Here is a 57,671-nt window from a genome sequence, read left to right on the forward strand (position 1 = left end):
TGACGTTGTGATATTCCACCTGACAAGTATGTATCCAATATTTTTTGGCGAAAGTCGAGGGAATATGGTTTCATTTTTACCCTTGAGTAGATGCACTGAATTTATCTTAATTAGTGTACTTTATTAGACTGGTAAACGCCATATGCTCTTTCGCCCGATCATTTAGCCAATGATCAATGTAGCCTTCAATCCAACCATCATCCTCGTTGTATTGACTAACCCCCAATTTTTCTTGAGTAACAGGATCATATTCTTCTTTAATACAAGCAAGAGGAACATACATTCTGTCAATACCCTTACGCTTAACCTCAGCTTCTAGCCAGTCTAAGTATTTGCTAAAGTCAGCCTGTTCATCTAGTAGTTCGTCAAAGGTATAGCAGAAGATATCTTGATTTTCTTCCTTTTTCACTTCATTGCGAGCTGCTGGGCTAATTCTGCGAGCAGCGACTAGCCAAGCTTCTTTTGTCTTATGCTCATCTACAGCTTTTCGTAAAGATTGAACATCACTTAGCCCTCCTTCACGCTCAACACCACGTACAAAGATGCGGTCATATCCTCGCCGTGCTGGAATATTAATGATCCACTCAAAAAATTTCTCTTCTTCTACTTTATAGCTATCAAACTTGTATCCTATAGTTTCAAACCACCCCCTCATTTGCTGTGCTAATATAAATATCCCAATCTTTTCATTCTTTGACTCATCTGCTGGTTGAAGTTTTTGATAAGTTTGTGACTGTATAGCTAACTCAAGTAGAATTTCATTTGGTTCTTTTAGCTTAGATAACTGCTCTTGAAGAACTGATAAATTTTGATTTATAGCGTCAAGCTTTCGATCTCTTAAAACTTCTGATGGTTTGCGTGTGCTGTTGGCAACCTCAAGAAAAGCCATAGCAAAAGCAGCATATTCTGGAAACGGGTCAATACCAAGTTTTTTGATTTCATCACCCAAGGCATACCCATCTATAAAATCTTGACCTTTTTTGATGAATATTAAAGGGTCATTCTGTTCAAATGCTTCACGGAAAGCCTGCTTAATTTCTTCCTGCCGAAATAATTCTAGAATTTCATGTGGTTTTCCAACCCCGTACTGCACAAGAGTATAGACATATACACCAGAAAAATCAGCAGGTGGATACTCATACTTAAGATTCAGTTTCTTTAATAATTTAATTACAGCCTCTTTACGCTCGAACTTGTTTTTTATAGGAGTAGCTGCCATACTAGCAATTGCTGTGATTGCTTTCGATAATAGGTCTACAGTCATAAATCTTATCTAGATACAGATGATTAAGATGAACCAATATTGGTAGCTATTATGCTACAGCATATAGACCTTCAAGGTCTTTGCAATATAGGAATTGGATAATACATAGAAGCTATATTGCAGTAAAAATATATACTAACAAAGTGTTGTGAACTTTGTTCATAGGTTTGAGTAGGCTAATCGCCTGACTTTTTGCTCTACAATCTCTGCAACCTTTCCTCCATCCCGGCGTTGCCCTGTAAGCCGCCTGTGTGTACTAGCAACAATGAGTCGCCTTTACAAAAAAATCCCTGCTTTAGTAAATCCATCACTCCGTAAAACATTTTGGCAGTATATACGTAATCGAGAGGTACGCCATGTTCCTGTGTAAACTGCCGGCTGAATAGTAGTAACTCATCGTTCACTTTTGCATAGCCGCCAAAATGGTAATCACATACCAATTCCCAGGAAGCGGGAGAAGTATATGGTGCAGGTAAACCAGAGGTGAGGTAATTTGTCAATAAAGTTTCGATTTCTTGTGCAAGAAATGCCCCATTTTTCAATACGGGAAATGCGATCGCTCTTTGCGTTTGATCCAACGAAAGCGCAATCCCCGCCAGTGTGGTAGCCGTACCGCAAGCAACGCATATATGATTAAATGCAATCGCATCACCAATAATTATCTCTGTGCAGCCGCGCACACCATTTAAATTACTCCCGCCTTCGGGAATGATAAACACCTCGCCGAAACGTTGTTGCAGATATTCCTGTAATGCTGGTGTGTTGCGCTGTCGATACATCTCGCGGTTCAGGTACACAAGCTCCATACCCTGCTGTACAGCAAAACTCAGCGTTGGGTTTAATGGTAGCCTCTCCTCCCCACGAATTACGCCGATGGTGCGAAAACCAAAAAGATTACCAGCCGCCGCAGTTGCATAGATGTGATTGGAATAAGCACCGCCAAAGGTTAACAGCGTTGTGAAATTTTTCTCTCTGGCTTCTAAAAGATTGTATTTCAGCTTGAACCACTTATTGCCGTTAACCCACCGGTGCATGAGATCCAAGCGCAGCACATACAGATCAACACCAGCCTGGAGAGCAATTTCGCTGTTGATTTGTTGTATGGGAGGAGGAAAAAATATTAACGACATCCATAAACATTTTAACTTAGTATTTATATCTTCTCACATTCATTATTGAAGATAAAAGTAATGATAAACATTGAGCAATTCAATGGTAAATGACGAATAAAACTTTCTGATGATTAGCTTTAGAAATTGGCATTTTACTAATTGAGTATTTCAAGTAAATATAAGAAACATAACGCTCTCTTCAGACAAAAATATTTTTGGAGAAAACAAATGGTTGCACTCATAGAGCTTACTCAAGCTACTCCCAACCCAGGACGTTTGACGATTCAAACTGTTGAAATTGCTCCTCAAACAACTGCTATTCGTTGTCTCGACTGGGATAGAGAACGTTTTGATGTCGAGTTTGGTTTACAGAATGGTACAACCTATAATTCTTTCTTAATTCAGGGAGAAAAAGTTGCCTTAGTTGACACATCTCACCGGAAGTTTGAGGAATTATATCTTGAGGTAGTGGCGGGATTAATTGATCCGGCTAAGATAGACTATTTGATTATTAGCCACACGGAACCAGACCATAGTGGGTTAGTGAAAGATATTTTACAATTAGCTCCCTCAATTACTGTTGTTGGTGCAAAGGTAGCTATTCAATTTCTAGAAAATATGGTTCATCAGCCGTTTAAATCAATGCAGGTCAAAAGTGGAGAACGATTAGATTTAGGCAATGGACACGAATTAGAATTTATATCTGCACCTAACTTACACTGGCCTGACACAATCTTGACTTATGACCACAAAACTAGCACTCTCTACACCTGTGATGTGTTTGGGATGCATTACTGTGATGACCACACTTATGATGAAAATATCACCTTACTTGAGGAAGACTTTCAATATTATTATGATTGCCTGATGGGGCCTAATGCTCGGTCTGTCTTGACAGCTTTAAAGCGGATTGAAAACTTAAAAATAGAAACAGTTGCCACGGGACATGGCCCTTTATTACAACACTATATCTCTGAATGGCTGGGGCGCTATCAAAATTGGAGTTTAGAACAAGCAAAAACAGAGACATTAGTGGCTCTATTTTATGTTGAAGATTACGGGTATAGTGAGCATTTAGCCCGTACCATAGCTCATGGATGTGTGAAAACAGGTGTGGCAGTAGAATTAGTTCCTCTTAATAGTTCCGAGCCTCAAGAAGTTCGAGAATTAGTTGCACAATCTTCTGGTTTAGTAATTGCAATGCCACCCCAATCTCTGGTGATAGCTCAAGCGGCTTTAAGTACGATTTTAGCTGCTGTTCACAAGAAGCAGGCAATTGGTTTATTAGAGTCAGGAGGTGGAGAAGATGAACCTGTTTATCCTTTACGTAATAAGTTTCAAGAACTGGGATTAACTGAAGCTTTTCCACCTATTTTAGTTAAGGAAATTCCTACCCAAGCAACGGAACAGCTTTGTGATGAAGCGGGGACAGATATGGGTCAATGGTTGAACCGCGATCGCACCATAAAACAGATAAAATCTATCAATACCGAGTTAGAGAAAGCTTTAGGGCGGATTAGCACAGGATTATACATCATCACCGCCAAAAAAGGAGAAATTCAGAGTGCAATGCTGGCTTCTTGGGTGACACAAGCGAGTCTTGAGCCTTTGGGAGTGGCGATCGCAGTATCCAAAGATCGGGCAATTGAATCCTTGATGCACGTTGGCGATCGCTTTGTTTTAAATGTTTTAGAAGAAGGCAAATATCAAGGATTAATGAAACATTTTCTCAAACGTTTTGCTCCTGGTGCAGATAGATTTGCTGGAGTAAAAACATATCCAGCTAAAAATGAATCGCCTGTTTTAGCTGAAGCTTTGGCTTACATGGAATGTGAAATTACTAGTCGCATGGATTGTGGCGATCATTGGGTAATTTATAGCACTGTTCAAACTGGAAGAGTTGCCAAGCTAGATGCACTTACCGCCGTCCATCACCGGAAAATTGGCAATCATTACTAATTTGTCATTGGTCATTTGTCATTGGTCATTTGTCATTTGTCATTTATCATTAGGCTCCCCTGTTCCCCAACAGACGCGATGAATCACGTCTATACAACTCCCAAAAAACTATGTATAAATCTGTTGAAAATACCCCGATTAGTATGTATGAAATCAATCGTGGGCGCGTTGTGCGAACCTTGGAATTTATCCAAGATGTGATTGTGATTTGTTTGTGTATCGGTTTATTTAGCTTCATGGTGCTTCAGGTGAGAGATATGTTTCTCTCCTTGCTTCCACCTCTAGATTTTCATGCTGTTACTGCCGATATTCTCTTTTTGCTTATCTTAGTTGAGTTATTCCGACTGCTGATTATTTACCTACAGGAACATCGAGTATCTATTGGGGTAGCTGTTGAAGTTTCCATCGTTTCCGCTTTGCGAGAAGTCATTGTTAAAGGTGTTTTAGAAACAAGTTGGAGTCAAGTTTTAGCAACTTGTGCCTTTTTATTAGTGCTGGGAATACTACTGTTACTCCGAGTTTGGCTACCCCCTACTTTTGAAGGTATCGATCCCGAACAACAAGTATCTAAACGCTATAGAAGCCGAGTTAAGTCTGAATTAACACAAACCAATGGTCATTAAAAATAGGGAGTGGGGAGTGGGGAGTGGGGAGTGGGGAGTGGAGAGTAGTTAGGGAGATGAGGCAATACGGTTCGGATAAGCATTTTTCATTTTCCTTGTGGTCTGGGGAAAGGGTAAGGGGTAAAGGGTAAAGGATGTATTCAAAACCTTTCCCCTTTTCCCTTTCCCCTTTAACCGAACCGTATTGGGAGATGAGGGAGACAAGGATAATAACCAATGCCCAATTGTCAATTCCCAATTCCCAATGCCCCATTCCCAATTCCCAATGCCCAATTCCCAATTATTAACAGAGGTTATTATGTCTGCAAATACTTTAACTACCAGCCATCCTAGAGATGTACAAGTTGCTGAAATTGGTAAAAATACTCTGATTCTGCGATCGCGGACTTGGGACAGATTAAAATTTGAGGTGGAATATTCCCGCCAACGAGGGACTACAGCAAATTCTTATCTGATTCAAGCTGATAAAAAGGCTTTAATTGACCCTCCCGGCGAATCTTTTACCGAAATTTACCTTGAGCAACTTGCACAACATCTAGATTTCATCTCCCTCGATTACATTGTTCTCAGTCATGTCAACCCGAACCGCAGAGCAACCTTGCGAGTATTGCTCTCTCTGGTTCCTCAAGCCACTCTCATTTGTTCTCGCCCCGCCGCCAATGCTCTCAAAACCGCTTTTCCCGAATTTGAATCACCTATTCAAGCGATGCGATCGCAGGATACTCTAAATTTAGGACAAGGACATCTTCTATCATTTATCTCTGTACCGACTCCCCGGTGGGCGGATGGACTTTGTACCTACGATGCCGCTACAAAAATTCTCTACACAGACAAACTTTTTGGCGCTCATATTTGCGAAGATACTTTGTTTGATGAAGATTGGAAGGGATTAGATGCGGAACGTCGTTACTATTTTGAATGTCTCCATGCACCCCAAGCTAAACAAGTCGAAGTAGCCTTAGATAAAATATCGCTTTTGGGAGCCAGATGTTATGCTCCAGCACACGGCCCGGTTGTTCGTTACAGCCTGAGTCGTTTTACCTATGATTACCGCCAATGGTGTCAAGGACAAAAATCTCAAGAATTAAGTGTCGCTTTGCTTTATGCTTCTGCTTATGGAAATACAGCAATTTTGGCGAATGCGATCGCTCAAGGTTTAGTCCAAAATGGAGTTAATGTAGAATCAATCAACTGTGAACTAGCCGATTCTGCGGAGATTAACCGCATTGTCGAAACCTGCGATGGCTTGATTATCGGCTCACCTACTTTAGGCGGCCATGCACCAACTCAAATTCAAACTGCTTTAGGAATAGTTCTCTCTGTGGCGGCTAAAACTAAGTTAGCAGGGGTGTTTGGTTCTTACGGTTGGAGTGGCGAGGCAATTGATTTACTAGAAAGCAAGCTCAAAGATGCAAATTATCAACTAGGGTTTGAAACGATTCGGGTGCGTTTCAGTCCGACTCCTGAGATTCTCCAACAGTGTCAAGAAGCAGGTGCTTTTTTTGCCCAAAACTTGAAGAAAACTAAAAAACTGCGGACTTCCCGCCAGATTGTCACAGAAACCCATGTAGATCGTACCGAACAAGCGGTGGGGCGGATCATTGGTTCTCTGTGTGTTGTGACAACTCGTGATGAAGAAGCCCACAAAGGCGTTTTAACTTCTTGGGTATCCCAGGCAACTTTTAACCCGCCAGGAATTATGATTGCGATCGCTAACGAGCAAAATGCAGATTTAATGCATCATCCTGGTGATAAATTTGTGCTAAATATCCTCAAAGAAGGAAGAAATGTCCGACGCTATTTTTCTCGTCATAGCACTTTAGGCGATAATCCCTTTGCAAATCTTGCCACAAAAACGGCTCTAAATGGTTGTTTGATTCTGAATGAGGCATTAGCCTATTTAGAATGTACAGTGCAAAATCAGCTTGAATGTGGCGATCGATGGTTAATTTATGCCGTCATCAATCACGGTGAAGTTTTGGAAAACGATGGTGTCACTGCTTTAGAGTATCGGAAATCTGGCAGCTATTATTAATCTGACTTTTTACGGTATTTGAAAAACCTCTCTCAAAATCTCTCTCCTAAAAGGAGAGAGATTTTGAATTTTCCCCCTTCCCGCGACGAGTTGGGGGTTAGGAAGTTTTTCGTGAGGGACTTCCAGAGAATAAAATATACAGTTAATAAAAATGATAATCATTCTGAAAGGAGAGAGAGCAGTTGCCGACAGCAACTGCTCTCTCCTAACAAAATATATGCAATATAAATGTCTGCACTCAACAATAAAAGAGCGCAGTGAGGAGAATGGCTATTGCACGAAAAACTGTTATTTAACTTCTAACAATTACGTTGCTCCGTAACAAATATCAACAAACCACTTGCCTACGTTTGGTAAATTCTCTTGACCCAAATTAGTCAAACGTGAAATTTTATTTTCAATTTCTTGCATAGCTTCTTTAGTTAAACACACCCCATTAGCATAAGTTTGAGTGACTAACTTATCGCCAACTTTGTGACTTTCAAAAATCCTCTAAAATATCAACTATAAGATCACTAGTTGCTTTAGATTCTGTAAAATACAAAAATAGTTCATCTAACTCTGGAAGATTTACCTCTAAGATTGATTTGAAGAATATCAGTTAATTTTGTGATTCCAGTATCTGCTGATATTTTGTTAGCACTCAACCCCAAACAAGCAGTAATTAGAGTAACTGCAACGGCGATGTGGTCAGTTGCTTGGCAGTCACATTAATAACTACTAAAGCGGGTCTGATTGAATCAGCCGCTTCCGCTTCAATAGTTATACAGTTTTTTCAAAAATTAAATAAGATTGATTCCTATGGCTAAAAATGCCTCACTAAGTTGATATTGCTTACTGCACAATCTGATAACACCCATTGGCATTAGGAGGCGCTGTTTGTGTTGAGGCAGTTGTGAGTAGCAGTGAGTTAGGTGCTTGGCCTAAGCCATTACCTGTAGCAATTACATCAAAAATGACTCCGGGCGGGACTTGTTGATTCGCAACTTCTACTGTGATTGGTGGGTTGAAGGCATTATTGATCAATGGGTCAAATTGGTCAGGTAGAACTGGATTGAAGTTATATGTACCAGCCGTAAGTTCTGGGTAAGGAATAGCAGTTTTGGGTGTTAGGTCTGTGATACGAGTTTCATCCACATTTGGGCTAGAGGATTTGCTAATACGGAAATCTATAACAGCGCTAGTTTCCGAAAAGCGATACCAACGTCCTTTAAATTTACCTGGATTAGGCTGTGTTAAATCCTCTGGAATCACAAAGGGTGATTGATTAAATAATGGTTGACCTGAGGGACCTTGTAGTGTTCCTGTGATCGCTACTGTATAAGCACTATTAGGCGCTCCTGTAAAGGTTCTAGAAGCAATTGTACTGGAAGTACCAGATTGCACAAAACGTACATTAATATTTCCTGGTGTTACATTTACATATTTACTAGCTTGACGAAAATCTACATTCTCCAAAACTTTTTGACCGTTGACAATCACATCAACTGGTGATGCAGTAGGAACCGCAGCGTTAATAACTCTTAATTTGGCAGGGCATCTATAAGGGTTTAGAAGAGAATCTAGTAGACTTAGGCTTCCAGTGGGCAATTTTTGTGAAGGCTCTGTAGATAGTTGAGAATAGGCTAAACCTTTGTATGGATAACTAGTCAAACTAATTAAAGATAATGTCAAAGCACCTAAGAATAATCGTCTTGTTAGAAACATATCTTCCTCCTATCGTGAAACAAAAATAACAAATGATCAAGCTTTGTTTTGCATAAAAAATGATGCGATAATCATCACAAAGATTTTTTATGTATGGGGATATAGATGCAGGTTTTGTCAACGTAAAAGACAACGGGCGCACAATAACGTTCGCCTCAAGACATTAGACTTGGGCAGAATATTATTGCAGCAGCACATATAGTGGCTGGCTTCAAGTGTCCAACGTGACAAATGCTTTGGTGGAGGCTGCTTGAAGTTTGTTGATAGCGCACTTCATAGTTCTAATATTTCACGATTTTTAGGAGAATGCAAGGACAGTTAAGCGGTTAATAGCTGTCATTTAACCATTTAATAATATATTAGTTGCTTGATAACGAATTTATATGTGTAGTTATATATGTAGGTAGTTGACATAGTGAGCAGTATTTACTTCTGCACCCCAAACCGCCGCATCATCTCCTGCAATTCCACCGCCTCCCCATCCGGCGTGTACACAACCTCACCCGACATCGCAATCACAATTCTCTATGAATTCTGAGTCTCATAGCTAAAGTCCACTCAAGTGGACTAAATGATCAATTCAGTCCACTTAAGTAGACTTCAGCTATCAGCCCTGAACTTCAGTTCTGGGCGCGATGTCGGTGAGTGTGACGGTTTCACTTTAACAAAGCCTTACAAGGAGAAAGGCTTTAATTTTTCCCCAACCCTTGTAAAGAAGCTTGCTCGGTAGTTAGATTTTCAGGAACTTTACCCGTTGTCGGCTAATCTTAGTGCCAGTCCCCCATACCCAATATCGTGATCTAAGATTGTTGGGTATTCTATAAATTGCGATCGCCACTATACGGATGATTGAAGTTGAACATCTGAGTAAAATATACGGCTCTACCCCAGCGATTACTGATGTCACTTTTAGCGTCGAGCCTGGGGAGATTTTAGGGTTGTTGGGCCCCAATGGCGCTGGAAAAACCACAACCATGCGGATTCTCGCTGGTTATTTACCGGCAACAAATGGAAATGCTCGGATTGCTGGTTATGATGTCCATGAAAATTCTCTGGCTGTACGCCAACGGATTGGTTATTTACCCGAAACACCGCCGTTGTATCCAGATATGACGGTAGAGGGATTTTTGCATTTTGTCGCCCGAATTAAGGGAGTATCAGTAGGCGATCGCCCCAACAAAGTAACAGCCGCCATCGAACGCTGCAACCTAGAAGATAAGCGAAAGGTAATTATCCGCAAACTCTCAAAAGGATACCGCCAAAGAGTCGGAATTGCTCAAGCGATCGTCCACGATCCACCAGCAATCATTCTCGATGAACCCACCGTTGGACTCGATCCTCGACAAATAATTGAGGTGCGGAATTTAATTAAAAGCCTTGCTGGGACTCACACAATTATTCTTTCCACCCACATTCTGCCAGAAGTGAGTATGACTTGTAGCCGTGTCGCCATCATCAATCGCGGTAAAGTCGTAGCAACTAATACACCAGAAAATCTGATGACCCAGTTGACAGGTGGTTCTGGGTATGAATTGGAAATAGAAGGAGAAGCAGCCCTAGCGAAACAGGTATTGCAAAAAGTCGCGGGTGTGAGTCTGATAGAATCAATTCCGACAGCCGGTCATCAACCCCAGGCAAATCGCGCTTACCTGCGGGTAATATCGCAACCGGGAAAAGAACCAGGAAAGGATATTGTCACAACATTAGTGCGTGCAGGATTTGGTTTACATGAACTGCGGCGAGTAAACGCTACCTTAGAAGACGTATTCTTGCAACTGACCACAGAAGAAAAGAATTTCGAGACTGAGGTAGACTTAGCAGCAGATAAAGAAGGAGAGGCAGCGTAAATGGGTGTAGTACTGAGTAATATCATTGCCATTTATCGCCGGGAGTTGCAGAGTTATTTTGTATCGCCATTAGCTTATGCGATCGCAGGCATATTTTGGTTTCTCGCGGGGTTATTCTTCGTGATGATTTTGCTAGGGCCAGACGGCATTTTGCTAGGAGTTGCGGCAATAGATGCACAAGGGCAACAACTGGGAGTACCAGTACCGCCGATAGATGTCCCTTACGAATTTGTCCGAGCATTTTTAGATCGTATGGGGTGGCTATTGTTGTTTATCCTGCCAATACTGTCAATGGGACTCTATGCCGAAGAACGAAAGCGGGGTACTTTAGAACTGTTAGCCACCTCACCAATCACCAATTGGGCGGTAGCGGTAGGTAAATTATTAGGCGTGCTAACATTTTTTACCACGATGGTTTTACCCATGCTAGTGTTTGAAGCGATCGCTATTAGTGCCTCAAATCCACCAATGGCGCCTTCAATTCCCTTACTGGGCCATTTTGGATTAATCTTGCTAGCAGCAGCAATTTTATCTGTAGGAATGTTTATTTCCTCATTAACAGACAGCACAATTCTGTCTGCCGTTCTTACCTTTGCAGTAATTTTATTATTGTTATTGATTGATTTAATCGGCAAAATTGTCCCTGGCCCCATCGGCGAAGCTTTAGGTTATCTATCTTTGCTGAAACATTACAACACATTAATCCAAGGCATTTTTGATACCAGCACCTTCATTTTATTCGGCAGTTATATTTTTTTGGGCATCTTTCTCACCGCTCAATCAATTGATGCACTGCGCTTTCAAAGGCAATAGTCATTTGTCATTGGTCATTGGTCATTGGTCATTTGTCATTTGTCATTTGTTATCTGGTACATTGCCAATTGAGTTTAGGTAGGAGTTTAATTTTGGTGCTAGTTCGTTAATGATTGTTTTGATTGCATTTATCTGTTCGGTAGTTAAAAGGTTACGAGTGTAAGCTCGTCTTAACCAATGTTGAGTTTCATTGAGAGAGCCTCTTGCTATTTTTATGAAACGTCTATTTTCTTGAAAACTACCTCTTCCTACACCTTCTGCTATATTCGCACCGATACTATCTGCCGAACGTACAATCTGTTTACCAATCGTATCTTTTGCAAAAAAATTCCATCCTTCAACAATTTTCCAAATGTCATCAGCTAATTGTTCTGATAATTGATAAACCTGTAATTATTGGAAACGCTTTGTTGCCATTTATTCAGTTATCTTGCTTACTTTACTTATTTTTAGTCACTCAATTCTCATCCATATATTTTTACTTGTCACCATTTTTAGAGAAATGACCAATGACCAACAAGCAATGACCAACGACCAACGACCAATGACAAATGACAAATGACAAATAATATGAAAATAGTTGCAAAAAATAAACTGTGGAAATATTTATTTTGGTTAGGCCCATTCCTAATTACTGTCGGCTTAACAGTTGGATTAGTCTCTGAACAGTGGGGACTAATTCCATTAATATTTTTAATTACGGGAATTGTGATTAGTGGGTTGGGGATAATATGGCAAAGCTACCAGAATAACTGGTGGAAGCGTCGTTCTACCCAAGCTGGAACTAATGCCCTAGTGGCAACTTTAGCAGTATTGGCAATATTGGGATTGATTAACTTTTTGGGAACTCGCTACCACTTGCGGGCAGACTTAACAGAAGCTCAATTATTTACCCTTGCGCCCCAGTCACGGGAATTAGTAAGTGCATTACCAGAGCCGGTTAAAGTGTGGGTGTTTGATATTAACCAGAATCCCCAAGACCAAGAATTGCTAGAAAATTATCAACGACAAAGCTCAAAATTTAAATATGAGTATATTGACCCCCAAACAAGACCAGGACTTGCAGAAAAGTTTGGCGTCAAAGATTATGGGGAAGTTTATTTAGAATCTGGCGATAAACGGCAATTAGTGCAAACAGTTAATCAAAATGAGCGTCTGTCAGAAATCAGATTAACTAGTCGCCTACAACAACTAACAAGTTCAACCACAGCCAAAGTTTACTTACTCCAAGGTCATGGCGAACGCCAACTTTCGGCTGGTAAAGATGCAATATCACAAGCAGTTCAGGGATTAGGCGACAAAAACTTTACAACATCTCCGCTGAATCTAGCAGAAACCTCCAAAGTTCCTCAAGATGCCTCTGTCGTCATAGTAGCTGGCCCTAAGCGAGGGCTGTTTGAGGGCGAAGTCAAAGCCTTACAAGAATATCTGAATCGTGGCGGAAACTTACTGTTGATGATTGATCCTAATACCGATCCCAAACTTAACAGCTTGCTACAAGAGTGGGGTGTTCGTTTAGATAATCGTTTAGCAGTCGATGTTTCAGGTGAAAGCGTCATAGGACTTGGCCCTGCCACCCCCTTAGTTACAGAATACGGACAACATCCAATTACCAAAGATTTCGGTAACGGTAATTCTTTTTATCCAGTTGCACGACCACTAGAAATTACCTCTGTACCCGGTGTTGAGGCTACTCCTCTGCTGCGAACCAAACCCTATCCCAGCAGTTGGGCAGAAAGCGACCTCCAAAGCGAAAAATTGGAGTTTAATGCAGATAAAGACCTCCAAGGGCCTCTTACCTTGGGTGTTGCCTTAACAAGAAAACAAGCAGCTAAATCTGCTACCACTCCCCAAACTTCACCAACACCTTCACCCCTACCATCACCAACCACCCAAGCTCAAACTCCCCCCACTCCCCCTGCCTCCCCTACTCCCCCTGCTCCTGCTCCTTCCCCCACACCCTCATCTCAAACAGCTACCGAGTCACGGTTAGTGGTTTTAGGAAATTCTAACTTCGCCACTGATGGCTTGTTTCAACAGCAACTAAATGGAGATGTATTTCTCAACTCAGTTACTTGGCTGAGTCAACAGGATCAGCAACCCCTTTCCATTCGCCCCAAAGAACCGAAAAACCGTCGAATAACCCTGACTACTACCCAAGGCAATCTTTTAATAGTGTCGTCTTTATTGGTTTTACCCTTAATTGGGTTTGCGATCGCAGTTACTCTCTGGTGGAAACGACGGTAAAAAGTGAGTTAGGAGTTAGGAGTTAGGAGTTATAAATATTAACTCCTCACCAATAACAAATGACAAATGACCAATGACCAATGACAAATGACCAAAAAATGAAATTGCCGCGAACGACTTTAATTTTGATACTGCTAGCGCTAGGTTTAGGTGGTTTTGTCTACTTCTATGAAATTCGGGGCGCAACTGTGCGAGAAGAAGCAAAGGAGCAAAAGCAGAAAATTTTCTCTTTTGCAGAAGATGATGTACAGTCCTTAACGGTCAAGACAAAAAAACTCACCTTGAATCTGGAACGTAGCCCTGAATCAAGTAACCCCAAGTGGTTAATCAAATCTCCGATATCGGAACCAGCAAATGACGCTATTGTTTCTTATTTAATGGATTTGCTGGTCAAAGGTAATAGCGATGCCTACGGCGGTAAACTACGCACTTTATCAACTCCAGCAAAAGAGCTTGGACAATTTGCCTTAGATCAACCCCAAGCAACTATCAATATCACCCTGAAAAACCGACAAAGCCATCAATTAATTTTAGGAAAATCTAACTTTAACGGTCGTTTCTTATATGCTCACACTGACCCAGCTACAAAACCCGATGGAAATATAAATGTACTATTGGTATCTACAGATTTTGCAAATGCCGTGAATCGGGAATTATCAGAGTGGAAGCAACCTGTAGATAATAGTCAGAAACTACCTGGACTCAGCACCCCTTTACCAACTCCGACCAATGGTAAATGAGCAATTACGCTTTCTGTGGTATGTTTCGGTAACGCCCAGTCAACTTAGAGCCAAGGCGAATAGAATTGGAGGTTTATAGCCGTCTTTTTAACGTCAAGTTGACTTCAAATCTCACTAGTTTTTCTAAGTTACTATGACAAATCCGACAGCAACACTGCTAATTTCCTGCCCCGATCAACGGGGATTGGTGGCGAAATTTGCCAATTTCATCTACTCTAACGGTGGTAATATTATCCATGCAGATCAGCATACAGACTTTGCCGCTGGGTTATTCCTCACGCGCATTGAATGGCAGTTAGATGGGTTCAATTTACCGCAAGAATTTATTGCCCCTGCTTTTAATGCGATCGCCCAACCTTTAGGTGCTAAGTGGGAAATACGTTTTTCTGATACAGTACCACGCATAGCTATCTGGGTAAGTCGGCAAGACCATTGTCTATTTGACTTAATTTGGCGACAACGTGCCAAAGAATTTATTGGTGAAATTCCTTTAATTATTAGTAACCATAGTAATCTCAAGATAGTTGCAGAGCAATTTAATATTGACTTTAAACACATTCCTATTACTAAAGACAATAAATCAGAACAAGAAGCCCAACAACTAGAATTACTACGCCAGTACAAAATAGATTTAGTTGTATTGGCGAAATATATGCAGATTGTTAGTGCAGATTTTATTAGTCAATTTCCACAAATTATTAATATACATCATTCATTTTTACCAGCATTTATCGGAGCAAATCCTTATCACCGAGCTTTTGAACGGGGGGTAAAAATTATTGGCGCAACGGCTCATTATGCCACTGCTGATTTAGATGCAGGCCCAATTATTGAACAAGATGTGGTGCGAGTCAGTCACCGTGATGAGGTTGATGATTTGGTGAGAAAAGGCAAAGATTTGGAGAGAGTTGTATTAGCAAGAGCGGTGCGATCGCACTTACAAAACCGTGTATTAGTATATGGGAATAGAACAGTAGTATTTGAGTGATTTTATATGCGAATGAATGTAATTTTACGAGAGATGAGTATAAAAATATTAAGAGTTATCGCTGGGTTTGCGAAAGCGAAGTTAAATAGTTAATAGCCTGACAGTATGAAGATATTATGATCCGTGACAACTTCATCGTCCGCAAAATGAACAGGTCGGAAATTGATTTGGCGATTACTTGGGCAGCAAGCGAAGGTTGGAATCCAGGAAAGTATGATGCTGAATCTTTTTATCAAACTGACAACAATGGTTTTTTCTTGGGCGAGTTGAATGGTGAGCCAGTGGGGTGTATTTCTGCTGTTGCTTACGATCAAAACTTCGGCTTTCTCGGTTTTTACATTGTGAAACCCCAGTTTCGTGGGCAGGGGTTGGGTATGAAAATTTGGAAGACTGCAATGGACTATCTAGGTGCTGACCGTAACATCGGCTTAGATGGTGTAGTAGCTCAACAAGATAACTACAAAAAGTCTGGTTTCCAAATCGCTTATAAGAATATTCGTTATCAAGGGGTGGGTGGCGGTGTTATGCCTGCTGGTATCATCGAACTGAAAACTGTGCCTTTTGAAGATTTGGTGGCTTATGATTGCCAAATTTTTCCTTCTAAGCGTCCACAATTTCTGCGGCATTGGATTGAACAGCCAGAAAGTACTGCTTTCGGGTTTCTAAAAAATGGATATCTTGTTGGTTACGGAGTTATCCGGTCTGCTCATACAGGTTTTCGGATTGGGCCACTGTTTGCTAATGACGAACAGATTGCTGAAGCATTATTTCAAGCCTTGCTTGCAGAAAATCCTCATGCTCCAGTATTTTTTGATGTGCCAGATGCAAATGTACAAGCTATTAACCTAGTTCAACGTTGCCAATTGCAGACAGTCTTTGAAACGGCTCGGATGTACACTAAAGAAATTCCTAATTTACCTATTAATCGCGTTTTTGCTGTGACAAGTTTGGAACTAGGTTAGAAACTGACAAACAATGAATGTGTTTAGACACTTAGTATACAATTTTACTGTAAGCGCGTGAGTTTTTCTATGAGTCTATGATAATAGAACAGTAGTATTTTGTACCTTACGTTGGCGTACCCTCTCGTAGAGAAGTTTAAATCTGCTGTATATACAAACAAAGTCCGCGTAGGCAGACTTTAAAATAGTTATTTCAAGAATTGCCGTTGCTGTTTTACTTAGCTGAAACTAACTCTGTCTCATCTTTCGATTTATCTCTGATTTTAAAGTAGTAATAAAGATTACCAACAGTTAAGTCTGATGCCTGTTGCAAATTAGATGTAACTAAAGTTTTATAACCAGTAATTCCAGCTTGTTCACTAATATAAAATTCGTACTCTCGACGTAGTTCAGGCTCGAATAAAAATAACAACTGGTCACGAAGTGAATAGAAATGGGATTTTTCGGTTAAATTTTCATATACTAATTGTTCTGGCGGTTCTACTAAATTGATTGTGGAGTAGTGAGTATCTGTACTATTAAAATCAGCGCTACTTAAAAGTTTTAAATCTGATGAAGGAAGCGAGCGCATCCAATCCACATGATTTTGCCACGAATCCAATACCGCTAAATCATGATTTTTAATGCGGACAATTTCGGGAAAGAGAAAATCAAGCTCATCATGTGATTCGCAGCGATTAATCACAGTGAGAGCATCTTCACAGATTTTATCTTGGAGTAGGATAAGGCGATCGCTGACTGCTGAAACTTCATTTTGCACTTGATAAGTTGCAACAATCGCCTGTTCAATTGCCCAAGCGCATTCAAGTCTGCGTAATTGACCAGCTGCACAGGTTTCTTCCAGTAAATGGGGATTGCTGTAATCTGCTAAAGCCGTAAACAACATTCCCCTAACGCCATCAATCTCAGCGTTTCTTCGGCTGAAATCTTGCAATTGCATCGCTGAACGGAAGCGGTTCATCGCCTGAATAAACACTCCATACGCTCTCACTAAAGCTGTGCGATGTTGTTCAAATTTGATATCTTGGGCTACTTGCTCGATTATTTGTCTAATTTCTACTCCTTGGTCTTTTAAGGCTTGTTTCAAGTCAATAAAGCCGTTTTTAACTTCCAGCCTCATTTGTTCTACTTCTTTTCTTAATTTCAGTGTTTGGTGTAGGTTCACTGCTGTCAACGCTACACCTGCTATGGTTCCCACACCAATCAAGGCTGTAGTTGCTTGCAGCACACCCAAGCTAGTTTGTATAGTTTGCAAGCCATTTAATACAGCTGTAAAGCCTTGCTGAGTTTGATACATCTGCGCCCCACTGATAAGGAAATTTGAAGCTGCTATCAGTGGAGATAAAGGGCTGTTGTTGACAGTAGCACCAATAGCATGACCTACAAACTGTCCGGTAACTGTATCTCTAGCCATGCTTAAAGGTACTCCATTGCTCAAGACTTGTAGATATTTCCCAGCATCAATACCAGTTTGAATTGCAGGCGCAAATTGGAACAGCATATTTTTAGGTTGCTAAAAGCTAATTTTCTTGAGCCTAACTGGTATAAAAAAGTAAAGATAACCGTATTTATTCGGTATATTAATTAATTTTGTCTAAATCTGGGAATACTAAGTCTGAAAACTTATCGCCTTACATAGTTTATGGATACTTCACTACTTAACTCTCAGACTGTTGAGCTATTGTCGCAGATTACTGGACAAAAACTGACTCAAAAGAATCTCACACCACCCGTAATATTTCTGGCAAATTTAGTCACGGTGCTTTTGGGAGTGATATTTGTAGATGGCACAGTAGCAGAGTCAGAAAAGCAACGTTTACTTACAACCCTTTATCGATTTAGTATTCCAGAAAGTGATGTGCGTAAGTTGACACATTTAATGATTAAGGGAGTCAAAGAAAATCAAGTTTATAAGCAAGTTAATAATTTACTAGCATTAGCGGCTCCACTTTCAGAATCAGAAAAGCTGTTGTTAATTAGCTTTGGCTATGAAATGTCAGCAGCAGATAGCGAAATTGACACCCGCGAGAAAAAGTATATGGAGATAGTTGCCAAGCACTTAGGCATTAAACCACAACATTTAGTAGTTTTAGAGGCTGGTTTTACACATCAAGCAAATGTGGAGCCTATTGCTTTAGATGAAGTACATTTTTTACTCAACCCTGCTCGATTTCAACAACTAGATACCATATTTGTCAAGGCTGCAAGTGATATGCTAGCGGCTCTACCTACTAAATCAGAACACAAAACAACTAAACCACACAGAAATCTATCTTACGGAGAATTGAAAAAGTTCCAAGAATATCGCAAACAATTAGACAATTCTTGTTATCAGCTTTTTCAGATAATTCAAGACTGTACCAATCGTGGCTTCTTGCCTCACACTTTGATAGAGGAAGTAGAGGAAATATCTCAAAAAGTAAAATCTCAGCAGTTTAGGTTAGCAGTTTTAGGCGAGTTTAGCCAAGGGAAATCAACCTTACTTAATGCCTTACTAGGTGAAGAAATTCAACCTGTGAGAGAGATTCCTTGTAGTGGTATGGTAACAGTTTTAAAATATGGAACCCAAAAGCGGGTAGTCTGTCGTTATAAAGATGGACGGGAAGAAGAAATTCCTTTTGAGCAATATCAACTAAAGGCAACAATTTCAGAAGATGCAGCACTTGGATGTCTGAGTGATGAACTAGCACATAATGAAATTGATGAAATTGTTTTTGAGCATCCTGATTTAGAGTTATGTAGTAGTGGGGTAGAAATTGTAGATTCTCCAGGATTAAACGAACACCCTGAACGCACCGCCATTACTCAAAAATTACTGAAAGATACAGATGCAGTGATATTCCTAACTAATGCCTTACGTCCTCTAACTCAGGTAGAATGCGACTTACTCCAGGATGTGAGAACTCAACTAAATCATGGTAATAAAAATGAACCTGCTAACAATCTTTTTATAGTAGGAAATTTTATAGATTTAGTGCGTAGCGAAAAGGGACGTGAGCAAGTGCAACAAAGGATCGAAAGAATTGTACAAGGTCAAAAGCCTATAGTTGCAGGTGAAAACCGCGTTCATTTTATTTCTGCTCAAGCTGCACTGGATGCAATTTTGCAGGGAACTGAAGATGACTATTTGAAAGCCTTCCAAAATTTTACCCAGTCTCTTGAGAAGTTTTTGACCTTTGATAGTGGCACAGTAAAAATTAAGCACTCTATTAGTCAAATAAATAGAGTTATCAAAAAAGGTTTAGATGGGCTATATAAATCGAATGCTACTTTAGATGGAAAAATCCAAATTTCTGAAGCAGAAAAGCAGGAAATTTTAGAAAAAATAGGAGAAGCCAGTGGGCGCGATGTCAGAATCCATCTATTGGCAGATCAACTTATAGAATTAGTGTTTGAGCAAATTACTGAATCTTGGGATGAATGGCGTGAAGGATTAGGCGATCGCATAGCTCAAAAGAGCCAATATTGGAATTCTGAACACAACCCGGCTTTAAGCCAAGACAAACTGATTAGAGATTATACCAATCAATTTATCAGAGATTTGTCAGCAGAAATAGATGAATGGGGAAATACGAAACTTAAAGAGATTATCTTACAAGAAAATATTAAGTATTTAGACACTAGTATTGCTTATGAGCTAGACGCAATTCAAGGTGAATTTAATAGACTAGACCAAAACATACAAACTAATTTTAGCAAGCAGCTTAAAATTTCTATTGACAGTATAAATGATGATTTTATGGGAATGGGAGGAATTGGTAGTGGTATTGGAATAGGTGGCGTTTTAGCTGCTGGATTAATGATATTTACAGGTCTTGGTTTTATTGCCGTGATTGTTGCAAGTTTAGCTGCTACAATTGCTGGTTCGTTTGGTTTTGGAATGCTAGATTTTGATGGACTAAAAGACCAAATAAAAGGCAAAGTTTGTGAACTAGGATTTAAAAATTTTGATGATAAAGAATCAAGAGATAAATTATCAGAAAAGTTAGATGAAATTGTTGGCTCAGTTTTTAATAGCCGAGTGGAATCAGCTAGTCGAGTCATTGCAGAAGCGATCGCACTTTACGAAAATCTCCTCGAACAGCAGGAAAAGGCTCACAACGAAACTTTGGAACAACGTGAGGCTGAAAAGATATGGATTTACCAAAAGCGCCAAGAACTTGAGCAAGTACAGGATGGGCTGGAAATCATTCTCAGTAAATGCACGATTGTTTAATCACATTCCTTTTGTAACTAATCTCGCCTCATAATAAAGAAAGATTAAGCTGCACTCAGAAAACTCTCAATGAGCCAAACTAGCCTAAATTTAGTTGCAATATCTATCTTTCTCATGACCCTATCGGTACTGCTGGGGCCGTTCTTAAACTTATCACCGGCAGTACCGGCACTTGCTACCTTCACCATTTTAGGCATAGCGACATTAGATAGTTTCAGCTTGCAAGGCAAGGGTGGTACTATCTTTTTGGATTGGATAGCTGGTTTTTCAAGTGAACACCGCGATCGCATCGTCCACCACGAAGCTGGGCATTTCTTAATTGCTTACCTGTTGGGTATTCCCGTTACCGGCTACACACTCAGCGCTTGGGAAGCCTGGAAACAGGGGCAACCTGGACAAGGCGGCGTTAGCTTTGATGATGGCGAATTAGCATCTCAACTAGAAGCGGGTAAAATCAGCGCCCAAATGTTAGACCGTTACTGCACCGTTTGGATGGCGGGTATTGCTGCTGAAACCCTAGTTTTTAATAATGCTGAGGGTGGATCTGATGATAAAAACAAACTGATAGGAGTCTTGACAATTTTAGGCTTTTCTGAATCAGCTTATCAGCAGAAACTACGGTTTCATGCCCTCCAGGCTAAAACTCTACTGCAAGAAAATTGGTCTAGCTACGAGGCTTTAGTTAATGCCATGCGACAACGCAATTCGGTAGAAGATTGTCATGCTGAGTTAGGAGTAGGGAGTGGAGAGTGAGTACAGGCTAGCGAATGATGGATTATACCTTTTAGAATTACAGGCGATCGCACTACTACAATGTCTCAGCTAGTTTTGAGAGTTTGTAGTAAGCACTTTAGTGCTTAGAAAATCAGGAGTAAAGTCCTTACTACGAACTTGCTTCTTCAATCAACTCTGGCGCGGAGTGCGGGAGATGGAAAGAGAGTTCCAAATGCAGCTTGTCGCTCGTTTAAGGGTTCTAACGCATCATTCCAAAGGCTTTCATAATAAAAGAAGGTTACGCCTAAACCGCGTTCTTGAGCAGCACGCACTTGAGATTTAATTTGCTGCATGGGAACTGGGTTATTTCGTAACCCGGTCATAATGCCAATTCCAGTTGGAATTGTTTGTTGCGCTTCCTGAATTTCTGGGCGGGAAATATTTGCCACAAAACTTTGCAGATCGGGACGATAAATTTGCACAATTAACTCGTCCACAATATTTTGTCGCATCCAACTTAGCCAATCTTGCAGGTGAAACTTGTAAGCAAAATCATAGTAATTGGGAGAAACGGAGAAAATCGCCTGGGGTTTTCTCTGCTTTACCGCTTGGTTAAGTTGTACCATGAACGCCGTAATTTTATCTGCCCGCCACTTTATCCATGCCTGATCTTGGGGATTATTTGGGGGAGGATTCTTAGTTTCTTTGGTGTATAAAGCAACTGTATATTGGTCGTAACCAAACTCGTGGGGCAAACTCATGTGATCGTCAAACTGAATGCCATCGGCATCATATTGGGTAACAGTTTCCAGCACAAGATTGGTGATGAACTGTTGCACTTGAGGATGGAAGGGATTAAGCCACATCACCTCACCCGCTGCACTGATTGAAGTTTGGCTACCATCCCGCTTTTGTGTGAACCAATCTGGATAATTCAGTGCAAGTTCTGAGGTTGGGGGAGCCATAAAACCAAACTCAAACCAGGGAATTACTAGCAATCCTTGGCGATGTGCTTGAGTAATGAGGTCTGCAAGAATATCATGTCCATCTGAACCTTTGTAGACAAAAGGTTGAATACCTGCACGTTGCGCGATCGCACTGGGATACATCACATACCCAGAATTCCATACCACAGGATAAACTGTATTGAAGTTCATCCGCCGTAGTTGAGTTACCGCATCCTGCACTTTGGCGCGATTCTTGAGAGTGTCAAAATCATTAGTAGTCATCCAAACCCCGCGAATTTCCTGACGGGGTATCTGTGCGATGGCAGGAGTGAAACTGTCTACCAGTAATACCGTAACAAAGGATATTAAAATGAGAATCGGAAAAAGAGACTTGAGCGCTCGCCGCCAAATTTGAACAATAAAAGGTGATTTCATAGATTTGAATGATGCATTAGCTACCCACACACGCCATTGCTCGTTTTTATGATTGAATCTACTAACCATATAGTTTACAAGTATTTATGCTTACTACAGGATTGATGAGTTGGTAGTTGTTCGTTCCCTGCTTATGGAACTTTTGCACCAGAAAAACTAAAGCAGACCTAACTATGAAGTGCTTGACGTAGTTAGTAGTCATTAGTGCCCAATAGATATTCGTATGGTGAATTGGGCATTGGGCATTGGGAATTGGGCATTGGTTATTAATTCTTCTCATCCTTACCCCTTGCCCCCTGCTCCCCTGCTCCCCTGCTCCCCTGCTCCCCTGCTCCCCTGCTCCCCTACTTCTTCCTCATCCCCCTGATCTTCACATTCCTCCACGCCCTACCTGTGTCACAATAAATAACTGTAATAAGAAAAATATTGTTAAGGTAATTTAGTGAGTCCAACTGCTCAATCCACGGCAAGTGCGCGTCGCGTAGTATTTCCTTTTACGGCAATCGTGGGCCAGGAAGAAATGAAACTGGCGTTGCTATTGAACGTGATTGACCCCAAAATTGGTGGTGTAATGATCATGGGCGATCGCGGCACCGGGAAATCCACAACTATCCGGGCGCTGGCGGATCTGCTGCCAGAAATTTCTGTGGTTGCCAATGATCCCTTCAGTAGTGATCCTAGTGACCCCGACTTGATGAGCGATGAAGTCCGCCAACTGTTAGAACAAGGGGCGGAAATTCCTGTAGCTCACAAAAAAGTCCAAATGGTAGACCTGCCACTAGGAGCCACAGAAGACCGAGTTTGTGGCACAATCGATATCGAGAAAGCTTTATCTGAAGGTGTCAAAGCTTTTGAACCGGGACTGCTGGCAAAGGCTAACCGAGGTATTCTCTATGTGGATGAAGTCAACTTACTAGACGACCATCTTGTAGACGTGTTACTCGACTCCGCTGCCAGTGGATGGAACACTGTAGAACGGGAAGGTATTTCTATTCGTCACCCAGCACGTTTCGTTCTTGTGGGTTCTGGAAATCCAGAAGAAGGCGAACTACGCCCCCAACTGCTCGATCGCTTTGGGATGCACGCAGAAATTCACACAGTAAAGGAACCAGCCTTGCGGGTGCAAATCGTAGAACAACGGGCGGATTTTGATCAAAATCCTCCAGCATTTCTCGAAAATTACAAACCCCAGCAAGAAGCATTGCAAGAGCAAATTGTCAATGCTCAACAGCTTTTGCCAAAAGTGAACATGGACTATGATCTGCGGGTGAAAATTTCTGAAGTCTGCTCAGAACTGGATGTAGATGGTTTGCGGGGTGACATTGTTAGTAACCGCGCCGCCAAAGCCTTAACAGCTTATGAAGGACGCACTGAAGTTACAGTTGATGATATCCATCGCGTAATTACGTTATGTTTGCGTCACAGACTGCGGAAAGACCCCTTAGAATCGATTGATTCTGGCTACAAAGTCGCCAAAGTTTTTAGCCGTGTCTTTGGTGTCGAACTACCAGAAAGTGATACTGCACAAAAAAACGGCACAGGTCAAAAGTTAGGGGCTAGAGGTTAAAAGTTAGGAGCGGAGCCGGAAACGCTCCGCCTCCGGTGAAGAATTAATAGTTAAGAGTTTTGAATGGAAAGCTGCTTCATATCTCACAACTTTAATTCCTCAATCAGCACTGACTATAAATCACAACTCCTAACTCTTAACTCAGCACTCAGCACTTAGCACTCAGCACTGAATATGAGATTTTGGTCTTTTTGGTTCAACAGCTTTATTCTATCTAGCCAATACGATCCGCCTAGGTTTGTAGAGTTATTGATGCTCTTATTAGCGATCGCTATGCTGGCAATAGGCAGTATTTTACCCGACAGGCCCTATTTAATTTTATGCTTGAGCTTATTAGTGGGGTCATCTATTTCTATCTTAGTGCGGGAAGCGATCGCCCCCTCACCCCAGACACGAATTACCCAACTAACAGCATCTCTATTGCTCATCATCAGCCTATATGGCTTTGCTGACTTAATGTATACTCTTTAAAATTAGTCATTTGTCATTTGTTAGTTATAAGCCAATACGCTTGGGTTAAGGTTTATTGGTGTAGGTAATTGGTCTTTGAAGACGCGATAAATCGCGTCTCTACATGAGGGTTCTGGGCTTATCTGAACTGTGTTGAGTTATAAACACCAATAGACCAATGACCAATGACTAATGACTCCATTTTTGCATTTCCACCAATTCCATACACAACTCATTAATTTGCTCTAAATCAGGTTTATGAGGTAGGGCAGATTGTTCGCAAACAATTTCCATTTCGGCAACCAAATCTTCTGCCATTTTCATTACCTGCTCATAAGAATACTCACCCTTTAAAATAGCTTTTAAATCCTCAACATCACCAGCTATTCTTCTATCTACAATCACTTCACCGTGCCGTAATATTTCTACTCCACTGCGTAACAATCTAATGCAGTGCATCCCATGTTTGAGGTCAAAACCCGATTTTCTTTCCATTTCTGCCCTAGCCGGATTCCTATTCTCCTGCCAAGATAAGTAAGCCTTCCATTCTCTTAAAGCTATTTGATAGCTTTGGCTTTTCTGAAGCAGACGAATAAAATCTTTACGGCTATTGGTTAACTTTTGGGTATATTCCAAAGTCTCATCGGGTAAAGTATATTGTTTTAAGACTCCTTTAAAATCAATATCTGCCGTCAGCAATTGATATAATTGTTCCGCTTCTTCCAAAAACTCAATCCGTCCTCTGATTAAGTTATAAAGATACTCCAGAAAAGCATTTAGCTCATCTTTGCCCAGAGGTGCTTCGTCTTCTATAGCGAAGTCAGATGGTATCGGTTTTTTTTGCGGTGGTTTTAATAGCCACTTACGATGAGTTTCCATCTTTTTAATTTGGGCAAAGGCATAACCAGTGTAAGTATGTTTTACCTTTTTACTCAAAAATAACTGTTTATGATTAATTAAATTCTGTCCTACTGTGTTTAAAAAAGGATAGTTATTTAACCAGAGCAATTCTAAAACATTGGGATTTGCACCCGCTAATAACTGGAGGATTTTTCTTAATTCATATATAACTGTGTCTTTGTTACCATCAACGAATGGAAATATTCCTGGTTCATCCCAACCAGTATCTTTTTGTTCTATGCGATCAAATCCCAAGTAGTACCTTTTGGGCGCGATAAATACTCCCCGATAATCCAAGTCTGAATCAGGACGATTTAAACCATAGCCGTGACTACCTGCCAAACCAATTAAAATAGTTCTTTGCTCAACTTCTATTCTTTTCATATCACCTGATTAAAATATAGTCATCCTAACTCATGAGTTAAGCAGGTGGGAAGATAGCAATTAGAGTTACTTAGTTTAACAGAAATGCTCCTAAAGGTGATGATGCAACGGTATCCCCTTGAGGAGCATAATTTGTCAATTCAGTTGTTCCTATACTTTCGATATTCCCAGAACAGGAATTATCTAGGATTAAGGTGGCGTCTAGTCCCCCATCCTGGATTGACAATGGCGGCTAAATCTTCTTCAGATAATTTGTTGATTTCGCTATCCAGTTCTTCAACGGTGAAATCATAGCCACGCTCTTGAGCAATCTTGATAAATGCTTCTGGATTAGCTGTTGCTTTGAGTTTTTGTTGTAATGCTTGATCTGCTTTTACGGCTTGAAAAAGTCGGGCAGCATTTTGCTGTGTCATGACAATCCATCTCCTGTTTGAAATATCAGGTTTGAATGTGGTAATTTAATTCCTGGGGATTCACTAACTTTTGTAAAGATGTAAAGATTTTATAGATTTAGCATCTAATTACAATTTTAAAATAAAGAAGAAAAATGTGTTGATTTTGACAAGAAAGTATAACTTTTAAGTTAAAAATAATGTTACTTTTTGCAAAATTCAGCCCTAAGATAGTAGTAATTTTTATCTAAAAAGCATTTATTCTGACTTTTAAAATTTTAGATATGGGGTTTTCCCTTCTCCCTCCATCTCAAGAGTTTCCTTGTCCTCTTTGCTGACCAGACGCCGATGCCAAATCCAAAAAGCTTATTAAAGCTTGACTTAATACCTGTTAATAAAATAGTATGTTAGATTGTCTGTCTAATTCCTGCTCGGATCAGGTAGACATATTACAAAGGCTGGCAAAAGCGTCTCTACAGAGATAAAAACCAGCTACCTGTACGGCAACCTCAAGGACAATTCCATGACCTACGCGATTATTGAAACTGGCGGCAAACAAATACGAGTAGAGCCAGGACGGTTTTATGATATTGAACTGCTTGCGATCGAACCAGACGAAAAAGTTACAATAGACGCTGTATTACTCGTGCAGCACGATGGTGAAGTCACCATTGGACAGCCATTAGTAACAGGTGCGACTGTAGAAGGGACTGTACTGCGACATTACAGAGGTCGTAAAGTCCTGGTATACAAAATGAAGCCGAAAAAGAAAACCCGCAAAAAGCGGGGGCATCGTCAGGAAATTACCAGACTTATGATTGACTCCATCACCCTTAACGGTGCAGTGTTTGCTGCCCAAGGTGAAGCGGAGAAGGAAACCCCCGTTTTAGATGAGACTCCTGCCGAAGAAGTTGAAACTGCTGTTGAATAATAATAATTAAGAAGAAGATACAAAAGAGGAAATCATGGCTCATAAGAAAGGAACAGGTAGTACACGCAACGGTCGTGATTCTAATGCCCAACGTCTGGGTGTAAAGCGTTATGGCGGTCAAGTTGTGCGTGCAGGAAACATTCTCGTGCGTCAGCGTGGTACTAAATTCCACCCTGGTAACAACGTCGGTATTGGTAGCGATGACACTCTGTTTGCTCTAATCGACGGTGTTGTAATGTTTGAGAGAAAGGGCAAAACCCGTAAAAAAGTTAGTGTTTATTTACCCATAACTGCTGTTGAAGCAGCTCCTGCTGAGGCAGTAGCAAGCTAGAGTGTGAGGGTGGGCATTGTTCCCCACCCTTCTCACTAGTGGTCTGTCTCATTAGTTATGAGGGGTAAATCAGTTCGTAGTAAGGACTTTAGTCCTGGATTTTTAAGCACTGAAGTGCTTACTACAAACTCATCAAAATTAATGCGATAGACCACTAGTTAACACTGGCATAATGGCCAAATTTGCATAAATATTCCTAAGATATTCCCAAGATATTCCCAAGATTTGCTTAAAATTCCCTTTGTTTCTCTGTTATCCATAGATTAGTATCAGGATCACAAAGGGCAGATATTCTTCAAAACAAAATATTACACTAAGAAATTGGATTGCGTAGCTTGCCGTTGTAGGCATTGCATATCAAGTCTTACTTCGGATGATTGCACTAAATGTTCCAAAGTTCAGGATAGCCAGTCAGAGATATGTTTGTTCGGAAACTCTGTCTATTAGGTGATGTGGTCTTTTGGGTCTAGTGATAAAACCATCAGTGCAATGAAGACATTGCTTATCATACTAAGTTGCGTTTATTCACTAGGGTAACTAGAAAGACTTTTATGCAGTTTGCAACTTCAAACTCGAATGCTAAGATACCGAGCAGTCAGCCCATTCTGCATCAGCATGGTCGAGGAACTCAGCCGTTGGGCACACTTCTTAATCTATCAAGTCCACAAGATTTGCTATCAATTCTGCAAGAACTTCGCCAGAACGTTGAAAGCGAAGGACAAGCGACCTTTAACCAGTGGCGATCGCACATTCAGCGTCCTGAGTTTCTTTCTAGTGCCTTGAATTTAGCTGAATATCTAGCTTTACGTCGGTACGATCTTCGCTCCCTCCAAGCTGCACTAATGCCTTGGGGCTTATCCTCATTAGGACGGATTGAAGCACGGGTGATGCCCAATCTTGATGCTGTCATTACCACCTTGGAAGTTATTTGCGGCTCCGAGTCTTCCCAGCACCTTAACCGTCCACCTATCGAGTTCTTTTTTGAGGGCGATCGCTTACTACAACAGCACACCGAAGAATTATTTGGTCAGTCTCCAGACCAGCGTCGGGTCAGGATTATGGTAACACTACCCACTGAGTCCGCCACTGACTACAAGATGGTGCGAGAAATTATACAACGCGGGGCAAACTGTGTGCGAATTAACTGCGCCCATGATACAACCGAATCTTGGGAGCGGATGATCGACCATATCCGTCAAGCAACACAGGAAATGGGAACGTCTTGTAAAGTCATGATGGACTTAGCTGGTGTGAAAATCCGCATAGGACAGGTACTTGCACCACTTCATAAAAAACGGGTATTTAAAGGAGATCATATTCTGCTGTCGCGATGTGAGCCTGAACTCGGAAATGAGTCAGAGACAGGAGAGTTCATCCCATCACCCGTAGAGCATTTCCAAACTTGGTGTACGGTTCCCGAAATTCTCGATTTGTTAACTGTTGACACCCCCGTATATATCGACGATGGCAAAATTCGGACTCGCGTAGTTGACACCCAGTACTCAGTACCCGATGGAAAACCGAGAATTTTACTACAAGTGACTCATGCTAGCCCGAAAGGAGTTAAACTCAGACCTGGAAAGGGATTGAATTTCCCAGAAACAGTTTTACCTCTTAGCCCACTGACTGAAAAAGATTTATCCGACCTAGATTTTGTCGCCACCCACGCAGATATTATTGGTTACTCTTTTGTGCAACATCCTGCCGATATTGAGTTACTTCAACAAGAATTGGACAAGCGCTCTGAGGGACGATTAAGCCGACCGGCGATCGTGGCAAAAATTGAAACTGCGATCGCAGTTTCCAATCTGCCAGAATTAATCATCTACGCAGCGGGGAAGCAATCATTTGGTGTCATGATCGCCAGAGGTGATTTAGCCGTTGAAATTGGATACCAGCGTTTAGCAGAGATCCAGGAAGAAATTCTCTGGCTTTGCGAAGCGGCTCATGTTCCTGTTATTTGGGCAACTCAAGTACTAGAGAGTTTGGTAAAAGATGGCACACCTTCGCGGGGAGAGATGACCGACGCCGCAATGGCTGAACGTGCTGAGTGTGTGATGTTAAATAAAGGGCCGTTTATTTCCGAAGCGATCGCCATTCTGGATGATGTTCTAACACGCATGGAAGCCCATCAAGTGAAAAAAACGCCACAGTTACGAGCGCTTCATTCGTGGTAATTTTTTAACCTGAACTCATTTTTCATCGACGGACACATATACCGTCGTTTCGCTCCATTTTTCTACTCAAGCTATGTGAGACAGCAGTATTATCTTAATGATCGCTAGCGGACTGTAAATCTATGAGTCTGATTCTTCCCAAACATACCCTATCCCGTCGTCGGTTACTTCAACTATCTGGACTTTCAGGGGTAAGCTTTCTTCTTGGTGGCTGTGGAACAAATTTGTTCTCAGATAATTTGCGGCAAATATCTGAGCCACTAAACCAAAGTCTTGAAGCACTCCTGCTAACTCAAAAACCCATACCTGAATTTCCTATCAATGCCATAGAAGCAGACAAATTGCTGATTAATACCTTTGACTTCACTCCGCAAATTGATCCAGCACAATTTCGCTTAATAATTGATGGTGAGGTCAATAATGCAATGCAATTGAGTATGGCAGATATTCAAAAACTTCCCTTGACTTCAATGGTGATTCGCCACGTCTGTGTTGAAGGCTGGGCTGCGATCGTTCAATGGGGAGGTGTGCGATTACGAGATTTAGTAGCGCTGGTACAGCCTAAGTCAAACGTCCGCTATGTCTATTTCAAATCTGCTGATGGCTATTATGAAAGCTGGGATATTGCCTCTGTTATACATCCTCAAACTCTCATGGCTTATCAAAAGAATGGACAACCCTTATCAGTTGATAATGGTGCGCCTATGCGCCTAGCATCTCCAATTAAACTAGGTTACAAGCAAAGCAAGTGGGTAACTCAAATTACATTCGTCAGCAATTTGTTACCTACTAAAGGCTATTGGGAAGATCAGGGCTATGAGTGGTTTGCAGGGCTATAGGGTAGACAAAAAGCTAATCTATATCGGGTTCAACGCCTAGCGATCGCAATTGTGCAATCAACCGTTCGGCCCGTAGTCTTTCCTGTTCAGCTCGTTGACTTTCTTGTTCAGCCCGTTGTCTTTCTTGTTCTGTAGAAGTCAATACCCAGCAGCCTGTCCAATCATACCACCGCAACCAGGGCTGTTCTACATCTTGATAGCGTCCCTGCCAGACACCCAAGCCTAATTCTAGTTCTGGTATCCAGAAGCGTGACTCTGACAGTGCGATCTCAGCATAACGACCACCATCTAACTTAAATATCCTTAACTCATATTTATAGCGATCAAATACTACATAATAAGGAACACGTAGAATCCGTTCATATACTTCCCATTTTCCTGGTGGTTGCTTGACATCTCGCAATGTCTGCCCTAAGTCTTCCTTTTCAGTTCCGGGAGACAGCAATTCAACCACAATAAAAGGCTGAACTCCCTCTTGCCAAAGGACATAACTTAAGCGTAAATCTCGTTGTTCGTAGAGACGGGAAACACCTAAAACGGCAAACCAATCTGGTCGTTTATGCCACAGTGGATGGCGCGGGTCATAATAAAGATTTAGATCGCTAGCAACAAATATCTCGTCGCTAGGATAATTTGGTGGACGAAAGGTTTCGTCTAACAGACGAGGTTGCAATAAATGAAACTGATCGGGCAAACCAGGCTCCTCTGGGTCTTCACTGGGAAGATCATACATGGTCGGCAATACATCTTTTGGCGATCGCGGCGGGTCAGTTTGATACATCATAAAGCAATCCTAATGATGAAACTCTCAATTCTATTATGATTCAATTGTTTTTGAGTGACTCAACACCTTGCAGAACGGGGTAGCATAAATTTCTTGGACATATCTGCGTTTAACCCGATATTTATTAAGCCTGAGTTTCTTCAAATAAGACTAAGCCATACTTCTCGCCAGTAGGCAAAAAGCCAATTCCTCGATAAACTGCTTGGGCTGCTTGGTTATTATCACCTGTAAACAGGATGGCACGTTTTACTCCTTGCGATCGCGCATCTAACAATGAACCTGCTACCACACTTTTGGCGTAGCCTTTACCCCGCAGCCCTGGCGGTGTCCAGACTCCACCAATTTGCACAATATCAGGTAGGCTAGCATTGAAAGCAGAGTAAGCAACTGGGGTATCTCCTGCTACCAAAACCCAATGCATAGCCGTAGCTTGACGTGCCTCAATTATGCGATCGCAATCAGGTCTTAAACTGGGAGTATCGGTTTTTCCTAAAGCTTCCACATTATAAGCAACGCACCACTCGCTAAGTAATTCCAACTCTTCTGGATATGGTAAACGACACTGCACCTTTGCTGATACTAAGGCTTGAGGTATTTGCAAATCTCCCAGTGCTAGAGAAAACAATATCTCAGCCTCATCAAGCTGAGTTGGTCGGTTGCTAAGTCCCAAAATGCTTTTTGTCGCTTCAACTTGTGCTGCTGGGCCACTAATTCCAGAGATGGCACGTCCAGATTGTGCCACAACTGCTTGTACCACTTCTGGCAGATGAACAGGGGCTTGAACTACGATCATCCCATTCCAAAAATGGGCTGCAACTGCCACTATAGTTTCATCTATGTAGGCCGCTATATAAGTTCCTTGAAATCTTGCACCTTGGTCAAGCAGTCCCGCAGCTCGCCAATTAGAGCGCAAAAACATAGAAGTATCAGTGTGTTGCAAGAGAAATGCTTCCAGTGATACTTCATCTCCAGGTTGCAGAATTCTCAAAATAGGCACAAAAACCTCCTGATAATTGAAAGGGACACAGCCTAACTGTGTCCCTAAAAGCTACTTCAAGATGCTAGGACTGGCGATAGCAGGCAAACTCCATTGTAAAAGTAGCCATACCAGAAGTAAGCGATCGCAATTCTGTAGAATACCCAAACATTCGCGCTAGCGGTACTTCTGCCCGAATCACCGTGTATCCCTGCATTGTCTCGGAACCCAACAACAAACCCCGACGAGAGGATAAGTCACCCTGAACCCTTCCCATAAACTCGTTGGGTGTTTCCACTTCTACAAGCATGATGGGTTCCAGGATGTAGGGTTTTGCTTTGGCGATCGCACCCTCAATTGCTTGATGGGACGCTGACCGGAAAGCCAATTCTGAAGAGTCAATTGGGTGATAAGAACCACCATCCAAAACGACTTTCACCCCAGTTACCGGATAGCCTTGCAGCTTTCCTGATTGCATCGCCTCACGGAAACCCTTCTCGCACGCCGGGATATATTCTTTGGGAATCGCACCCCCAACCACTCGATTCTCAAAGACAAACGGCTCGTCTGTGGGTTCAATCCACCCAGTAATATGGGCGTACTGACCGGGGCCGCCTGACTGTTTCTTGAATCGGTAGTCAAAGGTAGCTTGTTGTCCAATGGTTTCCCGGTACGCCACGGCGGGAGTACCGACGTAGACCTCGGCATTATATTCTCGTTGGATGCGCTCCAGGTAAATTTCCAAGTGGAGTTCGCCCATCCCAGAAATTAGAGTTGCTCCTGATTCGGGATCGATGCTCAACCGGAAGGTAGGGTCTTCCCTTTGAAAGCGATTGAGTGCTTTGGAAAGGCGATCGCTATCTTCCTGTTTTTTGGGCGTAATCGCCAGCGTAATCACTGGTTCCGGCACAAACATCTTCTCTAGAGATACCAGTGGTTCCCCAGAACAGAATGTATCACCAGAAGCACAATCCACACCCAACAGAGCGACAATATCCCCAGCAACGGCAACTTTTACCTCTTCTCGCTTATTGGCGTGCATTTTCACCAAGCGACCGATTTGCACCCGCTGTTCAGTCCGCGAGTTGTAGACGGTATCACCGGGTTTGAGCGTCCCAGAGTAAATCCGGGTATAGGTCAACTGCCCAAAGGATTCAACGGTGAGTTTAAATGCCAATGCCACCAAGGAAGCATCGGGGTTAGGGGAAAGAGCGATCAGGGATTGGGTACTGGGTACTGGGGATTGGGAATTGCTTGTCCTAGTTCCCAGTCCCCAATCCCCAGTCCCTAGTCCCTTGACGACTTCCCTATCTACGGGAGATGGTAGATAAAGCGTAACTGCATCCAATAAGTTTTGCACTCCTTTATTTTTGAATGCCGAACCCAGCAGTACAGGCGTGAATTCTAGACTCAAAGTTGCTTGTCGGATGGTTTCCCAAATTAATTCTTTAGGAATCTCCTCACCCGCCAATAGCATCTCGGTCATCGATTCTGAGAACAGCGACAAAGTATCTAACAGCTTGTCGCGTGCCTGTTGCGCTTCATCCCTAAGAGGTTCGGGAATTGCCTTTTTCACGAAGTTTTCCCCGTTTTCACCCTCAAAGTAGTCAGCAGTCATTTCCACCAGGTCAATTACTCCCTGGAATTGGTCTTCACTGCCGATAGGATACTGGATCAATACTGCATTTAGTTGCAAGCGATCGCGTATTCCCTGTACTACGCGAAATGGGTCTGCCCCCGTCCGATCCATTTTGTTGATGAACGCCAAACGCGGCACACGGTAGCGCTTCATTTGCCGATCCACCGTAATGGACTGGGACTGCACACCCGCCACAGCACACAGCACCATCACTGCCCCATCTAATACTCTTAGAGCGCGTTCTACTTCAATCGTAAAATCTACGTGTCCAGGTGTATCAATCAGGTTAATTTGAGTATCGTGCCACTGGCAGGTGGTAGCAGCGGAAGTGATGGTTATACCATGCAGCTTTTCTTCTGGCATAAAATCCATCGTTGCACCCTTACCGCCTCCCCGCACTTCCTCAATAGCGTGGATTCTGCCCGTGTAGAAGAGAATTCGCTCTGACAGCGTAGTTTTACCAGAGTCAATGTGGGCAGAAATACCAATATTTCGGATGCGTGTTCGGGGAATCATAAAATTTCCTTTTGTTCAAGCGACAAACAGTCACCACCCAAGTGGTGATATAGTTTGTATTATATGTGTACTACAAAGAAAAGACAAGGCTGATAATACAGAAAAACCGTTCTGGCTTTTCACGCTATCTGGAAAACCTCTCTCCTAAAAGGCTACGGTGTACACACAAATCCATCTCACCCCCTCTAACTCCCCCGATGCCTTGGGGGAGAACCGGGTATTTCCCCCCTTTCCAAGGGGGGATTAAGGGGGGTAAATCCAGGGTTTGCGCTTCATTACCAAGATGTGTGTACACCGTAGCCTAAAAGGAGAAATACTTTGAATTTTCCCCCTTCCCGCATCGGGAAGGGGGTTAGGTTTTTCGTGGGCCTGACAAACAGTTGATAACCCTGATTTTACTGTTGATTTATTTTGATATCTGCAAATTTAATTGCGTTGTTTTCGCTAATTAACGTTAAATTAACCTTCTTAACCCGAATTCACGTTAAATTTAGGCGAATAAATCTTAATACTCAGGTGAAAGATAGAATGGTAGGTTTTTTACAGTTTATCTATCCATAGGTACTGGATAAAAATTTCCAATTAGCTTTACTTCCTCCTTCCAAAGACGAGGAAGAATTCCACGCGGCAGTACTTCTTACAGTAGAAATCCTTCTATTCTTTTTCTTGTCATTCTTTCCTCATTTATCTGTTCCCTTGCGTCCATCGTCTTTCCCTCCTTTGAGTAATGATAAAGACTCTACGCTCCCTTCTTTCCTATGCAGCTTTAACTACTATAGTTTTCGTAGCTGTAGTCACAACCCAGTTAGTAACTACGCAAAAAACTCCTGCGATCGATAACATTACACCTACTATTATTCATTCGTTTAATAGCAGTAATAAGTCTGATGGTTCGACTTCAGAGGCAATATCTGTAGAAAGCAGCGATAGTAACCTTTACGGTACGAGTTACGAGGGAGGGGCAAATGATAAAGACCTGATTTTTAAGATTCCTCCTAATAGTAGTAATTTCAACCTTTTCTATTTGTTTAAGGAGAAGGATGGTCAAAGGACTAATCTTAAAGTCGCGGCTACCCAACCTACCACGAGCTTATACGTCTATGTGTCTCCCACGGGAAGCGACACTAAAGGCGATGGATCGCTAGGAAAGCCATTGAGGACGTTGGCATATGCAGCAAAACGAGTTCAACCGAATAAAAACTACACGATTTATTTGAACCCAGGTGTTTATAGGGAGACGGAAGCGACGGTACTTCCGCCGGGAGTGAATATCGAGGGAGCAGGTGAATCAAGGGTGACTATCACTACCAACGGTGCAATTCCTGCTCCAGGAGTAAACACAGGTAGTAGCAACTGGAGTCTTTTGCATCATGGAAGTATTATTCAGCTTGTCTCGCCGAGCTACTCCGGCTCAAGCCCTCGGTACGGCCCTCCTTCGGAGATGATTGGGGCGACAGACGGTAATCAGACGTTAGGCGGCTTCACCATAAATGGGAACGGCAAAACTATCAAAGCCGGCATCTGGGTAGAAAATCGTAATAACGTGACTGTGCATAATGTCACATTCAAAGATTTCCAGCACAGTGGTGCAGTTTTTACTCGTGGCGATATGTGGTGGTTCGTCCCGCTTCCAGATGGAAAGTGGATGAAAAACACAACGATACATGATTGCACATTTATCAACTCCGCTGCGGATTGGGTATCGGGAGGATCTACTGGGAACCTGAGACTTGGAGGGCTAGATGGTGCCAACATCTACAACATTACTATCCGAGAAAATAAAGGATACGGCATAAAGTTTATGCATGTAGGTCATCTACGTAACGTGAAAATTCACGATTGCGACATCCAGGTTCCAGAAGTTGATTCCCAGTGGAGCGAGGATGCTTCCATTGAACTTTGGAATTTGAGTTATGGAAACGAAATCTACAACATTACCTGTAATACGTGGTTATCGATGGTCAATCATTCAGTAATGAATGAATACCAGCCGACAGCTAAACACCCAAGTAATCTCAAGATGCGAAATGTACGAATCAAAGATATTGACGGACAGAGTGTTAAGGAGTCAATCGAAGTTGCCTTGAGCGGAGTCGAGATATCTAACTCCTACTTTCAGGATAAGAGCTTCGGTATTGCGATCTGGGGAGGGAAAGCATGGGGCGGAAGTATAGAAAATCACGACATTAACATCCACAATAATATTTTCGCAAATGTTGCTCGTAAAGTTCAATTTAGTTTCGGGAAAAGTGCTGCCATCTTCATTCCCGATTCAGCTTCCAACATCAATATTCACAACAATGTGTTCGATAACTTAGGGAATAGTCTACAACTCGACTCCGCAGACAGGATATCGATCAAAAATAATGTGTTCTTGAACTCTCAAGGAGACGATGTGCAAGGAGGTAAGAATATTGCTTTCACTAATAATCTCCGCAGAAATACGAACCCAGCAAAGCCAACTTGGCAGATCCAATTCGCGGTTAATGCGACAAACATCCAGGGTGATCCAAGATTTACAAGCACGGGCGAACGTTGGAACTCTTACTACAAGGCGGCTTCGTCACGCAGTCTTGTGGTGGATAGAGGAACTTATGTAGGACTTGCTTACTCCGGTTCGGCACCTGACATCGGTCGATGGGAGTGGTAAGAGACGTTGAAGGAGGCAGGAGGCAGGAGGTTTGACCTCAGTTGGGGATTGAAACCCCACCTGAATAAGCTGCCCCAAATTTTCAATTTGGTAGCGGTCTTAAACCCAAGTTCGCTTTGGTCACAGCAGGAAACAGATAGCGCAGCGTAATGGCAAATAAACGCTTTTATCACATTGGCTTTGGGCAAGATGATTTAGGTTCATCGCCTCCCAGCATTGCTCTATTATCTGGCGATCCAGAGCGATCGCGTCTAATTACCCAAACTTATTTACAAGATGTACGCGCGTTGTCAGAAAATCGCGGACTCAATAGTTATGTGGGATACTTACCGAATGGTCGCAGTATCTTATCAGCTACAAGTGGTATGGGTGCGCCTTCATTAAGTATTGTGGTCAATGAGTTGGTACAAGTAGGAATCCGGCAAATTATTCGCATTGGAACTTGCGGTTCCATTCAACCTTATATACCAGTTGGTAGTGTTGTTATTAGCAGTGCAGCATTATGTCGCCAAGGTGCAGCGAATGATATTGCACCTGTGGAATATCCAGCCGCAGCCGATCCTTTTCTGACGGTCGCTTTAGTTAAAGCTGCACGAGAATTAGAGGTTGAACATTACATCGGAATTACGGCATCAGTTGATACTTTTTACGAAGGACAAGAACGCACTGATTCAGCAAATCCAAATTTAATGCGATCGCTGCATGGCATTACAGAAGAATATCGGCGCTTGAATATCTTGAATTACGAGATGGAATCCGGCACACTATTCAAAATGGCAGGAGTATATAATTTTGCAGCAGCAGCTATTTGCGGTGTAGTTGCTTCGCGTACAGATGGTGAAAATATCATTTTGGAACAAATAGATATTGCTGTGAAAAATGCGATCGCAACTGCTGTAAATGCAGCAGCAAACCTTGAGTAAGCTAACAAATTTTTCTGATATGACTTTTTATTATGCCAGATTTAATATCCTCTAAGAGTATGTTTGAAAAGTCCTCTTCTCGGTATCAAAAGTTTTAGATCCCCCTAAATCCCCCTTAAAAAGGGGGACTTTAATTCCGGTTCCCCCCTTTTTAAGGGGGGTTAGGGGGGATCAACAAGTGCCTAAAATCACAGACAATTACTTTTCAAACATCCTCTAAGTAGTTTTATCATGTCTTTACCCAATCTTTAATTTATAATCAGTAATTCTAGGTAGAATGTATTGAGTAGAGATGCAATTTTATCTGATGAAACACATATATAAAAAGCTTCTTTTATGGCAGTTATCGTTTGTATGCAATGCATTTTGACCTCTCTCCAAACCTCTCTCATAAAAGGCTAAGGTATACACACAAGTCAAATTACCCCCCTCAATCCCCCCTTGGAAAGGGGGAAAAGCCGGAAATTTAGTTCCCTCCCCTTTACAAGGGGAGGGTTAGGGTGGGGTAAAAACCAGATTCGTAAACTACTTCAGACTTGTGTGTACACCGTAGCCTAAAAGGAGAGAGGCTTTGAATTGTAGGTTGGGTTAAGCAAAGTACAGAAGTAGCGTGAATATCATAGAAAACTATAGCAATCAAAAAAAAGTTAAAATTATTGTTTAGCATCAATTAATTAAAGCTGCTTTTATATTTAAAAATCTGGAATTTCAAGACTCTGTTTTGCAGCCATTACGATGATTTTAGTTATTAAAAAATATCACAAAAGCTGGAGGCTAATATAATATGAAGAATGCTTGGAGGCGTTGGACTACGACCGTTAACCTAGCTGCAATCGCACTCATGCCGACGCTGATATTTTTAGCATTCTCTCATCGGGCAACAGCTGACGATCCAGGAGCGTGTTACATGATAAACTCCTCTGGCAAGACCGTCGCATTGGGAAGGCTTTGTGGCAATAGTAGTATAGCCGCACCTTCAGATAACAAAGTTTTTCGAGTCTCAATCAAACGCCGCTTTGGTGGAACTCCTGTAATTGATGTCACCTTCAACGACAAAAAAACCTTTGAAATGATTGTAGATACAGGTGCTAGTGGAACCATTATCACTCAAGGCATGGCGAATACACTTGAGCTACAGGCTACAGGTTCAATGCAAGCCCAAATTGCCGATGGTAGCGAAGTAGAATTTCCAACCAGTAAGGTAAAATCTATAGCAGTTGGTGGAGTGACAGCTAATAATCTTCAGGTTGCGATCGCACCAAAAGGAAGCATCGGCTTACTAGGCCACGATTTCTTTGGGAAATATGATATCAAGATTCTGGAGAAAGAGGTCGAATTTCATTACCGCTAATCCTTGCAGGTAGCAACTTATTGAGGTTTTTATTCAGCATTCAGCACTCCTGAAGCAGGTTAAGAGCGTTATAGAATAAAAGAAATAAACCTTAAATACATTACGCTGATTCAGCAGAATTGCCCATGACCACTTCTAAACGCCAATATCACATTACTACTTTCGGTTGTCAGATGAATAAAGCTGACTCAGAGCGCATGGCTGGCGTTTTGGAAGACATGGGCTTTGAGTGGTGCCAAGATCCGAATAATGCAGATGTGATTCTCTACAATACCTGTACAATTCGGGATAATGCTGAACAAAAGGTATATTCCTACCTCGGCAGACAAGCGAAGCGCAAACATGAGCAGCCTGATTTAACCCTCATTGTTGCTGGTTGTGTTGCCCAGCAAGAAGGAGAAGCGCTGTTGCGGCGAGTGCCAGAATTAGACTTGGTAATGGGGCCACAACACGCCAACCGTCTGAAAGATTTGTTGGAGTCGGTATTTGAGGGCAACCAAGTTGTAGCAACTGAAGCAGTTCACATTATTGAAGATATCACCCAGCCGCGACGGGATAGTACAGTGACAGCTTGGGTGAATGTGATTTATGGCTGTAACGAACGCTGCACCTATTGCGTAGTTCCCAATGTGCGCGGTGTCGAACAATCTCGCACGCCGTCAGCTATCCGGGCTGAAATGGAAGAATTAGGACGGCAAGGTTACAAAGAAATTACTCTACTCGGTCAAAATATTGATGCTTACGGCAGAGATTTACCTGGAGTCACACCAGAAGGTCGGCATCTGAACAATTTTACAGATTTGCTTTATTACGTCCATGATGTGCCGGGGATTGAAAGGCTAAGATTTGCTACTAGTCACCCCCGTTATTTTACGGAGAGATTAATTCAAGCTTGTGCCGAGTTACCCAAAGTGTGCGAACACTTCCATATTCCCTTTCAATCTGGGGATAATGAACTGTTAAAGGCAATGGCGCGGGGTTATACCCATGAAAAATATCGTCGGATTATCGATACCATTCGCCGATATATGCCAGATGCCTCCATTAGTGCCGATGTAATTGTTGGTTTTCCTGGGGAAACAGAAGCACAGTTTGAAAATACCCTGAAACTGGTAGAAGATATTGGCTTTGATATGTTGAATACAGCAGCATATTCGCCGCGTCCAGGGACACCAGCTGCGTTGTGGGACAATCAACTGAGTGAAGAAATTAAAAGCGATCGCTTGCAAAGGCTCAATCATCTGGGAAACTTGAAAGTAGCAGAGCGATCGCAACGTTACTTTGGACGCATTGAAGAAGTTTTAGTAGAAGACCAAAATCCTAAAGATCAAACTCAGGTGATGGGACGCACTGGCGGTAATCGTTTGACCTTTTTTAATGGCAATATCCAAGAACTCAAAGGGCAGTTGGTAAAGGTAAAAATTACCGAAGTTCGCCCTTTTAGCTTGACGGGTGAACCGGTTGAAGTGAGGCAAACTGTTTTGCAGTAAGAACTAGTTGAGGATTACTCCTGACTTATGATGAAGTTACCGCAAACGATTTCAGTTCTGCTTTTTGGGGCTAGCTTGGCTGTACTTTCCCCGGAACTTTGTACTGCTTTCACTGTTCAAAAAGTAGCTAACCTTGTTCAAGCATCAAGCGATTTGCCAGTAGTCAAATCAGCAGGACTGTCCCCCGATATGAATGTGCCTTGGTCAAAACCCGTGAGAATCGTTGACCCTTTTGAAGGAGAGTTTCTTGGGGTTTTCGACCGCAACTCACTAGGTGGCTATTTATACAGTGAGGGTTCAAAGCAAGTTATTAGTTTGTGGACTCCTTCGAGCATTCGAGTACTGGTAACAGTAAATTCTGGTCAAGCCAGTTCTTCTTTTTACACCGCAGGTCATGTATATCCCAGACCTGACTATCTTAGGTTTGCCACTACTAAAAAAGTCGATAAACTTTTGCTCAAGGTCAGGGAAAAAGTTTTTCAATTAGACGGGTCAACCGGCACGTTTGCTGTCAGTCAAGAATTAGCCACTGCTTTAAAAAATGCTCCAGATGAGAACTTAGACATCAGACTAGTCTTGGAAGGAGGCCAAACTGTTGACAGCGAAATTGGCAAAGAAACGGTGAAAGCTTGGCGAAGCATTTATTAAGCGATCGCATTTTTTACCGAAACAGAATTCAGGAGTCAGGAGCCAGAAAACAGACATGAATTTTGTGCGACTAGTGGATAGCGCAGCGTTAGCGAGTATTCGAGCGTCTTCATTCTGACTCCTGTTAGCGGTAGCGGGGCGTTTAGCCCATTCTGACTTCTGAATTCTGACTCCTGAATTCTTCTTCAACCAAATATTATCTTTTATTAATCAAGGAAAGATTTCTCCCCTCTCATCAGGAATCTATCTGGTCAAACTTGTTTATATATTTAGACTTCTTTACAGTACATACTGTAGGACTTACGCAAAACTATACGCGCTTTGGGGTAATACCCTGCTTTTCGGCTATTGTTTTGCGTAAGTCCTGTACTCACGTGTTATCACTCACAGCCCTGACTGTCTAAGCAGTATATTTGCGTTTATCCCTTAACGATTATGGTAAGTTTCCAGCTTTCAACTTCGTTATTGTATACCAGTAAGATAGGTAGGGGCTGACAGTGCGATCGCATCTGGGTTAATACAGTGTAGTGAAATCATTTATACCTCTCAAGCTCAAAAAAGGAAATCAACCAGATGAAATTTGGTATTGACATCGGACATAATTGCCCTCCTCACGATACAGGAGCAACAGGCATCAAACAAGAAGATGCTTTAACTAAAGCAGTTGGGACATTACTGATTCAAAAACTCAAAGCAGCAGGTCATACCGTTGTTGATTGCACTCCTACAAGCGCTAGTAGTGTAAATGATTCTCTTAGAAAGCGAGTCAATAAAGCGAATGATAATAACGTTAACGTCTTTGTTTCGATTCACTTTAATAAATTCAACACTAAAGTCAATGGTACAGAAATTTTCGCTACTAGTAATACATCACAAGGTATAGCTCAATCAGTTTTAAAAGAGATTCTTAAACTTGGATTTAATAATAGAAAGGTTAAAAATGCAGGTTTTTTTGTTCTGAAGAATACACAAATGCCAGCTATTTTAATTGAATGTTGCTTTTGTGATGCCAAAGTAGATATGGATCGCTTTGATGCTGAAAAAATGGCAGAGGCAATTAAAGATGGATTAATTGGTGAATCAGATGATGATGAACTCAAATCTGATAAAAAATACGTTTTGGAAATCACAACAAAAACTGTTTTAAAACCTTCTACGGAACAGGCATCAGAACTGCCAAAAGATTCTGTATTTGATATTGAACCAGGAAGTTACCCAATTTTAGATGTCCGTTTTGAAGAAAACCATTATTGGGTTAAGTGGCCTGATAAAAGTAAAGGAAACAGAGATGAACATTTTGTTTTTTCTGGATATAGTAAAGTGATCGAAAAAGATTAACTAATTATATCTATAGGAATCCGCTTTGATTTCTGAACGAATTTGCGTAGACAGGCAATAGGCAACAGGCAACAGAAAAGAAGGCTTCTTATACCAATTCTTTATGAAGCTGCATAGAATTCGATCCCCCCTAGCCCCCCTTAAAAAGGGGGGAATTCAAAGTCCCCCTTTTTAAGGGGGATTTAGGGGGATCAAGATATGTGCAACTTCACATTAAATTGGTATTAGTTGTACTGAGTTTTTCAGAAATCAAATATGAGTCCTATAGATCATTCGTTAACACCTAGAACAGATCCCAATACTTCTTGGATAAGCATTTTGAACTCGGAATTGGATTTTGGGAAAAGGTTAAAGGGTAAAGGTTTTTTATTTCCCCTTACCCCTTACCCTTTTCCCCAAAACCCGACAAGTATTGGAACAGATCCCTGACTCTTAGCTCGACTTTATCCATTTTTTGGCAACGCTCAATCTTAGGCTGAAAGCTTTGTAGGACAGTAATTTTACTTTTTCGATTTCACCGATAATCAGTGACATGGAAAAAGTTTTTGCCAAAAAACTAGGGTTTTGCCGTATCAAGAGAACCAAGTTTTTAATTTTGGATAAAGTCGAGCTTAGAGGATGTTTGAAAAGTGTTACGCTGTGAATTTAGGCATTTTTAGATCCCCCCCTAACCACCCTTAAAAAGAGGGGGGAACTGGAATTAAATTCCCCCAATTTATCGGGGAATTTAGGGGGATCTAGAATTTTTGACACTGACAAGAGGAATTCTAAAATATTTTCTTAGAGAAGTCGGGATTTGCAAATACTTTTTAAGGGGACAAAGCTATGTCATTACTAGATGACTTAATCAAAACCTATTTTAATAAAGATTTAGCAACAGTATTTACACAAGTTGGGATTGAAAGTGCCAAAGTTACCGATATCAATCGGCAAATTCTCAAAGAAGTTACTCTGGCTCAATGGTTACTAGAGTCTTCTAGAGGTCAAAGTGATCTTGCTGTCAACGCTAACAATTTTGCCGGATTAAAATGGCGAGATCCTGACATGAAAGGTTTTGCCGAACCGTTAAAAATCAAAGTTCCTTCTGAGCTAGAAGAAGTGGAATTTTGTAAGTTTCAAGATATTGATGCCTTTATTGTTGGTTATTGGAAGTTTTTAACCCGCACTCCCTATAAAGGTTTAGAAGATTACACCAATACACCAGAAAATTTCCTTGGTTTTCTCAAGGGTAAAGGCTATTCAGCTGATCCTAACTATGTTAATAAAGTTGTAAATCTGCTTCCAGAAGCGCAGAGTTTATTGGCTAATGCAGGTGTGGTTGTGATTGCCACGGTAGAAAAACTACAGCTAATTCGTGCCCCTCAAGAAGTGGAAGTAGGACAAAGTTTCCGGGTTGAAGGTATAGCTCGTTTAGCTGACAAAGGCAAAATTTTATCGGTGATGATCGATAACAGATTTCCAGCCCCAAGTGTAGCAATTAGTCAGGATGGCAAATGGCAATTTGATTTAGTCTTTAAACAAGAAGGCGATCGCACGATGATAATTGCTGTTGAGGATCAAACTCTAGAGATTAAAATTAAAGCTATCTTTCCTTTCGATCACAAGGACGATGAGAACACTCAACAACCTACAGCATCCAGCTTACCAGGAGCGAAAGTAATTAAACTCGATGGTAGTGTAGGAATTGGCGGAGTCAATAAAGATGATGATGTTAAGGCTATTAAGGCACGATTGTATGAGCTAGGCTACAAATGGGTAGGTGATCCTAACAATGCAGATAGAGACAGAGGACTATTTGACGCAATCAAATTATTTCAATCAATTATTGCTGGTCGCAGTACTCTTAAAGGTGATGGTCGAGTTGATGTTGGAGGCATAACTCATCGATGGTTGCAAGCAGCTAACGCACCACGGTGGGAGCTGATGCCAAAAAGCGACCCTAATAATGGTTTCGTGAACGGTGAACTAGAAGACACCCAAGATAACCACGATTTTGGAACACACTGGTTAGCTGATGTGGTCAAAGAAATTGCCCAAGACTATCAAAATAGTTATCGCAATACTCATCCCAAAGCTGCTCCGTTCACAATTAATGATGTTAGCCTGCCTTATGGAGGCGATACTCCTGACCATCAAGGGCATGAAACTGGCATGATGTGCGATGTTTACTTACCCAAAAAGAATGGAGCTTTTGGCGGCATTTTTTGGTCGAGTTCTGAATATGATCAAGATGCTACGCGAGCTATTCTCAAGTCTATTCGTAAGCAAAAGTTGGTAAAGGCGGGGGCAGTTTTCTTCAACGATAAAAAGCTAATTCAAGAGGGGCTTTGTACCCAGATGATTGGTCACGATCATCATATTCACTTTGAAATTAACCCACCAGTCAGAAGCTAATAGAGAGTCCGGTGTTTGGTGTGTGGAAGATTTGCTGACAGAACAACTTTTATAACTTCTGCCCTGCGTAAATCGATCGCACTTCGCCATTACGCCGGATGACAGCTTCGCCATTACTGACATCTACTAATGTCCAACCGCTTGAGCCGATACTTTCACCCATATTGATGCGGCGAGTCACGCCATCGATTTTAAACAAAGCGGCGGATTTATTGCCCAACTCTAGCAATCCTTCTAAGGTATTAGTGGGAGCCTGGGCGATCGCAGTTGGCGGATATACTTGTTCCTGGGTAATAGTTGGTTCTGACTCTGGGGCGAGGGCTGCACGCAATGGAACTACTGGTAATGCAGGTAGAGGCTTGGGTGTTTGCCGCACGGTAATGGGTGCAGTTTTCCCAGCCACAGGTTTGAGTTCGGCTCGTACAGCAGCAGCTAGCATATTAACGTTTACAGGCTTGCTAGCTTGTCGCACTGTATTCAGGGCATTTTTCACCACATTAGGTTGAGAAGCCTGTAACGCACTGGCAACTTGTGGTAAAAGTTTAGGAGTCCCAGGAATCGCTGGGAGGGCATAGCGCATTGGCGACGGCGCTTGATAAACGGGAACGTAGATGCGCTCAACAACGTTTCCAGAACGGTTAGGGGCTGGTGGTGTATTGTTAGCTAGAAGTGGAAGTGGTGGTAGATTACCAGATGCTTGCCCGTTACCAAGAGCTATTTGGTTAGTATTTACCTGAGTGGAGAATCCCGGACTGACAGATTTTTGATTGCTTTTGGCTCCTTGCTTATCTATAACTGCCAGCGCTCCCAGCATATAGTCAACTAACTCTGCCTCAATTTCTGTTTTGACGGGCAACTGCGACTGCGGTTGCTGCACTAAAAGCGCTGACTCAGGCAATTTGCTATTTAAAAGATATACGACTCCAGACTGTACCAGGTAGATCATACTAGCGATCGCCACGCCTAAAGTTGTTCCGACAATCAGCAGTTTGCCCAAAGCAGGACTAGTTTTCTGACGTTTTCTACTAACTGATTTAATAGTGCCGCTGTCAAACACAACAGTACTCAAGTGCTTATGATTATCTTGAGCAACTGACTGTGTTGGCTGGTTCAGTGTGTTGGCTATAATCTGCGGTATCGTAACTGTTTGCTGAGGCACGTATTCTGTAGACGATTGGGAAGAAACCCTAGCAAAAGACTGGCTCGATTTATTCTGCTTAGTGTGCCTAACAGTTTGAGAGGGCAGATTATCACTAACATCCAGAATGTAGTCGATATCGGCAAAGAGTTCATCCATTAAGCCATCAGCATAGTTTTCTATCGACCAAGGCTCGTTGGCGATTAAGTCTTCTGATGGTTCCGGTACTATGAGACGGGTGCTGGCTTCTTTTAACATAGACGTTCTGGGTTGTTGCTAGGACGGGGAAACGCCGCCCCTACTGCCTGGAAATTATGATTATTAATGAAACATCCAATTCTCGTCCTATTGAGACGAGTTGATCGAGTGTTGGTATTAAAGTCAACTTTCATCTGGGGATTCTTGATGATGGCAGTACTAATGTTTATGTCATCTATCATACCAATCCCCCCGCTTACTACTATACTCAGTCTTTATGAGCTTGGTGTTAGGCTAAAGCTGGAAACTCTGACTGGCTCTTGCTTCTACGCAATTCTAGATATAATAATAAGGCATTAATATCCGCTGGGTTTACACCACCTATACGTGCAGCTTGACCAAGAGTGAGTGGTTTTACGTGAGTCAGTTTTTCCCGTGCCTCTTTAGAAAGAGTATCAATTGTTGTGTAATCCAAATCCGCAGGTAACTGGCGGTGCGCTTGGCGGGCAATTTGGTCAATTTGATTTTGTTGCCTAGCGAGATAACCAGAATACTTGATGTCAATTTCTGCACCTTCTTTCTCGGCGCGGTTGAGGTTGGGGTTTCCCAATCCGAACCTGTCGAGGTCAACGTAATGGAATCCCGGACGGCGCAGCAAGTCGTTGAGGGTAATTGAACCTTTAATTAATTGTTGGGTATTAGATGCGATCGCTATTCCAATTTCATCATGTTCTTTAACTCGTGTAGTTTGCAATCTTTGTTTTTCTGTGGTGATATTACCCTGTTTTTCGGTAAATATATCCCAACGGCGATCGTCAATTAAACCAATTTCTCTTCCCAAGGGTGTTAAACGTTGGTCGGCATTGTCAGAACGCAATATCAACCGATACTCAGACCTACTGGTAAGCATCCGGTAAGGTTCCCGCAGGTCTTTTGTACACAGGTCATCAAGTAGCGTCCCAATGTAACTTTGCTCGCGGGCAAAGACAATCATCTCTTGAGAGCGAACAAACCGAGCTGCGTTAATTCCTGCCACCAGCCCTTGGGCTGCGGCTTCTTCATAACCTGTAGTGCCGTTAATCTGCCCAGCACAAAACAGTCCAGCAATCTTCTTAGTCATCAGTGTGGGGTAACACTGAGTTGCTGGTAAATAGTCATATTCCACAGCATACGCCGGACGCAGCATCACACATTTTTCCAAACCGGGGAGAGTCCGCAACATTTGTAGTTGCAAATTTTCTGGTAATCCTGTGGAAAACCCTTGGATATAAAGTTCGGGTATATCCCTTCCTTCTGGTTCAATAAAGATTTGATGGCTTTCCTTATCAGCAAAGCGCACAATTTTATCTTCAATACTGGGACAATAGCGTGGCCCTTTAGCTTCCACCCAACCGCCATAAACTGGCGACAGGTGTAAATTATCCTGAATTAAGCGATGGGTTTCGGCGGTTGTGCGGGTAATGTAGCAAGGCATCTGTTCCCGTTCTACCCACGCCTCTGGGTCAAAACTGAACCAGCGCACATCTTCATCCCCTGGCTGGATGAGCATTTTACTATAATCCACCGATCGCTTGTCTACCCGTGCTGGAGTTCCAGTTTTGAGTCTGCCGGTTTCAAATCCCAGGCGATTTAGGGTTTGTGTCAAGCCTTCAGCCGCAAATTCTCCAGCTCGCCCAGCTGGCATTGATTTGTTACCAACCCAAATTTTGCCTCCCAGGAAGGTGCCAGTTGTCAAGATGACTGCTTTACATTGGAACCCTACACCAAAATAAGTTTCAACGCCGATGACTTCACCGTTAGCACCCAGCACCAAATCTGTTGCCATACTTTCGCGAATTGTCAAGTTTTCTTGGTTCTCAACAATATTTTTCATCACCGCTGCATATTCGCGCTTGTCCGTCTGGGCGCGTAATGCCCAAACAGCAGGCCCTCGTGAAGAGTTGAGGATACGTTTTTGCAGGTAGGTGCGGTCTGCTACTTTACCAATTTCTCCGCCAAGTGCATCTACCTCATGAGTCAATTGGGATTTAGCCGGGCCACCCACTGCTGGATTACAAGGTTGCCAAGCAATTTTATCCAAGTTGAGCGTCAATAGCAGGGTACGACAACCGAGGCGTGCAGAGGCGAGAGCCGCTTCGCAACCGGAGTGACCTGCACCGACGACTATGACATCAAAAGCGTCTTGAAATTCAACGGAATTGTGCATGGTCATACTTACAGGATCGGCAAGCTTAGAGTTCTTTTCAATTTTAACTGTTCCAGTGATTTCATGGATGTATCTTTCTAATAAAAAAGTTATCAAATTTACTAGTACTCACTCAAAGACAAGTTTCTATTTTTAAACTTGAGTATTAAGTAAAAAAGATTATATTTTTTAAATTTTATGGCAATTTTCCGGGTTGCTGCTTAAAGCTATTGTTCACATGGTTAGCAATCAAAAGAAAATAATTGATTATTAGTATGCATGAGATATTTTGTATAAGTTGTACATAATTTTAAGCAAGTATTAGTGATTTATTTATATTTCTATTCTTTATTATCTAACTCAGTAATAGTAAATATTTTCAACAAATTAATTAATTTTACTTAAATCAACTAAGCAATTATTTAAAAATGAAACTCACCTTCAAAAAGAAAAAATCACTTAATAGAATTGTTAGAAAGATAAGTTTCATTAGTATAGTTATCTTGATAATTTTTATATTAGTAGCTAGCAATGAGATTACCCATCACAAAGTTGCTATAACTGCCCAACCATTAAACGGATGCTTGAGCAATGATTCATTAACTTGTACAGATACCTCTAAAGAGACAATATCAGAACCATTTATTCCCAACCCAAAATTAAATCATCAACAGCGTTTTTTATCTGCGATCGCTAGAAATTTAACCACAATTCCCCAGCCTGGTACTTATGAATATATTTTGCTACGAGCCTATGGTGCAGTTTTTGTAAATCAAGATATGGGAATGAAACTGCCACCAAAACATGTTTTTGCCAATGAACAAGAAACCCAAGATTTTCAAGCTACTTTAACAATGGGTCATGTCGATGGCACTAGAGACTGTTACTTACAAAAGTCTGCGGCTGAGGCTTTAAATAAAGCGCGATCGCTACAAAGAATTCCGCTAAAATCTGGTTATGGTTCTGGTGATTGTACTCGCACTTTCAACACGAACTTAAGATTTTGGTATAAATATGCCAACAATCAAGTTTTGGCAAAAGTGAAAGCGGGAAAAGAAACAAAAATTCTCGGTTTAGTTGCACCTCCTGGAACTTCACAACATCTCTGGGGATTAGCAATTGATTTACGCGTAGGTAGTAAAGAACAAAGAAAAGCTCTTAATCAAAATGGTTGGTTTCAAACTGTAGAAAATGATATTCCACATTGGACTTATGTAGGTTTATCTGAAGAGAATTTACCTATGTTTGGTTTTAACAAACAAGTTGTCCGTGGGATTACTTATTGGATTACGCCATTATAATTTTTAGATAACATGAAAAATTGAGAATACTAACCTAGAATATATATTTTCAGAGATTTAGCTATGCAAAATAAAGCTGCTAACTAGGAGCAAAACTTCCTGATTAATTTACATCTTGAAAGTATCCTATTTAACAACCTGTCCCCTTACCCATTCCCTAATTGCTTCTCGGAAAACTCGTCTTCCTGCCATGCGATATCTTTCAATTAGTAAAGGAATCTCGTGGATGTTCAGGTTAGGAAACACTAGACTTATCTCTCTTTGAAGATATTCTTCACCTTGTAACTGATAAATTTTGATTTCCCCAGAATCATAACACCAGATTTCAGGCACACCTAACCGTGCATAAATAGGAAAGCGATCTAAAGATTTACTAGTAATATCAATCTCTAAAGCCAAATCGGGAGGAGGATCTTGATTTAAATTAAACTTGAGCTTACCTCGAATTAGTGCTTCATTTTGGAAATAAAAACAATTATCGGCTTCTATTCCTGCCTTTTTTAGCTCTCGTTTCCAGGTACTAGAGCCATAACACTCATAATCTAGTTCTAAAACTTCAGCCGTATCTTTGATGATGTCACCAATTATTTCTTTGTAATATTCATGTTCTGGTAATGGTGTCATAATCTCTAATGTGCCATCATCATAAGCTACCTTAGCTGCACGGGTTTCACCTAAATCGAGTAATAAATTTTCAAATTGTTGCCAACTGATATTGTAGAGAACTACTCGATCAGCGCGATTTTCAGTTAGCAGCATAACTCCTCGCAGAATCAGTAAGTAATAAACAGTATTCAGTAACCAGTAAAAATCGGATATCAAGCCTCAAACTTACAACTGACAGCTAAACAAAATAGACATTTATCCTAATCTATTTTATCAATAATGATTGATGAATATTTTTAAACTCTCACCACCTTTCCACATGTTCTTCCATGAGGATATTGAGGTAAAATTTGGTGAAAAAGAGTGTAAAGACGTAGTATTGCTAATACTTCTTTACAAGGCTTCTGGATAATGCATATTTAATTTCTGGAGATGTCTACATTCAAAACCACACCCTTGATTTTCTATACTCCCCTCTCCAAAATGGAGAGGGGCTGGGGGTGAGATTACGCCGGATAAATCCGCAATCTTCTATTTGGTTCTTCGCCAAAACTATGCGACTTGAGGCGATAATGTTCTACCAACTCATGTTGCATTTTGCGGACTTGGGGAGAACGCGGTAATAACTCGACTGGCTGTCCTTTCGGAATCACAATTTGCTCAACAGCAAGTCTAGCTTCTTCTAAAGCATCCATCTCATCATCGCTACCGTTATGCAAAAATAGTTGCAGTTCTCGGTCATCGGCCATTTCTGGGTCATCGATGTTCAATAAGCGCCGCAAACCACGGGTGATTTGGGGAATGGTGCTGGACTTAATTACGTGGATGGGTACATGACGCGCTTTAGCCATTTGGCGTAATTTTGCGTGGTTTTTGACGTGCGATCGCAGTGCTAAAATTGCATCAGCACTATCTATATCTTTTGTCAATACCACGGGCAAAGTTAGCACACTAATTACCTGTTCCAGTTGGTGGCGGCTAACGCCATAAGGGTAAACGTGCAATGGCAAATCTTCACCATTGGGCCCTGGTTGTCTAGTAGCAGCATCCAAATCAATGCTTTCAGAATAATTGAAGGATTCATCCAGCAAACGGTCAAACTCACTGCGTCCAGTTACCCGCTCTACAGGCAATTGCGGCAGTGCTACCATTTGTCCAGATGAACGCCAGCCATTAGACGCCCGCGCCGGTGGGAAAGAATCCTCCACTGTCCCTAGCTGTCCACCGCGACCGTTAACAACAGCTAACTGCCTTGTGACCGCGACTTTGCCGTGGTCATCAACGGTTCTCGTTTGTGGGCTAGGCTGACGCCCCCGCAATAGATTATCTACGGTGTCAGCAACACTTTCGTGTACTGTCCAGCGTTGGCGTTCCAACATTTCCACAGCAATTTCAAAGGTAGGAGGGGCTTTCCGCTCCAAAACAGTCTTTTGACTGCCCCGGCGTCTGGCTTCGTCGTCTCCCAGTGTCACAGCTTGGATACCTCCAACTAAATCAGCCAAGGTGGGGTTTTTAATCAGATTTTCGATCTGATTCCCGTGGGCAGTACCTACCAACTGTACACCCCGTTCCGCAATGGTACGAGCCGCTAAAGCTTCCAGTTCTGTGCCAATTTCATCAATGACGATAACTTCTGGCATGTGGTTCTCCACTGCCTCAATCATCACCTGATGCTGTTGATCTGGATGAGCCACTTGCATCCGCCGAGCGCGACCAATAGCGGGGTGAGCAACATCACCATCCCCAGCAATTTCGTTGGAGGTGTCAATAATTACCACTCGCTTATGCAGATCATCTGCTAAAACACGGGCAATTTCCCGTAAGGCGGTAGTTTTGCCTACGCCTGGACGCCCCAGCATGAGAATCGATTTACCTGTTTCTACCAAATCGCGGATCATGCCAATGGTTCCGAATACCGCCCGACCAACGCGACAGGTCAAGCCAATAATCTTACCCGTGCGATTGCGGATGGCGCTGATCCGATGCAAAGTTTGCTCAATTCCTGCCCGATTATCTCCGCCAAAGATTCCGACTCGTTGAATGCAATCATCTATCTGTTCTTGAGTAACAGGTACTTCGCTCAGATACTCAGCTTGATTGGGAAAGCGAGCCTCTGGGCGACGACCCAAATCCAAGACCACTTCTACTAAAATATCTCGTTTGGGATGACTCTCTAGTACTTGTCGCAGGTCTTGGGGCAAAATGTCTAATAACTTTTGGAGATCGTCTGTAATCGTCATGCTTTCTATGCGAGAGATAGCGAGGACATTTGCGTGCAGGAGAACCCGCCCTGGGCATTTTCCGAACGAGCGATTAAAGCTCCTGCTGTGACTTGATCTGGGAAACGAGAGAATGGGCAAGTTCTACAGCTTGCCAAAGTAATATGTCATCTTCTTCTAGGCGAACAGTCGCCTTCACATTAGTGTTACTTACCTCCTTATTCTCTAACTGTTCGAGAATTGGTGACAGCAGTACGCGGGCGTAGCTACCGTAGGCGACCCCAGAAATTTTGGATTTTGGATTTTGGATTTTAGATTGGGGATTGGTGTCTTCTAATCCAAAATCTAAAATCGGCAATCTCAAATCGCTGAGTAGTCCCATTGCCTTTAACTTAGCAACGGTATAGCTATTTGTGCCGCCTGCTAACTGCACATATCCCGGTAACTTTGCTGCCAAAACTTTTTGCCCTAATTTCACCGCGGCTATTGTAGTGCCATCGCCAATATCACCACTCATAGGACGACCGTCGGTCTGCCAAATTAAAGCACCCTTTAGTGGGGCAATCAGGTCATACAGCGCTCTCAGGTAGTCAGTCATCCCCTCGCCATCGGGACAGCTGATGGCTAGTAACTTTAGTTGATCGGCCCACGGTGAAATTGCTTGCCATAATTGCTCAAATTCTGCCAACCGCCCAACTTTTGTATGGATTTCTACGGCATCTACTCCCGTTGACATTACCAACGGCGCGATCGCTGCCGGCGTTGACACATACAATGATGTATAGATCATATCGTATGGACAAATTGGTATGCAACGACCGCAGCCATAGCACTTTTCGGATACTACTCCCGAAAAGTCTTCTTTTCTACTGTTAAACACAATTGCTTGTGCAGGGCAAATCCGTTCACAGGGTCTAGGGCAGTCTGTAGGACATTCACTAGGATTAAATTCTGCTTTCCGAAAATGGGGGTCTTCTCCATCGTTCAGGCTAACCATCAAAAAGGGTGAGTTGCCTCTTTTGCCAAAGCCTCGCTTTTGGGCATCCATAGCCAGGGTCTTAGCTACTTGTAGCCCTGCTTGCGCTGCTGCAATCACCGCTGGATCAGCTGCAACATCTATGCAGTCAGCGCCCGCCAAAGTATAGGCTAACGTTAAATTTCTGACTGCCGGCAAATGCTGGAAGCTGGCTCCGCAGATCAGCTTGAACCAGTCACCTTGTTTGAGAGATTGTAAAGGGGCGAACAGATCAGTCACACTTCTATTATGCGTTTATGCGACTAAAAAAAGTAGTCTGTGATCAAGAAAAAGTCCGGATTTCCTAATTCAGGGATTGGGGAAATCGGGGCCCCCTTTGGGGCATTAGGAATTGGGCGAATGACACTAAGTTAAGATATAGCCCATGTCCTAACTGGTTCCTAGCCTCCAGGCTGGGAACGAGGCAACGAGGCAATACAAAACTTTGGGCTTATCTTAGTGCCATTCGGGCATGGGGCATTTGGAATTAGTTATTTCTGCCTCACTCCCCTCTTTAAAATATCCATAGGTTCTTAAAACCTGATATAAATGTAATACTACGGTTAGTTTATCGGAAAGTAGTTTTTTATATAATATGGTGTCTTTGTACACAAGCTTATCTAGCTCCACCAGTAATAATACTAAGCATTTTTTTGCCCGTAGGTCATTTTTACCAGAGCATCAAAACGGACTTTGGAAGATTGAAACGGGTTTTGTCCGAACTTTTACCTATCTGGAAGATGGTACGACTGTCGCTCTGGGCTTGTGGGGCCCTGGAGATGTCGTTGGCAGAACTTTGTCAAAAATAGAACCTTATCAGATGGAATGCCTAACTAAAGTGGAGGCAACAGTTTTACCTTTAGAAGAGTGGACTGAACTAACAGAAACTCTACTTGCCCATATTCAACAGGCTCAAGAATTGATGATCATTCGTAGCCATAAAAAAGTGGATACTATGCTCATCAAATTGTTGGCATGGTTATCCAAAAAGTTTGGCTCGGAAGTTGAGAAGGGACGTTTAATAGATATGCGTCTGACTCATGAAGACTTGGCAGAAATGCTCGGTTCAACTCGTGTTACCATCACTCGTGTTCTTGGTCAGTTTGAACAAGAGGGCTTGATTAATCGTCTCTCCCTGCATCGAATTGTGTTGCGAGAAGAAGAAATTTGGTACTACGAAATTTAGATTATTTCAGCATTCTGAATTCTTACCTTAGCGATCACTATAAACGCTAGACAAATCTAGCCAAATCGGTAGCCCCAGTTTTTCTAAATAACTCAGGCTAGAGTATAGTTGCTTTGTTCTCCCCCACAAATCTAAGTCAAACCAGCCGTCATCTTCGGTATCGGGTTGAAGTATAGCACTGGTAATATTAACTATTAGTCCATAACGAGAAACTAACTCGGTCAATAGTTCTGCCTACGGTGAGCTGCGCCTACGCAATTTTTTGGTTTGGCAGAGAATCTTGTTGATACCGTACCCGTAAATAGACGATGCTGTAGGGGTTTAGAATGCTAAACCCCTAGGAAAGATTTGGGTTTTCACCTGACACATATTTGGTATTTCTTGTCAATGCGTAAGTCCTAGCCTTAGCCCTTTCAAGGTGACCAACGAAGATACGTTGTTTCAGTGCTAGCATCTTGAATTCTCCGCTCAGATTTTGAGCTTTTTGAAGGTTGAAATCACCAATCTTCTTTCCAAATTTCATCACCTTGAAAGGGCTAGTCCTAGCCTTTACCAATCAGTTGCTTTAGTGTCATCCCAGACTTCCAATTCTAAATCATGGAGATAGGTTAACCCGCTCTCAATTTGTGCGTCTGTTCCTTGTAGTTCAAGGTCAAACCAACCATCACCGACAGCATTGGCTCCCAAAATTGCTGCCGTGATATTCACAGTCAGCCCATAGTCAGACACCAGGCGAGAAATAACTGGTTCCTGGTGATAATCCTTAGGAATTCTTAGTCGAATCCGTTTATTGGTAAGTGTATTGTCAGTAGCCATATCTGAGTTATTCTCATCCCTGATCGGGATTGGTACAGAACTACCCTTAACCCTAATGGTAATTTCCTAATAGGTACTAGGTAGATTGCACCTTATCCCATGATTTGCTTGTATCCTATTCAAAGGATAACTATAATCGCTTGATTTTTCTATTCAACATCTTTAATGCGGGTTTTCCGTTCTAGAATCTCTTTCAGCACTAGGGTTACGACTGCTAGCAACGCTAACAGTACAGCCGCAGAGAAAGCAGCTTCAGTTTCATATTGTTTGTAAGCATCTTCTACAAACAATGGTAAGCTTTGGGTTTGGTCAGCAATGTTGCCAGATACCACTGAAACTGCTCCGAATTCACCCATTGCTCTGGCATTGGTCAAAATTAAACCGTAGAGTAAACCCCAGCGGATACTAGGCAGGGTGACGCGCCAAAATATCTGCCAATCTTTCGCACCTAAAGTTCTAGCAGCTTCTTCTTGATCCTTGCCAAATTCTTCTAAAACAGGAATTACTTCCCGCGCCACAAAGGGCATACTCACAAAAGCTGTAGCCAACACCATACCTGGAAATGCAAAGATAATCTTGATATCAAGTGCCTGAAGCCAAGGGCCAAACCACCCATTGCGTCCATAAAGAAGCACAATCATCAATCCTGCAACTACAGGCGAAATCGAAAAGGGCAAGTCAATAATGCTCAATACTATGGCGCGTCCAGGAAATTTGTGACGAGCGATCGCCCAAGCTGCACATAGCCCAAACACAGTATTCAAAGGCAGAGAAATCACAGCCAACAATAGCGTTAGCCAAGCTGCATGGAGAAAAGCAGGTCGCGTTAGGTTGGATAGAAATGGCCCAACTCCTTTGCTGAAGGCTTGGACAAAAACGTTGATTGCAGGGATGTATTGAACTAGGGCTAAATAGGCGATCGCTATCCCAATTAAAACTAGTGGAACCCAACTCTTCTGTTCTTGCGGCTTGGCTGTATTTGTATCAGATGTAGATGAGTGAAAACTTGGCTTATCTAGTGTCATATCGCCTTGCCCATGCTTGTAAGAAATTAATTGCCAATAGCAGTACCAACGAAATTGATAGTAAAACTATGCCAATTACTGTTGCACCAGAATAGTCATACTGCTCTAAGCGTTGGAAAATCAGTACAGGTGCGATCAAGTCTTGATAGGGCGTATTGGAAGAGATAATCACAGTTGACCCATACTCTCCAACTGCACGAGAGAAACCCAAGGCAACACCAGTCAAAATCGTCGGAAATAAAGGTGGCAAAATCACTTTCCAAAAGGTCTGCCATTGAGAAGCACCCAGACACCAAGCGGCTTCTTCAATTTCCTGTTCCATTTCTTGAAGTACGGGTTGCACAGTTCTCACAATAAAAGGTAGTGAGATAAATATCATTGCCACCGCTACTCCCGTGCGGGTAAAAGCTACTTTAATTCCCAGTGGTGCTAGTAGCGAACCTATCCAGCCATTATCGCTGTAAACTGTTGCCAGGGTTAGCCCTGCTACCGAAGTTGGTAGTGCAAATGGTAAATCCACTGTGGCGTCAATCAAACGCTTTAAGGGAAAGTCGTAGCGAACCAGAACCCAGGCAATCAGAGTTCCAAAAATGCCATTCAGGAAAGCCGCAAATAGGGCTGTAACAAAAGTTACGTTATATGTCGCTAATGCGATATCACTGGTTGCGATCGCCCAAAATCTAGATGGAGGTT

Annotated in this window: 47 protein-coding genes and 1 pseudogene (1 of these 48 running past the window's edge); 26 read left to right on the plus strand and 22 right to left on the minus strand. The window is 42.1% G+C overall.

Annotated elements, in window-relative coordinates; genetic code table 11:
- Positions 1–106: 106 nt before the first annotated feature.
- Both A4S05_RS20150 and A4S05_RS20155 read right to left on the minus strand, forming a co-directional pair.
- Positions 107–1,264 (minus strand): hypothetical protein, encoded by a 1,158-nt coding sequence (locus tag A4S05_RS20150; RefSeq protein ID WP_069071581.1) that lies wholly within the window; start codon positions 1,262–1,264, stop codon positions 107–109.
- Between the two features lie 197 nt (positions 1,265–1,461).
- Positions 1,462–2,394: a 1-aminocyclopropane-1-carboxylate deaminase/D-cysteine desulfhydrase gene (locus A4S05_RS20155; protein ID WP_069071582.1), complete on the minus strand. Its 933-nt coding sequence runs from the start codon at positions 2,392–2,394 to the stop codon at positions 1,462–1,464.
- Positions 2,395–2,604: 210 nt separating this feature from the next.
- Here A4S05_RS20155 and A4S05_RS20160 point away from each other — a divergent pair, with 210 nt between their 5' ends.
- The 3 genes from A4S05_RS20160 to A4S05_RS20170 all read left to right on the plus strand — a co-directional run bounded on the left by A4S05_RS20160 (position 2,605) and on the right by A4S05_RS20170 (position 6,993).
- Complete coding sequence (locus A4S05_RS20160) at positions 2,605–4,335, plus strand: diflavin flavoprotein (RefSeq protein ID WP_069071583.1); 1,731 nt, start codon at positions 2,605–2,607, stop codon at positions 4,333–4,335.
- 110 nt (positions 4,336–4,445) lie between these two features.
- Positions 4,446–4,958: a phosphate-starvation-inducible PsiE family protein gene (locus A4S05_RS20165; protein WP_069071584.1), complete on the plus strand. Its 513-nt coding sequence runs from the start codon at positions 4,446–4,448 to the stop codon at positions 4,956–4,958.
- A 298-nt stretch (positions 4,959–5,256) separates the two neighbouring features.
- On the plus strand, positions 5,257–6,993 hold the full coding sequence (locus A4S05_RS20170) for a diflavin flavoprotein (RefSeq protein ID WP_069071623.1): 1,737 nt from the start codon (positions 5,257–5,259) through the stop codon (positions 6,991–6,993).
- 834 nt (positions 6,994–7,827) lie between these two features.
- On the opposite strand, the gene A4S05_RS20175 is transcribed toward A4S05_RS20170, so the two are convergent.
- On the minus strand, positions 7,828–8,700 hold the full coding sequence (locus A4S05_RS20175) for a DUF4397 domain-containing protein (RefSeq protein WP_069071585.1): 873 nt from the start codon (positions 8,698–8,700) through the stop codon (positions 7,828–7,830).
- Between the two features lie 845 nt (positions 8,701–9,545).
- Here A4S05_RS20175 and A4S05_RS20180 point away from each other — a divergent pair.
- Entirely contained in the window at positions 9,546–10,547 is a 1,002-nt protein-coding gene (locus tag A4S05_RS20180) for an ABC transporter ATP-binding protein (RefSeq protein WP_069071586.1), read from the plus strand.
- Positions 10,548–11,360 carry an ABC transporter permease gene (locus A4S05_RS20185; protein ID WP_069071587.1) on the plus strand — a complete coding sequence of 271 codons (813 nt, stop codon included), beginning with the start codon at positions 10,548–10,550 and terminating at the stop codon, positions 11,358–11,360.
- Between the two features lie 42 nt (positions 11,361–11,402).
- Here A4S05_RS20185 and A4S05_RS39115 read toward each other — a convergent pair.
- Positions 11,403–11,777 (minus strand): annotated as a pseudogene (locus A4S05_RS39115) (four helix bundle protein).
- Positions 11,778–11,930: 153 nt separating this feature from the next.
- Between A4S05_RS39115 and A4S05_RS20190 the strand changes: the two are divergent.
- The 4 genes from A4S05_RS20190 to A4S05_RS20205 all read left to right on the plus strand — a co-directional run bounded on the left by A4S05_RS20190 (position 11,931) and on the right by A4S05_RS20205 (position 16,297).
- Positions 11,931–13,607 carry a GldG family protein gene (locus A4S05_RS20190; RefSeq protein ID WP_069071588.1) on the plus strand — a complete coding sequence of 559 codons (1,677 nt, stop codon included), beginning with the start codon at positions 11,931–11,933 and terminating at the stop codon, positions 13,605–13,607.
- 98 nt (positions 13,608–13,705) lie between these two features.
- Complete coding sequence (locus A4S05_RS20195; protein ID WP_069071624.1) at positions 13,706–14,347, plus strand: DUF4340 domain-containing protein; 642 nt, start codon at positions 13,706–13,708, stop codon at positions 14,345–14,347.
- A 133-nt stretch (positions 14,348–14,480) separates the two neighbouring features.
- Complete coding sequence (purU, locus tag A4S05_RS20200; protein WP_069071589.1) at positions 14,481–15,335, plus strand: formyltetrahydrofolate deformylase; 855 nt, start codon at positions 14,481–14,483, stop codon at positions 15,333–15,335.
- 116 nt (positions 15,336–15,451) lie between these two features.
- A complete protein-coding gene (locus A4S05_RS20205) occupies positions 15,452–16,297 on the plus strand; it encodes a GNAT family N-acetyltransferase (RefSeq protein ID WP_069071590.1) in 846 nt (281 codons plus the stop codon).
- A gap of 214 nt (positions 16,298–16,511) precedes the next feature.
- On the opposite strand, the gene A4S05_RS20210 is transcribed toward A4S05_RS20205, so the two are convergent.
- Positions 16,512–17,798: a hypothetical protein gene (locus tag A4S05_RS20210; RefSeq protein WP_069071591.1), complete on the minus strand. Its 1,287-nt coding sequence runs from the start codon at positions 17,796–17,798 to the stop codon at positions 16,512–16,514.
- Positions 17,799–17,939: 141 nt separating this feature from the next.
- Between A4S05_RS20210 and A4S05_RS20215 the strand changes: the two genes are divergently transcribed.
- Together A4S05_RS20215 and A4S05_RS20220 are read left to right on the plus strand one after the other, a co-directional pair.
- On the plus strand, positions 17,940–20,513 hold the full coding sequence (locus A4S05_RS20215; RefSeq protein WP_069071592.1) for a dynamin family protein: 2,574 nt from the start codon (positions 17,940–17,942) through the stop codon (positions 20,511–20,513).
- 69 nt (positions 20,514–20,582) lie between these two features.
- On the plus strand, positions 20,583–21,266 hold the full coding sequence (locus tag A4S05_RS20220) for an ATP-dependent Zn protease (RefSeq protein WP_069071593.1): 684 nt from the start codon (positions 20,583–20,585) through the stop codon (positions 21,264–21,266).
- Positions 21,267–21,412: 146 nt separating this feature from the next.
- On the opposite strand, the gene A4S05_RS20225 is transcribed toward A4S05_RS20220, so the two are convergent.
- Both A4S05_RS20225 and A4S05_RS40440 read right to left on the minus strand, forming a co-directional pair.
- A complete protein-coding gene (locus A4S05_RS20225) occupies positions 21,413–22,609 on the minus strand; it encodes a glycoside hydrolase family 10-like protein (protein ID WP_069071625.1) in 1,197 nt (398 codons plus the stop codon).
- A gap of 61 nt (positions 22,610–22,670) precedes the next feature.
- Positions 22,671–22,889 (minus strand): hypothetical protein, encoded by a 219-nt coding sequence (locus tag A4S05_RS40440; RefSeq protein WP_141699764.1) that lies wholly within the window; start codon positions 22,887–22,889, stop codon positions 22,671–22,673.
- 162 nt (positions 22,890–23,051) lie between these two features.
- Between A4S05_RS40440 and bchI the strand changes: the two genes are divergently transcribed.
- Both bchI and A4S05_RS20235 read left to right on the plus strand, forming a co-directional pair.
- The gene (gene bchI, locus A4S05_RS20230; protein ID WP_069071594.1) at positions 23,052–24,176 is read left to right on the plus strand and encodes a magnesium chelatase ATPase subunit I; all 1,125 of its coding nucleotides are present in this window, start codon (positions 23,052–23,054) and stop codon (positions 24,174–24,176) included.
- A 174-nt stretch (positions 24,177–24,350) separates the two neighbouring features.
- The gene (locus tag A4S05_RS20235; protein ID WP_069071595.1) at positions 24,351–24,647 is read left to right on the plus strand and encodes a hypothetical protein; all 297 of its coding nucleotides are present in this window, start codon (positions 24,351–24,353) and stop codon (positions 24,645–24,647) included.
- A 168-nt stretch (positions 24,648–24,815) separates the two neighbouring features.
- Here the strand turns inward: A4S05_RS20235 and A4S05_RS20240 are convergent, their stop codons facing one another.
- Positions 24,816–25,910 (minus strand): nucleotidyltransferase domain-containing protein, encoded by a 1,095-nt coding sequence (locus tag A4S05_RS20240; protein ID WP_069071596.1) that lies wholly within the window; start codon positions 25,908–25,910, stop codon positions 24,816–24,818.
- 179 nt (positions 25,911–26,089) lie between these two features.
- Entirely contained in the window at positions 26,090–26,323 is a 234-nt protein-coding gene (locus A4S05_RS20245; protein WP_069071597.1) for a Nif11-like leader peptide family natural product precursor, read from the minus strand.
- 502 nt (positions 26,324–26,825) lie between these two features.
- Here A4S05_RS20245 and rplU point away from each other — a divergent pair.
- The 4 genes from rplU to A4S05_RS20265 all read left to right on the plus strand — a co-directional run bounded on the left by rplU (position 26,826) and on the right by A4S05_RS20265 (position 30,580).
- Positions 26,826–27,233 (plus strand): 50S ribosomal protein L21, encoded by a 408-nt coding sequence (gene rplU, locus A4S05_RS20250; protein WP_069071598.1) that lies wholly within the window; start codon positions 26,826–26,828, stop codon positions 27,231–27,233.
- 34 nt (positions 27,234–27,267) lie between these two features.
- Positions 27,268–27,564 carry a 50S ribosomal protein L27 gene (gene rpmA / locus A4S05_RS20255; protein ID WP_069071599.1) on the plus strand — a complete coding sequence of 99 codons (297 nt, stop codon included), beginning with the start codon at positions 27,268–27,270 and terminating at the stop codon, positions 27,562–27,564.
- A 551-nt stretch (positions 27,565–28,115) separates the two neighbouring features.
- Positions 28,116–29,741: a pyruvate kinase gene (locus A4S05_RS20260; RefSeq protein ID WP_084227175.1), complete on the plus strand. Its 1,626-nt coding sequence runs from the start codon at positions 28,116–28,118 to the stop codon at positions 29,739–29,741.
- Positions 29,742–29,863: 122 nt separating this feature from the next.
- Positions 29,864–30,580, plus strand: coding sequence for a molybdopterin-dependent oxidoreductase (locus A4S05_RS20265; protein WP_069071600.1), 717 nt, complete (start codon positions 29,864–29,866; stop codon positions 30,578–30,580).
- 13 nt (positions 30,581–30,593) lie between these two features.
- Here the strand turns inward: A4S05_RS20265 and A4S05_RS20270 are convergent, their stop codons facing one another.
- The 3 genes from A4S05_RS20270 to fusA all read right to left on the minus strand — a co-directional run bounded on the left by A4S05_RS20270 (position 30,594) and on the right by fusA (position 34,495).
- Positions 30,594–31,361, minus strand: coding sequence for a Uma2 family endonuclease (locus tag A4S05_RS20270; RefSeq protein ID WP_069071601.1), 768 nt, complete (start codon positions 31,359–31,361; stop codon positions 30,594–30,596).
- Between the two features lie 127 nt (positions 31,362–31,488).
- Positions 31,489–32,361: a GNAT family N-acetyltransferase gene (locus A4S05_RS20275; RefSeq protein ID WP_069071602.1), complete on the minus strand. Its 873-nt coding sequence runs from the start codon at positions 32,359–32,361 to the stop codon at positions 31,489–31,491.
- Between the two features lie 64 nt (positions 32,362–32,425).
- Entirely contained in the window at positions 32,426–34,495 is a 2,070-nt protein-coding gene (gene fusA, locus A4S05_RS20280) for an elongation factor G (RefSeq protein WP_069071603.1), read from the minus strand.
- 727 nt (positions 34,496–35,222) lie between these two features.
- Between fusA and A4S05_RS20285 the strand changes: the two genes are divergently transcribed.
- The 7 genes from A4S05_RS20285 to A4S05_RS20315 all read left to right on the plus strand — a co-directional run bounded on the left by A4S05_RS20285 (position 35,223) and on the right by A4S05_RS20315 (position 45,289).
- Positions 35,223–37,145, plus strand: coding sequence for a right-handed parallel beta-helix repeat-containing protein (locus A4S05_RS20285; RefSeq protein WP_069071604.1), 1,923 nt, complete (start codon positions 35,223–35,225; stop codon positions 37,143–37,145).
- Between the two features lie 149 nt (positions 37,146–37,294).
- A complete protein-coding gene (locus A4S05_RS20290; protein ID WP_069071605.1) occupies positions 37,295–38,068 on the plus strand; it encodes a nucleoside phosphorylase in 774 nt (257 codons plus the stop codon).
- A 784-nt stretch (positions 38,069–38,852) separates the two neighbouring features.
- Positions 38,853–39,419 (plus strand): retropepsin-like aspartic protease family protein, encoded by a 567-nt coding sequence (locus A4S05_RS20295; protein WP_069071606.1) that lies wholly within the window; start codon positions 38,853–38,855, stop codon positions 39,417–39,419.
- Positions 39,420–39,544: 125 nt separating this feature from the next.
- Positions 39,545–40,909 carry a tRNA (N6-isopentenyl adenosine(37)-C2)-methylthiotransferase MiaB gene (gene miaB / locus A4S05_RS20300; protein ID WP_069071607.1) on the plus strand — a complete coding sequence of 455 codons (1,365 nt, stop codon included), beginning with the start codon at positions 39,545–39,547 and terminating at the stop codon, positions 40,907–40,909.
- 27 nt (positions 40,910–40,936) lie between these two features.
- A complete protein-coding gene (locus A4S05_RS20305; protein WP_256091052.1) occupies positions 40,937–41,557 on the plus strand; it encodes a hypothetical protein in 621 nt (206 codons plus the stop codon).
- A 573-nt stretch (positions 41,558–42,130) separates the two neighbouring features.
- Positions 42,131–42,895, plus strand: coding sequence for an N-acetylmuramoyl-L-alanine amidase (locus A4S05_RS20310; protein WP_069071609.1), 765 nt, complete (start codon positions 42,131–42,133; stop codon positions 42,893–42,895).
- Positions 42,896–43,720: 825 nt separating this feature from the next.
- The gene (locus tag A4S05_RS20315) at positions 43,721–45,289 is read left to right on the plus strand and encodes a glucosaminidase domain-containing protein (protein ID WP_069071610.1); all 1,569 of its coding nucleotides are present in this window, start codon (positions 43,721–43,723) and stop codon (positions 45,287–45,289) included.
- 49 nt (positions 45,290–45,338) lie between these two features.
- Here the strand turns inward: A4S05_RS20315 and A4S05_RS20320 are convergent, their stop codons facing one another.
- The 3 genes from A4S05_RS20320 to mnmG are packed head-to-tail and all read right to left on the minus strand — an operon-like array spanning position 45,339 to position 48,837.
- Positions 45,339–46,685: a hypothetical protein gene (locus tag A4S05_RS20320; protein ID WP_069071611.1), complete on the minus strand. Its 1,347-nt coding sequence runs from the start codon at positions 46,683–46,685 to the stop codon at positions 45,339–45,341.
- Positions 46,679–46,867: a hypothetical protein gene (locus A4S05_RS40445; RefSeq protein WP_141699765.1), complete on the minus strand. Its 189-nt coding sequence runs from the start codon at positions 46,865–46,867 to the stop codon at positions 46,679–46,681. Before A4S05_RS40445 ends, A4S05_RS20320 begins: the two co-directional genes overlap by 7 nt.
- Before the next feature lie 47 nt (positions 46,868–46,914).
- On the minus strand, positions 46,915–48,837 hold the full coding sequence (gene mnmG / locus A4S05_RS20325; protein ID WP_069071627.1) for a tRNA uridine-5-carboxymethylaminomethyl(34) synthesis enzyme MnmG: 1,923 nt from the start codon (positions 48,835–48,837) through the stop codon (positions 46,915–46,917).
- A gap of 401 nt (positions 48,838–49,238) precedes the next feature.
- On the opposite strand from mnmG, the gene A4S05_RS20330 reads away from it, so the two are divergent.
- A complete protein-coding gene (locus A4S05_RS20330; protein ID WP_069071612.1) occupies positions 49,239–50,111 on the plus strand; it encodes a D-alanyl-D-alanine carboxypeptidase family protein in 873 nt (290 codons plus the stop codon).
- A 126-nt stretch (positions 50,112–50,237) separates the two neighbouring features.
- Here A4S05_RS20330 and A4S05_RS20335 read toward each other — a convergent pair whose 3' ends face one another.
- The 3 genes from A4S05_RS20335 to ldpA all read right to left on the minus strand — a co-directional run bounded on the left by A4S05_RS20335 (position 50,238) and on the right by ldpA (position 54,191).
- Entirely contained in the window at positions 50,238–50,870 is a 633-nt protein-coding gene (locus A4S05_RS20335) for a Uma2 family endonuclease (RefSeq protein ID WP_069071613.1), read from the minus strand.
- A gap of 353 nt (positions 50,871–51,223) precedes the next feature.
- Entirely contained in the window at positions 51,224–52,957 is a 1,734-nt protein-coding gene (locus tag A4S05_RS20340) for a R3H domain-containing nucleic acid-binding protein (RefSeq protein ID WP_069071614.1), read from the minus strand.
- 73 nt (positions 52,958–53,030) lie between these two features.
- Positions 53,031–54,191: a circadian clock protein LdpA gene (gene ldpA / locus A4S05_RS20345; protein WP_069071615.1), complete on the minus strand. Its 1,161-nt coding sequence runs from the start codon at positions 54,189–54,191 to the stop codon at positions 53,031–53,033.
- A gap of 355 nt (positions 54,192–54,546) precedes the next feature.
- Between ldpA and A4S05_RS20350 the strand changes: the two genes are divergently transcribed.
- A complete protein-coding gene (locus A4S05_RS20350; protein WP_069071616.1) occupies positions 54,547–55,137 on the plus strand; it encodes a Crp/Fnr family transcriptional regulator in 591 nt (196 codons plus the stop codon).
- A gap of 27 nt (positions 55,138–55,164) precedes the next feature.
- Here the strand turns inward: A4S05_RS20350 and A4S05_RS20355 are convergent, their stop codons facing one another.
- The 4 genes from A4S05_RS20355 to cysT form a co-directional block, all read right to left on the minus strand.
- Positions 55,165–55,362, minus strand: coding sequence for an NIL domain-containing protein (locus A4S05_RS20355; RefSeq protein ID WP_069071617.1), 198 nt, complete (start codon positions 55,360–55,362; stop codon positions 55,165–55,167).
- Between the two features lie 324 nt (positions 55,363–55,686).
- Complete coding sequence (locus A4S05_RS20365) at positions 55,687–55,953, minus strand: NIL domain-containing protein (protein WP_069071619.1); 267 nt, start codon at positions 55,951–55,953, stop codon at positions 55,687–55,689.
- Positions 55,954–56,102: 149 nt separating this feature from the next.
- A complete protein-coding gene (cysW, locus tag A4S05_RS20370) occupies positions 56,103–56,978 on the minus strand; it encodes a sulfate ABC transporter permease subunit CysW (RefSeq protein ID WP_069071620.1) in 876 nt (291 codons plus the stop codon).
- On the minus strand, positions 56,965–57,671 hold the 3' portion of the coding sequence (cysT, locus tag A4S05_RS20375) for a sulfate ABC transporter permease subunit CysT (protein ID WP_069071621.1). Its footprint extends 154 nt past the window's final position; the window shows 707 of its 861 coding nt (coding positions 155–861); its start codon lies beyond the right edge, outside the window — the gene reads right to left on this strand; its stop codon occupies positions 56,965–56,967. The genes cysW and cysT overlap by 14 nt, the downstream gene beginning before the upstream one ends.

This window comes from Nostoc sp. KVJ20 (genome assembly GCF_001712795.1).
Lineage (GTDB): Bacteria > Cyanobacteriota > Cyanobacteriia > Cyanobacteriales > Nostocaceae > Nostoc.

What these genes read in the sequence shown, in the direction of transcription:
- A4S05_RS20365 (WP_069071619.1), bottom strand. Translation starts at nt 55,953, where the DNA reads ATGGCTACTGACAATACACTTACCAATAAACGGATTCGACTAAGAATT.
- fusA (WP_069071603.1), bottom strand. Translation starts at nt 34,495, where the DNA reads ATGATTCCCCGAACACGCATCCGAAATATTGGTATTTCTGCCCACATT.
- A4S05_RS20155 (WP_069071582.1), bottom strand. Translation starts at nt 2,394, where the DNA reads ATGTCGTTAATATTTTTTCCTCCTCCCATACAACAAATCAACAGCGAA.
- A4S05_RS20265 (WP_069071600.1), top strand. Translation starts at nt 29,864, where the DNA reads ATGAGTCTGATTCTTCCCAAACATACCCTATCCCGTCGTCGGTTACTT.
- A4S05_RS20295 (WP_069071606.1), top strand. Translation starts at nt 38,853, where the DNA reads ATGAAGAATGCTTGGAGGCGTTGGACTACGACCGTTAACCTAGCTGCA.
- A4S05_RS20285 (WP_069071604.1), top strand. Translation starts at nt 35,223, where the DNA reads ATGATAAAGACTCTACGCTCCCTTCTTTCCTATGCAGCTTTAACTACT.
- rpmA (WP_069071599.1), top strand. Translation starts at nt 27,268, where the DNA reads ATGGCTCATAAGAAAGGAACAGGTAGTACACGCAACGGTCGTGATTCT.
- A4S05_RS20210 (WP_069071591.1), bottom strand. Translation starts at nt 17,798, where the DNA reads ATGCTGTTCCAATTTGCGCCTGCAATTCAAACTGGTATTGATGCTGGG.
- A4S05_RS20290 (WP_069071605.1), top strand. Translation starts at nt 37,295, where the DNA reads ATGGCAAATAAACGCTTTTATCACATTGGCTTTGGGCAAGATGATTTA.
- A4S05_RS20170 (WP_069071623.1), top strand. Translation starts at nt 5,257, where the DNA reads ATGTCTGCAAATACTTTAACTACCAGCCATCCTAGAGATGTACAAGTT.
- A4S05_RS20245 (WP_069071597.1), bottom strand. Translation starts at nt 26,323, where the DNA reads ATGACACAGCAAAATGCTGCCCGACTTTTTCAAGCCGTAAAAGCAGAT.
- purU (WP_069071589.1), top strand. Translation starts at nt 14,481, where the DNA reads ATGACAAATCCGACAGCAACACTGCTAATTTCCTGCCCCGATCAACGG.
- cysW (WP_069071620.1), bottom strand. Translation starts at nt 56,978, where the DNA reads ATGACACTAGATAAGCCAAGTTTTCACTCATCTACATCTGATACAAAT.
- miaB (WP_069071607.1), top strand. Translation starts at nt 39,545, where the DNA reads ATGACCACTTCTAAACGCCAATATCACATTACTACTTTCGGTTGTCAG.
- A4S05_RS40440 (WP_141699764.1), bottom strand. Translation starts at nt 22,889, where the DNA reads ATGAGAAGAATTAATAACCAATGCCCAATTCCCAATGCCCAATGCCCA.
- A4S05_RS20205 (WP_069071590.1), top strand. Translation starts at nt 15,452, where the DNA reads ATGATCCGTGACAACTTCATCGTCCGCAAAATGAACAGGTCGGAAATT.
- A4S05_RS20235 (WP_069071595.1), top strand. Translation starts at nt 24,351, where the DNA reads ATGAGATTTTGGTCTTTTTGGTTCAACAGCTTTATTCTATCTAGCCAA.
- A4S05_RS20310 (WP_069071609.1), top strand. Translation starts at nt 42,131, where the DNA reads ATGAAATTTGGTATTGACATCGGACATAATTGCCCTCCTCACGATACA.
- A4S05_RS20335 (WP_069071613.1), bottom strand. Translation starts at nt 50,870, where the DNA reads ATGCTGCTAACTGAAAATCGCGCTGATCGAGTAGTTCTCTACAATATC.
- A4S05_RS20150 (WP_069071581.1), bottom strand. Translation starts at nt 1,264, where the DNA reads ATGACTGTAGACCTATTATCGAAAGCAATCACAGCAATTGCTAGTATG.
- A4S05_RS20320 (WP_069071611.1), bottom strand. Translation starts at nt 46,685, where the DNA reads ATGTTAAAAGAAGCCAGCACCCGTCTCATAGTACCGGAACCATCAGAA.
- A4S05_RS20225 (WP_069071625.1), bottom strand. Translation starts at nt 22,609, where the DNA reads ATGAAATCACCTTTTATTGTTCAAATTTGGCGGCGAGCGCTCAAGTCT.
- A4S05_RS20160 (WP_069071583.1), top strand. Translation starts at nt 2,605, where the DNA reads ATGGTTGCACTCATAGAGCTTACTCAAGCTACTCCCAACCCAGGACGT.
- A4S05_RS20305 (WP_256091052.1), top strand. Translation starts at nt 40,937, where the DNA reads ATGATGAAGTTACCGCAAACGATTTCAGTTCTGCTTTTTGGGGCTAGC.
- A4S05_RS20240 (WP_069071596.1), bottom strand. Translation starts at nt 25,910, where the DNA reads ATGAAAAGAATAGAAGTTGAGCAAAGAACTATTTTAATTGGTTTGGCA.
- A4S05_RS20315 (WP_069071610.1), top strand. Translation starts at nt 43,721, where the DNA reads ATGTCATTACTAGATGACTTAATCAAAACCTATTTTAATAAAGATTTA.
- mnmG (WP_069071627.1), bottom strand. Translation starts at nt 48,837, where the DNA reads ATGACCATGCACAATTCCGTTGAATTTCAAGACGCTTTTGATGTCATA.
- A4S05_RS20180 (WP_069071586.1), top strand. Translation starts at nt 9,546, where the DNA reads ATGATTGAAGTTGAACATCTGAGTAAAATATACGGCTCTACCCCAGCG.
- A4S05_RS20220 (WP_069071593.1), top strand. Translation starts at nt 20,583, where the DNA reads ATGAGCCAAACTAGCCTAAATTTAGTTGCAATATCTATCTTTCTCATG.
- A4S05_RS20175 (WP_069071585.1), bottom strand. Translation starts at nt 8,700, where the DNA reads ATGTTTCTAACAAGACGATTATTCTTAGGTGCTTTGACATTATCTTTA.
- A4S05_RS20350 (WP_069071616.1), top strand. Translation starts at nt 54,547, where the DNA reads ATGGTGTCTTTGTACACAAGCTTATCTAGCTCCACCAGTAATAATACT.
- A4S05_RS20260 (WP_084227175.1), top strand. Translation starts at nt 28,116, where the DNA reads ATGCAGTTTGCAACTTCAAACTCGAATGCTAAGATACCGAGCAGTCAG.
- A4S05_RS20340 (WP_069071614.1), bottom strand. Translation starts at nt 52,957, where the DNA reads ATGACGATTACAGACGATCTCCAAAAGTTATTAGACATTTTGCCCCAA.
- rplU (WP_069071598.1), top strand. Translation starts at nt 26,826, where the DNA reads ATGACCTACGCGATTATTGAAACTGGCGGCAAACAAATACGAGTAGAG.
- A4S05_RS20270 (WP_069071601.1), bottom strand. Translation starts at nt 31,361, where the DNA reads ATGTATCAAACTGACCCGCCGCGATCGCCAAAAGATGTATTGCCGACC.
- A4S05_RS20330 (WP_069071612.1), top strand. Translation starts at nt 49,239, where the DNA reads ATGAAACTCACCTTCAAAAAGAAAAAATCACTTAATAGAATTGTTAGA.
- A4S05_RS20185 (WP_069071587.1), top strand. Translation starts at nt 10,548, where the DNA reads ATGGGTGTAGTACTGAGTAATATCATTGCCATTTATCGCCGGGAGTTG.
- A4S05_RS20190 (WP_069071588.1), top strand. Translation starts at nt 11,931, where the DNA reads ATGAAAATAGTTGCAAAAAATAAACTGTGGAAATATTTATTTTGGTTA.
- A4S05_RS20195 (WP_069071624.1), top strand. Translation starts at nt 13,706, where the DNA reads ATGAAATTGCCGCGAACGACTTTAATTTTGATACTGCTAGCGCTAGGT.
- A4S05_RS40445 (WP_141699765.1), bottom strand. Translation starts at nt 46,867, where the DNA reads ATGATAGATGACATAAACATTAGTACTGCCATCATCAAGAATCCCCAG.
- A4S05_RS20165 (WP_069071584.1), top strand. Translation starts at nt 4,446, where the DNA reads ATGTATAAATCTGTTGAAAATACCCCGATTAGTATGTATGAAATCAAT.
- A4S05_RS20215 (WP_069071592.1), top strand. Translation starts at nt 17,940, where the DNA reads ATGGATACTTCACTACTTAACTCTCAGACTGTTGAGCTATTGTCGCAG.